We start from the raw sequence: 56,145 nt of genomic DNA, 5'->3' as shown, positions 1-56,145 counted from the left end.
AAGATCCCAATAGTGTGCATGCAACCTCCATCGCGGGTTTGTTCAGGTTCCAGTGCCACACAATCTACCTGAAGGCTTGGGTTAAGGGGCCGGATGGGCGATGATTTGCCTGCCCGCCCTGCTGGCAAGAGCCTATGTGGCTAGGTTGAACGCCTTGGTGAATCAATGGAGACTTGCGAAAACATGCTTGATAAACACCACTTTGCAGTTGCGCTGTTCACCAGCACCTTATGGATCTTTGGTGCCGCTGATTGCCTTGCCGCGAACACCTCTGAGAGCGCGTTGAAAGCCTCCGTGGATGCAGTCATTGAACCACTGATGCAAAACCAGGGCATTCCCGGAATGGCCGTGGCACTGCTGGTCGATGGCCAGGCGCATTACTTCAGCTACGGTATTGCATCCAAAGCTGATAAACAGCCGGTGACACCGAACACCCTCTTTGAAATCGGTTCGATCAGCAAGACCTTCACCGCCACACTCGCTGGCTACGCGGTCGCCAAAGGTCGATTGGCCCTGCCAGCCAACGCCAGTGATTACGTGCCACAATTACACGGCAGCGCCTTTGACCACATCAGCGTGCTTAACCTGGGGACCTATACCGCTGGCGGCTTGCCATTGCAGTTTCCAGCTAAAGCAGATGCCGCAGACAAGATGATGGGCTATTACCAACAGTGGCAACCCAGCTTCGCAGCCGCCGAGCAACGGCTGTATTCAAACCCAAGCCTGGGCCTGTTTGGCTACGCGGCAGCCGAGAGTCTCGGACAACCTTTTGACGACCTGATGGAAAAAACCCTGTTTCCCAAACTGGGCCTGAAGAGCAGCTACATCCAGGTTCCACAGGTGCAAATGAGCCACTACGCCCAAGGCTATACAAAGGATGACAGTCCAGCCAGAGTCGGCCCGGGGGCTATGGCATCGCAAGCCTATGGTGTGAAAACCACGGCAGAGGACATGCTGCATTTTGTCCGCATGAACCTGCAAGCCCAGGGACTTGAGCCTGCGCTGCAACATGCCATCAACCTAACCCAAACCGGCTACTACCAAGCTGGACCACTGACCCAAGGCCTGGGCTGGGAGCTTTACGCCTATCCAGTTACGCTGAAAACACTGCTGGAGGGGAACTCAACCCAGATGGCACTTGAGCCACATAAGGCCAATTGGTTTGAAACGCCGCAGCCACCACAACCCAGTAGCTGGATAAACAAAACCGGCTCGACCAAGGGCTTCGGTGCCTACGTTGCCTATATACCAGCCAAGCAAATCGGCATTGTTCTGCTGGCGAACAAGAACTATCCCATCCCAAGCCGGGTTAAAACGGCTTATAAGCTGCTCAGCATCGTGGGTGCAGGCAATTAGACGATCACATTGATTGCGCGGCACGGCCAGAAGCAGATACTGATTACCCAGCGACCAACCAAGAACTTACACATCAAGTAGAAAACCATGAATCGTCGGAAAAAAATCAAGCAGCTACTAGAAGCTCACGCCAAGAAGGCCAGCGCTAAAAAAGCACCACGAAAAAAGTCTACCTACGTCAGCAAAGCGGACCGACTCAAACTTGCAGCTGAAGCAACACAAGACTCAATCACCGCCCCGGAGAGCCGGACTGCCCCAACCAGTGAGCAGTGAAAACCACACTTGCTATACGACTGGCCGACTGCTCATGGCGACTACGACCTGCCCTGTCACGCTGCTTCAGCGTGACCCCAACGACGGATCTGATTAACGAAACTTAAGTACCTCGGAATTTCAGCTAGTTAGATACTGAATCTGTTTTGCTGCAGCAAAATTTAAGCAAGGGAAAACACATGCTTGTTCCACCATTTGCATCGACCTGACCAGTCATTTGCATCAGATTAGGCTTGCACAATCCATGGATATGATCGTTCGCAATCGGCCGATTCTGTTGAAAAAGTAGCTTCAGCGGCAGCCAGCCGATCAGGTGTGCCTGCTGCCAAAGTGGCTGCAAGCCACTTCAAGTTGCCTTTCGGCGTTTCACTGAGCGTCCTTGCTCAGGTTTGAGGGTTAATTTGAGGGTTTCTGCTCGCAGCAGGCGTACCTATCCCGTGAGCGGTGGCCCTTGAGGTAAAAGCTTGGCCATGCGTCGCAGGTTTTGCACTGCCGCGGCCAAGGTGAATTCGTCAGTTGCCCCCGTGAGGCCACGCAGTCGTAAACGGTCGAGTTTCATGATCCGTTTGAGGTGGGGGTAGTCCAATGCAGCCGTTTTGAAGTAAGCAAAAACTCAATCATCTCGCCGCAAATACCCTCAAACACTCCAATACCGTCAATCAGTCTGTTAAGGTCAAGTCTTCACAGTATTTTTGACAGGAGGTCATCATGGCGAAACCAGCCGCCCGACAAACCGACCCAACCAACTGCCCGATCCCAGGGCACGGTACCAACCCAATAGCTACGGGCTCCCCAAACGTCTTCTTCGATGGACTCCCAGTTGCACGCCAGGGCGATACTTGTACCTGTGGCAGTACCCTATCGACTGGTTTGGCCTCCACGGTATTCATCAACGGCAAGAATGCTGCAACTATCGATACCGGCGGTACTCATGGCAGTATCGTAATAGGTGGTTCGGGTACGATCATCATCGGTGACGCTCACACGCCAGCACCATTTATACCTCCAGAGCCTCTGAACATTATTCCTAACTGGATCGGTTTCGTTATTCCTGCATCTGAAAGCTATGCAGGAATTTTGTGCACCGCTCACTTCGACGACGGATCTGCAATGTCTGGAACTTTTGACTCGGCCAATACAGTCAAGTTTTCCAACCCTACCGGAAGGTTTTGTCATACATTGGAATTTGCTCAGCATGAAGATACCTGCACTACATCAAGCATAGACGGACTGTTGAAAGAAATATTGGAACAAGGTCCTTCTCATGACTGAACCTTACATAGTGACCGGTAGCTATATTGTAAAAAGCGAACACACACTGACGCAGTCACCTCTTGAAATGGCCATCGCTGGCATGGAGGGCGCCGCAACACGATTTTCTATAGATGCGATCAAAGACGAACGAGTCCGCGCGAGCTATCAACGCAATATTAAACGCATGTCTGAACAAGTTTTCGCCGACGTACGAGCGGGAAACATCAGCGTTGAAGAAGGTACAAAATTTAGTAATGAAATGCGCAACAAAATTATGTTTGAGCATCGCAAATTCACTTCCGCCCATGGCTTAGCCATCGTACAAAAAAAGAAAAAATCCGGCAAAACCTACACAGATATCCTCAACGAAAAGTCGAAAACTCAATTCGGCCAAAACTACGAGCAACTTTCAAAGACGCAGCAGAAAGAAATCCTGTACAAAGCATTAGAACGCTCGGGAAGCGCCAACGCTAAATTCACCTCTGGCACGAAGATCATGTCTGTCATGGGGAAGGTTGGCATCATCATGACCGCAGCGCTGGCCACTTACGAAATTCTTGAAGCAGACAACAAGGTCAAAGAGAGCGCCCGTCAAGCGACTATCTTAGGCGCTGGTGCCGCCGGAGGGTTTCTGGCCGGACTAGGCGTTTCTGTTATTTGTGGTCCCGCAGCCCCTGCATGCGCCATAGCCGTCATACTGATCGGAAGCGCTGCGGGAGGTGTAGCCGGCGGAGTGATCGCCGATACTTTCGATGATGAACTGGAGGAGCTTTCGCATTGGGATATATTCTGACTCCGCAAGAGAAAGCGAGTATCCAGATAGCACTGGCTGAAACTTTTGTAGATAGCGTCGTCGACTACGCTCATATCGCAGAACGCATTCGCGGCTATGACTTAAAAATTGTGGAAGAAATTCTGTATTCAGAAGTAGCTCCTGTATGCTTCAGCAACCTTGAAACACCAGTCCCTCCTATATGGGCTGGCTTCAAGGACGACTGGCTATTAAATGAAATAGAAAACGAACTCAAGGCCCGAGAATCTAGCTTGATACGCCGAGCGTTTGACAAGCTTAAAGTTGCATGGCTTCGCTATAGCTATAGCTATATATGGAAAGAAATCATGAACAATTATGACTCCAAAAAATAAAAATATACTTTTCAAGCAGGCACAAAAAAGCCCGGTGCCGCAGTCCCCCACAACACCGGGCCTCTTATACGATCAATGGCTTTACGTCTTAGCCAGCCAAACATCAGCAGCCTTCTCAAATCCCACCCACTTCCCCTCGGCACTCAGGCCCCGCTCCGCAGCAAGTTTGGCGGCGATGGCTTGGGTATCAACTTCGCCTTTTGCCATGGCAATCAGTAATTCAGTCGGCAGGATCTGCAAGTATTTGTTGAGGTTCCGACGTCTCCCCCGATTTGATTAGGCTGACACCAGTAACGCTCTGGCCCGAACACTTAGCAAGCGAATGTGATCACCAGTTCACCCTTGATTATCCCGGTCTGTACCCAATTGTTTCTCTTGCTGTTTATCTTCAGGGTTCTTTTGAGCTTGATCTGTTCGCCGGCTTGACCACCAAGATTTCCTGATAAACTAGCCGCCCACTCCGTTGCACGGATGCTGCACGGTGCAACCCGTTTCTCGGTTTTGCTTTAGCTGCGTAAACGCTTGGCTACCTGCCTGTTGGATTGTCTGGATCGCTACAGGTGGCTTTGCGCATATCGAAACAGCAGACCGGTATTGATAGAACACACGCCATGCCCATTGATTCAACTGTAAACCGCCCTGCCCTGTCCCGCCGCTTCAGCGTGGCACCGATGATGGACTGGACGGATCGTCATTGCCGGTTCTTCTTGCGCCAGCTGTCACGCAATGCATTGCTCTACACCGAGATGGTGACGACCGGAGCGTTGCTGCACGGTGATACACAGCGGTTTCTGCGTCATGACGTGGCTGAGTACCCGCTTGCCTTGCAGTTGGGCGGCAGCTCGCCAGCGGATCTTGCGGCGTGCGCCAAGCTGGCTGAGGCTGCCGGGTACAACGAGGTGAATCTCAACGTTGGCTGCCCGAGTGATCGCGTGCAGAACAATATGATTGGCGCATGTCTTATGGCTCATCCGCAATTGGTGGCCGATTGCGTCAAAGCCATGATCGATGCGGTTGATATCCCGGTCACGGTCAAGCATCGCATCGGCATTGATGGTCGCGATAGCTATGCAGAGCTATGCGACTTTGTTGGTACGGTTCGCGATGCTGGCTGCAAGAGTTTTACCGTGCACGCACGAATCGCAATTCTTTCCGGTCTGTCTCCGAAGGAGAACCGTGAAATACCGCCCTTGCGCTATGAGGTGGCGGCGCAGTTGAAGAAGGACTTCCCCGACCTTGAACTGATCCTCAATGGCGGTATCAAAACGCTGGAAGATTGCACTGCGCACCTCGAAACCTTTGATGGCGTGATGCTCGGCCGCGAGGCGTATCACAACCCCTACTTGCTAGCCCAGGTTGATCAGAGGCTGTTTGCCAGCGATGCACCTGTGATGAGCCGCTTTGAAGCCATGCTCAGCATGCGCGATTACATTGCCCGTCATCTGCAGGAAGAGCGCGCAGCCATGCACCACGTCACCCGCCATATGCTGGGCCTGGCCCAGGGTTTCAAGGGTGCCAGACGCTTCCGCCAGTTGCTCTCGGTGGATATTCACAAGGCCAATGACCCGCTGGAACTCTTCGACCAAGCCGCTCAATTGCTCGAAGGACATTGAGCCCCGATTCGCCCTCGGGTAATGTCAGGGGATCCGCAACGACAAGGTTTAGTCATGACTAACAAGCTGGATCAACTTAAACAGTTCACTACCGTTGTCGCTGATACTGGCGATTTAGATGCCATTGCTCGCCTAAAGCCGGTCGATGCCACCACCAACCCTTCGCTGCTGCTCAAGGCCGCCGCCATGCCGCGCTACGCTGAGCTGCTGAAAAGCTCGGTCGATGGCTGTAATGGCGACTTGAACCTTGCCTGCGACCGCTTCGGGGTTGCCGTTGGCCAGGAAATCCTGAAAATCATTCCCGGACGTATTTCGACCGAAGTCGATGCGCGCCTGTCCTTCGATACCAATGCAACATTGCGCCGCGCCGAGCGCCTGGTAGAGCTGTACGAGCAAGCAGGCGTTGGACGCGAGCGTATCCTGATCAAGATCGCATCCACCTGGGAAGGTATCCAGGCTGCCGAACAGCTCGAGAAAGCGGGCGTGCAAACCAACCTGACATTGCTTTTCTCCTTCGCCCAGGCTCAGGCTTGTGCCGATGCCGGTGTGTTTTTGATCTCGCCGTTCGTGGGCCGCATTTACGACTGGTACAAAAAAGCTGAAGGCTGCGATTTTGTCGGCATGGCTGACCCTGGCGTGCAATCGGTAACACGCATCTACAACTACTACAAAGCCAATGGCTATGACACCGTGGTCATGGGTGCCAGCTTCCGCAACCTGGGCCAGATCGAACAGCTGGCTGGCTGCGACCGCTTGACCATCAGTCCGGACTTGCTACAACAGCTTGCGGATGATCAAGGCAATCTCGAGCGCAAGCTCAATACCGGCGCGACTGGCGAGGCCAAGCAAACACTGACGCAAGCGCAGTTTCGCTGGGCAATGAACGAAGACCCAATGGCCACTGAAAAGCTCGCCGAAGGCATTCGCCAGTTTGCCAAAGACCAGCAAAAACTCGAGCAGTTGCTGAGCAGCTAGCCGAGGACCACTTCGTAGGGTGTGACAACGCGAAGCTTGTCCACCATGTATCCAGATGCGGCAGCCAATGGTGGAAGGATAAAGCGTCTTCCATCCTAGGCATCAGGCTCGTTGGGAGTGACAACGCGAAGCTTGTCCACCATGCATCCAGGTGCGGCAGCCAATGGTGGAAGGATAAAGCGTCTTCCACCCTACGCATCAGGCCCGTAGGGTGCGACAACGCGCAGCTTGTCCACCATGCATCCAGATGCGTCAGTCAGCGGTGGAAGGATAAAGCGTCTTCCATCCTAGGCATCAGGCTCGTTGGGAGTGACAACGCGAAGCTTGTCCACCATGCATCCAGGTGCGGCAGCCAATGGTGGAAGGATAAAGCGTCTTCCACCCTACGCATCAGGCCCGTAGGGTGCGACAACGCGCAGCTTGTCCACCATGCATCCAGATGCGTCAGTCAGCGGTGGAAGGATAAAGCGTTTTCCACCCTAGGCATCAGGCCCGTAGGGTGCGACAACGCACAGAAAAACGGGGCATTGATTAACTCAATGCCCCGTTTTCGTATGCGAGTTCGGCTAGCTGTGTTCCAGGGCGTTGACCAGGTCGTGGAAGGCTTCACGGTTGGAGTCATTCAGGCCCATGAGAATCCGGTGGGCCTCAAGCACCTTGGCCTTGACCACCTCTTCGGTCTGATCCTGGGAAGGCAGATCATCCAGGGCTTCAGGACAGGGAACCGGCCGGTCGACGATATTGAACACCTGATCAAAACCCATCGACTGCAAGAGTCGAGTGATATCAGCGTGGGTCGTAACAACCGTTGGTAGCAAACCGACTTTTTGCCGCGACAAAATAGACAACTTTGCCAGCAAGCCCAGCGTGGTGCTGTCGATGCTACGCGTTTCGGTAAGGTCGATAACGATCGCAGAGAAATTCAACGAGGTGAAGATTTTCTCGATCGTGTAGTCGAGTGCTGAACACAGGGTCAGGCGTACTTCACCTATGAACTTGAGGACAAATGTTCCGTCCTGCTCAGCAAATTGGATGCGGCCGGGGCCTATCCCAGGGTTCATGCAAGATTCCTGCTTAACACAAGCAATGCAATATCATCCGGCATCTCCGCCAAGTTGGCCAGTCCCAACACATCCCGCAGACCTTCAAGGGTACCGCCCGCCTTTGCAACAAGCTGCGGAAGCACCGTTTCTTTATCTTTGAGAGTGTCGCCTGGCAACAAGTCGAGAACACCATCGGACAACAACGTCAGACTGAAGCTTTTCGGCAGTTGCATAGTTTGATCACTGTACTCTGCCTCTTCAAACAAACCAACCGGCAGACCGCGACCTTCGATGTAATTGGCCTGACCTTCGCTAAAAATCACTGGCAGCGGCAAATGCCCGCCAATGCTGTAGATCAGGGTGTCCGTTTCTTCATCAATGACCCCGCCAAGCATGGTCACATGCTTGCCCAGCTTGCAGTTGATCAAGCCACGGTTGATATGCCCAAGCACCTCGGATGGCTTGAACTCAGGCAGGCGCCCGGCGCGCTTCGATTCATAGAGCAGGCGCGTAGTCATGAACTTGAGCAGCACTGTGACGAAAGCCGATGAAGCGCCATGCCCGGACACATCCGCCAGATAAAAGGCAATTCGCCGGTCATCCACGCGAAAGTAATCAACAAAGTCACCCGACAGGTACAAGGATGGGATTATCTGGTGCGCAAAGTGCACACCGTTACTTTCCCAGGGTGTTTCAGGCAGCATGTTCATCTGCACCTGACGCCCCGCATTCTGGTCTTCTTGCAACAGGTGCAAGCTGGCCTCGAGCTGTTCGGCGTAGTGCTTGTTTTCCAGGCGCAACCTGACACGGTCAAGGGCTCGATTGACCGAATGCTCAAGCACGGCAAGGTCTTCAAGGGGCTTGATCAGGTAGTCGGCAGCACCGAGACGCAGGGCCTCGACCACATCGGTCATCACGCCAGCGCCGGAGACGACGATGATTGGCGTCTCGGAGCCCAGGGCATTAATACGTCGAATGAGCTCCAGGCCATCAACCTGGGGCATGCGCAGATCACAAATCACCAAATCTGGATGTTTCTGCTCGAAGACTTCCAACCCCTGCAGTCCATTCGAGGCCTGCAAGACAATAAAGCCGCTGTCTTCAAGGTAAGCCGCAAGACTGGCGCGGACCACTTGGTCATCATCAATGATCAGCAGTGTAGAACTGGTTTTCTGCATGGGGTATCCAGGCAAACTGCGTCGCGGTGGCTTGACCTATACGTCAAAGCAAAACCGGTACGCGCGCACTCGGTTCGGATTAAGGCGCAGACGGTACTCCCATCCGTACCTTGATTCAAGCACCCCCGAGCGGCAACAAGTGACTTTACACCCTAAACACGCGGGGGCTATAAACCCTAGGTACAAGTCCCAATGACAAGAGAATAGCCCGTATGAGCCAAAGCAATCACGATTACAGTGAAAAACGCGAATACATTCGGATGCAGGTAGAAACCCCCGCCACGCTGCACCATGCTGGCCAGGCCATCCCGGCACTCTGTCGCGACCTCTCTGCCACGGGGATGCAGCTGGAAGCCGCTTGCAAGCTGCAGGTCGGCGACAAGGTCAAAATCAGTATCGAGTCCGACCATCCACAGCTAAAAGGCCTGACGGCTGAAGCCGAAGTGGTGCGCGTCAACAACCACGAAGACGGCAAGCAGATCATCGGCGTGAATGTATTGTCGATGCGCTGATCAGCACGCAAAATATTTTCAAAACGTAAAAAACGTAAAAAACGCAAAAGGCGCCTTAGAGGCGCCTTTTTATTGGGCTGCAGCCATGGCTCAGCCGTTTTTAAAAATCGTCTTCAACCACACCGTCGTTGATCTTGAACTCACGATTCTGCAAGTAGGCGTTGCGCACAAATGTATAGCGATCGCCAACAATCAGGCGCTCGGCCGGGAACAGGCTCGCACGGGTGTCGACCAGGTTCACGCCATAGACAACATTCCGCGTTGGCACGTGATCAATGAACAAACCGGTTGCCAGCAAACCATCCGGCACACGGGCGACGGCGTCACGTACGGTACTTGGGCCAAACAGCGGCAGCACCAGGTAAGGACCACTGCCAACACCCCAGACGGCCAGGGTCTGGCCGACGTCTTCATCGTTACGTTGCAGGCCCATGCGCGTAGCTACATCGACAAAGCCCAGCAAACCAAGGGTGGTGTTGAAAATAAAACGGCTGGTATCGACACCCGCATCATGAATCTTGCCTTGCAGCAGGTTGTTGGTCAGGTTGCCAACTTCACCGATGTTGTTAAAGAAGTTATGCACGCCATCTTCTAAAAACTGCGGGGTAACCGCCTGATAGCCTTTGGCCAATGGTTTCAAGGTGTAGGTATCAACGGTGTCATTGATGTTAAACATCACACGGTTATAACCAATCCAGGGGTCATCCTCTTCCGAGGCATGCGCTGCAACAGTGAACAGCGCCACGCTCGCGCAGGCAATCCACACACTCAACTGCTCCAACCAGCTCTTTGTGGTCTTTCGCATTAATCGTTCTCCTTGAAAATTAAGCGCCGGTGTCGGGCCTGCCTTATAAAGCCGCGCAGTATAATGCTTAACGTCTATTCGTTGCAGCATAGTGACCTTTGCAGATGACTGAAAACAAGCACCTACTTCACAAGGCATCAATCCCGGTTCGCTGGGGAGACATGGATAGCTACGGCCATGTCAACAACACCCTGTACTTGCAATACCTGGAAGAGGCCAGGGTCGCCTGGTTCGAATGCGCCGGTATCAGCCTCAACAGCGGCACCATCGCACCTGTGGTATTGCAAACACTGCACACCTACCTGAAACCGGTCACCCACCCTGCCACAGTCAAGATCGAGCTGTTTTTAGGCGCAATAGGCCGCAGCAGCCTGGTGCTGGAGCATCGCTTGACGACCCTTGAAGCCCCTGAGATCACATACGGCGAAGGCCACTGCAAGCTGGTCTGGGTCGACCATGGGCATAATACTTCCGTGCCCCTGCCCGAGCACTTGCGCAACCAACTCAGCGCGCTGAGCGCTGGCGCGGCGACTTAATACTGTCATATAGCGTTCATCCCCTCGTCACCTTGGCTGTTTAGACTCTGGACTAGACCATTTCAAGGACGACGGAATGAACGCGCCAGCGACTCCCCCTCAATTCACAGCGGTTTTATTCGGCCTGAGCGGTTGCCTGGTCGATTTTGGTGCCCGCGCACAATCAGCCAGCCTTGGCTCGGGCACGGACACCAGCACTGATTTAGCCAGCCATGCCGAACTGGCCCCTGGCGCCCATGAACTGCTCAATGACCTGCACCAGCACAAAGTGCCCTGCGCCTGGCTTGATGAATTGCCCGATCAGGCCTGCACCCAACTGAGCAGCCAACTGCCCCAGTGGATCAAGGCCGGTAACCGCCCTGCTCGCGCCTGGCCTGCACCCGATGCCTGCTGGCAAGCATTGATGGCCCTGAACGTCAATCGACTCGACGGCTGCGTGCTCATAAGTAGCGAGCCGCGTTTACTCCAGGCGGGCCTCAATGCAGGCCTGTGGACCATCGGCTTGGCGGCCTGCGGGCAACTCTGCGGCAAGGCCCTGGGCGACTGGCAGGCACTTGAAGCCACTGAACGCGAGCAACTGCGCGCCCAGGCGACCCTGGAGCTTTACCGACTTGGCGCCCATGCCGTGACTGATCAACTTACTGAGCTGGGCCCATGCTTGAATGATCTTAATCTTCGTAGGCTCAAGGGAGAACGGCCATGAGCCTGTGCCTGACACAATTTACCAAGCAAATCAGCACCTTGTTCGCCGACCGCGGCAACCTGCCCTATGGCGAAGAGATCAGCCAGACCCAACATGCGCTGCAGTGCGCAACCTTTGCCGAACGCTCAGGCTGTCGCAACAGCTTGATTGTCGCCGCACTGCTGCACGATATCGGTCACTTGCTCCATGACCCTGACAGTGGCCTGGACGAAGACATGCGCCATGAAGAGCGCGGCGCCGAGTTGTTGCGCGCACTATTTGCCGACTCGGTCTGGCAACCCATTCGCCTGCATGTCGCCGCCAAGCGCTATCTATGCGCAGTCGACCCGCAGTATCACGCAGCGTTGTCAGATGCGTCACGCCATAGCCTGCAACTCCAGGGCGGCCCCTTCAATGATCGCGAGATAGAGGCCTTCCTGCGAGCGCCTTATGCACAGGACGCACTGACCTTGCGACGCCTGGACGACATGGGCAAGGACCCGCAGATGAAGACCCCAGACCTCGAGTATTTCTATCCACGCATAGAACAGGCCCTGCTTGCCGCAAACTGAGCACAGGTCTCCAACACCCGTATAAATTGTGACAAAGCTTGATGCCGGACAAGCAAAGCAACGGCGGGTGGATTATGCTCAGGTTAAGGAATCCCTGAAAATACTGCGCCAGGCATGACTGGCGCAGCCCTTGCTGCGGCCCCCAAGGGGTGAACGTCGAGCGCGCCCCGATCGTTTTTCCGCACCTTTGGCAGGAGTTCCCCATTGCCATGGATTTTTCGCGACTGCCTAAGGTCTATTGCTTTAACTATTTGAAAAGGGAGCGTCATATGCCTGCTAGCCGTTTGCAGCAGCAACTCGATGAACTGCGTGCGCAGCTGTCTCAAGACTCGCCACTGAGCGAACAAGAGCGCGCGGAACTCTACGTTCTGTCTCAGGAGATCGAACTGCAACTGGCGCGCGAAGCCGCAGCTGCGCCTGATGCAACCCTTGTTGATGGCGTAAACCTCGCGGTTGAGCGCTTTGAAGTCAGCCACCCGACCCTGGCGGGCACCCTGCGCAATATTGTGCAGAGCCTGGCCAACATGGGCATCTGAACCGAGAAACGTCCAGGGTGCGACAACGCCAAGCCTGTCCACCAGAACCCGGTAAACCACCTGCATATTTACCGTGTTAAATATGCCTGATAAGACGGCGCCACTACCAAGGTCGCTCGCCAGCCCCAAAAAAGCCCAGCATTCGCTGGGCTTTTTGCTTACTGGCGAACCAGTCGGCGATTGTCAGGCTTGATCGGCCCGGTGCTGCGATATGGATTGATATCCAGGCCACCGCGACGCACATAACGCGCATATACAGTCAATGAATCCGGCTTGAGCAGACGCTGGATATCGAGAAAGATCCGCTCGACGCACTGCTCGTGGAAATCGGCATGCTGGCGGAAACTCACCAGGTAAGCCAATAGACTGCCTTGATCCAGGGCCGGGCCACGATACTCGATGACCACTGTGCCCCAGTCCGGCTGTCCGGTGACCGGGCAATTTGATTTGAGCAAATGGCTGTACAGGGTTTCGCTAACCACGCGTTGCGCATCACAACGCAGCAGCTCGGGCTGTGGCTGCTCGTAGTTGCTGATGCTGATGTCGGCATCGTCAATGCACAAGCCCGGCAGCGATGAGACGCCATCGGCGGCCACATCATCAAGGCTGCGCACCTTGACCAAAACCGGTTTGCCGGCAGCGGCGGACAAGTCCTTGCTGATTACCTCGACCAGCTCAGCCGTGCTTGCAAAAACGCTCTGGTTCAACGAGTTGAGGTACAGCTTGAATGACTTTGATTCGATGATGTTCGGGGAGTCAGCCGGGATTGCAAACTCACCAATGGCCACCACCGGCTTACCCGTTGGCAACAGCCAGGAGAGTTCGAAACAGTTCCAGAAATCCACACCTTGGTAAGGCAAGGTGTCGGCGCTCAGGCCCAGCTCGGCCCACTTGGGCGCGCGCGGGATTGGAAACAGCAACGACGGCGTGTAGGTTGCGATGTACTCGCTGGATTTACCCAGCGGCGAATCTTCAGCAGCAGGATGCATATTGATTACCCGTGGAACATGCAGCGGTTAAGACAGCTCGGCGACAACATCAATCAACGCTTGTGCGGGGTTGGCCGCCTGGCTGATTGGCCGGCCAATTACCAGATAGTCCGACCCCGCCGCCATGGCCTGGCTTGGCGTCAGGATACGGCGCTGGTCATCCTGGGCGCTGCCCGCTGGACGGATACCAGGCGTGACCAGTTGCAACTGGGCAAAACGCTGCTTGAGGATTTGCGCCTCCTGGGCCGAGCAGACCAAGCCATCCATGCCCGCCTGTTGTGCCAGACCGGCCAGGCGCAGCACCTGCTCCTGGGGCGTGACATCAAGGCCGATGCCAGCCAGGTCCTGCTGCTCCATGCTGGTCAGCACGGTCACACCAATCAGCAAGGGTTTGGCGCCGTTCAAGCTGTCGAGGGTTTCGCGGCAGGCACTCATCATGCGCAAGCCGCCAGAGCAATGAACGTTGACCATCCACACACCCATTTCAGCGGCGGCCTTGACGGCCATGGCTGTGGTGTTGGGAATATCGTGGAATTTGAGATCGAGGAATACTTCAAAACCTTTATTGCCCAGCGCCGAAACGATTTCTGGACCACAACGGGTGAACAGTTCCTTGCCGACCTTGACCCGGCATAGCTTAGGATCGAGCTGATCAGCCAAGGCTAAAGCGGCATCACGGGTCGGAAAATCCAAAGCAACAATGATTGGAGTCTGGCAGTCGGACATAGTCGGGCTCTCGTGGTCAATTTCGCCGCGCATTGTAGCCGAATTACCGCCTGATTAATCGAACGCCGACGGGCTACCCTGCAACCGGGCTCGCAAACGCACTGCCTCGGGTCGCCGACAATTGACCACCACATGCGACAAGCCCAGCCATGCCGCCATGTTCTGCAATTGCTCTGCCATGGCCACAATGGCGCCATCATCCAGCCCCCCGGCCTCGCTGTGCAGCGCGTGCAAGGCCAGGCAACCCTTGGCGCGCTCGGCACGCAGGTCCAGCCGTGCGCACAGTTGTTCGTTGTGTAGAAACGGCAGCACGTAATAGCCATAGACCCGTTTGTGCTGGGGCGTGTAGATTTCCAGGCGATAGCGAAAATCAAACAGGCGCTCAGTACGCTGGCGCTGCCAAACCAATGAGTCAAACGGCGACAGCAACGCACTTGCCACCACCCTGCGTGGAATTTTCAACTCAGTGCCCGGGTAATAGCCTGGCTTGCTCCAGCCTTGCACGGCGACCTCTGTCAACTGGCCAGACTCAAGCAATTCGCCGATACGTGCCTTGCTGTCACGCGGGTCCAGGCGAAAATAGTCGCGCAGGTCAATCTCGCTGGCAACGCCGAGGGCCTGCGCCGAATGCATCAATAATTGGCGCTGCGCAGTGGCTTCATCCACCTCTGCGTGATTAAGCACAGCAGCAGGCAAAACCCGCTCCGGCAAATCGTATAGACGCTCGAAACCATTGCGCCCGGCGACGGTGACATGCCCGGCAGCGAACAACCATTCCAGCGCATGTTTTTCATCGCTCCAGCCCCACCAGGGTCCTTTTGACTTGTCACCCGCAGCCAGGCTGCCAGCGCCCAACGCTCCGCGCTCCCTGACCGACTGCAAAACCGAATGGATCAAGGGCTGCTGTTCACGGCCAAAGCTGGCCAATTGCTTGTAGATGCCCTCACCCCGCTCCGCACGCTGCATTCGCCAGCGCATCAACGGATAGAACGACAGGGGCATCAAGGAAGCCTCGTGGCCCCAATACTCGAACAATTTACGCTGGCGTCCAGAACTCCAGGCCGCTTGTTCAAGCAGCGCCTGGGAATAATGACCAAGGCGTGAATACAACGGCAGGTAGTGCGAACGCACCAGCGCATTGACCGAATCAATTTGCACAAGGCCCAGGCGCTCGATTGTGGCATTGAGGTGAGCGGCTTTCACTGTTTTAGGTTGCCGTGCATTAAAACCTTGGGCGGCCAACACCAGTCGGCGTGCCTGCTTGAGTGATAGCGATTGGATTTCGGGCATGGGGCTCTCCACGGCTGAGCGCCTTACCCTAGCTGACCAGCGCCTGGCTGAACAGACGCAGCCGTTTTAGAAAGGTGCGCCTGTTCAGGCGGGTCAGTGTCCATCAAGAGCGGTGCTTGAACGGATCGTCCCAGAATGGGCGCTCGACTTCCTGCATGACATCGGCACGACTCAAACCAATGTCTTTAAGTGCCTCATCACCCAATGCCGCCAGTTGCTGACGCTCTTTTGCCAGTTGATTCCAGCGTTTGACCTGCGCCCAGGCGAACTGCGCATAAGCACGAACCGACAAACCTTTTACCGACCATACAGCTGCGATTGCATAACCTTTTTGAGCTTTCATTTTGTCGCCCTCCTTTGGGGATGGCGACAGTCTCCAACTTGCCCTATGATCAATCCAACGAATGTTTCTTATGCAATACATCTCCAGGATTGATCAATGGCCAACTACCCCAGCATCGACAGCGAATTGTTGCGTACCTTCGTCGCCATTGCCGATTACGGCGGTTTTACCCGGGCCGCCGAGGTGGTGAATCGCACCCAGTCGGCGGTGAGCATGCAAATGAAGCGCCTTGAGGATGATGTGATGCAGCGCCCGCTGTTCCAGCGCGATGGTCGTCAACTCAGCCTCACTGCCGAAGGCCATGTATTGCTGGGCTATGCGCGGCGGATTCTCAAACTGCATGGTGAGGTGATGACCACCTTGCGCGAGCCACATATGGTCGGTTCAGTGCGCATTGGCACGCCAGATGACTACGTGATGCGCTTTATGCCCGGGATTCTCTCGCGCTTTGCCCAGGCATACCCGCTGATCCAGGTCGAGCTGCACTGCGAGCCCTCATTCCAGTTGCTGCAACGCCAGGATCTGGACCTGACCATTGTCACCCGCGAGCCGGGCACCGAAATTGGCCAGCTATTGCGCCAGGAACGTATCGTCTGGGCCGAGGCGGAAGGGTTCAATCCCCATGAACAAACGCCGCTGCCCCTGGCAATGTTCAACTCCGAATGTTTTTGCCGCTCATGGGCCTGCAATGCCCTGGACTCGATTGAACGCGAGTACCGCATTGCCTACACCAGCCCAAGCCTGTCAGCCATCATGGCGGTGGTCAGTGCCGGACTCGCTATCACCGCGCAATTGCAGAGCCTGATCACGCCCAACATGCGCATTCTCGGCGAACATGAAGGCCTGCCCGCAATGCCCATGGCCAGTATCGTGTTATTGCGCAATAACAGCCATCACTCCCCAGTAACCGAAACACTGGCCGAGCACATCATCGAAGGCTTTAAACTTTAAACGCAAGTAGCACCGCACAGACCACCAGGAAGCCCGCGAACATGGCCCGCAACACCCGTTCCGGCAGGGCGTGGGCAAGTCTCACCCCCCAGCTGATGCTAAGCAAACCGCCAATGGCCAGCGGCAAGCCCATCATCCAGTCAACGTGCCCGTGCAAACCATAGGTTGCCAGGGTCACAGCGGTGCTGGGCGCAGCAAGCGCCAGCGACAACCCCTGGGCAACAACCTGCGTGGTGCCAAATACACTGGTCAATACCGGTGTGGCCACCACGGCCCCGCCGACACCAAGCAAACCGCCCAGTAAACCTGCTCCACCACCCAGCACGCCCAGCCACGGCCAGGGGTAACGCAATTGAGTACTGCCCGGCACCGGGCGGTAGAACAAGCGCGAAACGTTGTACGCCGCCAGGACCAACAAAAACACAATAAAGCCAACCCGCATGCGTTCTGCATCGATATTGACAGCCCACCCGGCACCGAGCAGCGCAAAACAAAAGCTGCTGACAGCCAGCATCAAGGCATGGCGAATATCGATACGGTTGCGTTGGTGGTAGCGCCAGAGTGCCAATAATACGTTTGGCACAACCATGACCAGGCCTGTGCCCTGGGCCAATTGCTGATCGAGACCGAACAGGATCCCCAGCGCCGGGATAGCGATCAACCCGCCGCCAATACCGAACAAGCCGCCAAGCGAGCCGAGCATGGCACCCAATACAACGTTTATCGCAAAATCAAACAGGCTCATAAATCTCTGCATTCTGGTGAAGATGCTGCGCATGCTATAGCCTTGGAACCACTCTGGAAACGCACAGCAGCGCACAATGGCTATGCATAATTCGCACAAGCGAGCTTGATATGAATCCCGACGCCCTCACCCATCAGCTGGTCATCTTTCTTGACGTGCTCGAAACCGGCAGCTTTTCGGCAGCCGCAAGACGTCACCCACTGACCCCCTCAGCTGTAGCCCGACGCATTGATGCGTTGGAACAGTCGTTGGGCAGTTGCCTGTTCAGCCGCACCACTCACGCAGTACGGGTAACCCCGGCCGGGACCGCCTTCGCCGAACGGGCAAAGCGCATCCTCAATGAACTGAACCTGGCCCGCGCCGAAGCGGTATCACTGAGCAGCGAGCCTGAAGGCCTGATTCGCATTGACGCGCCCTCGCCCTTTGGCCGCCGGCACCTGGCCCCGGCGATTGCCGACTTCCTGCTGGCCTACCCTGGGCTGGATGTGCAGTTGCGCCTGATCGACAGCTTTGTCGACCTCCACGGCGCGCATTTGGGAGAGGTGGATGTGGTATTGCGCATCGGTCCGTTGCAAGACACGCGCCTGGTCGCCACCGCACTGTCGCCCTTGGTGCGGATTGTCTGCGCCAGCCCCGACTACCTTGAGCAGCACGGCGTGCCACGCAAGCCCAGCGAGCTGATTGAACACGACGGCCTCGACTGGGACAGCCTGGCGCCGCCCTACGCCTGGCGCTTCGAACAAGATGGCAAACTTAATATATTCAAGCCCCAACGCATGCGCATGACCGCCAACAATGCTGAGACCTTACTCTTCAGCGCACTATCCGGCCTTGGTATCGCCCACTTGCCAACCTGGTTGATCAGCGAGCATTTGCTGCGTGGCGAACTGGTCCCGCTGTTCTGTGATGGAGGGCTTCCAGCGCCCGAGCCCAGCGGCATCTATGCCCTGCGCCTGGACCGCGAAACCGGCTCGCGAAGCAAGCTGCTGCTGGAGTTCCTGAAATCGCGCTTTGGCCCGGTTCCCCCGTGGGACATCGCCTTGCACAGCAGCTTGAACCACCACTAAGGCAGGTCGATGCCAACGCATCGACCTGCAATTCCGCTAAGCTGCAGCGCCAGCATCTGCCTGTAGACCCGCCGACTCGACAGCGCCAACCGCACATTGCTCGTCAATATCGGAGGTGTCGCCGGTAATTCCGATTGCCCCGAGAATCACACCGCCGCTGCTGCGAATCAGCACCCCACCCGGCGCAGGCACCAGGTTGCCATCCGCCAGATTATTGACCGAGCCGATAAATGCCGGGCGCTGTTGAGCGTCAAGCGCGATGGCTCGCGACCCCTTGCCCAACGCCAGTGCCCCCCAAGCCTTGCCGACTGCAATTTGCGGGCGCAGCAGGCTGGCGCCGTCTTCGCGCTGCAGGCTGATCAAGTGCCCGCCCGCATCCAGCACGGCAACCGTCAGCGGTGCGGTTTTGATTTCGCGGGCGATCGCGAGCGCCCGCTGGCTAATGGTTGAAGCAATGTCCAGGGTCAAGTTGTTCATGGCAAAGCCATCCTTATCAAGAACGAAATAGAAGAAACGCCCTACAAACCCACCAGATCGGTAAGACAATCGAAAATCGTTTTCACTATCGCACCAGATACAAAAAACTCAACACCTAAATACAATTTATTTTACGATTGTATACAACTTATAAGCTTGCTAACTAATCTTGCGAAATCCTGCTTTAAAACGTCCGTTTTAAAAGAGAATCCACTTAAAACCCCTATCTACTCAAAAATAGTTGACCACAAAGTCATGTCATGAATAGAATCAGGCCACAGCAACTTGTATACAATTTAACAATAAAAGAGGCACAAGAAATGGCCAGAATGAGAGCAATCGAGGCCGCCGTACTGGTGATGCGTCGCGAAGGTGTTGACACCGCGTTTGGCATCCCCGGCGCTGCAATCAACCCGCTGTACGCAGCACTGAACAAAGTTGGCGGTATCGACCACGTCCTGGCCCGTCACGTTGAAGGCGCTTCGCACATGGCCGAAGGCTATACCCGCACCAACGCTGGCAATATCGGCGTATGCATTGGTACTTCCGGCCCGGCAGGCACCGACATGGTGACTGGCTTGTACTCAGCCAGCGCTGATTCCATCCCGATCCTGTGCATCACCGGCCAAGCGCCGCGCGCACGTATGCACAAAGAAGATTTCCAAGCTGTTGATATCACCAGCATCGTCAAGCCAGTCACCAAGTGGGCAACCACGGTGATGGAACCTGGCCAGGTGCCGCGTGCTTTCCAGAAAGCTTTCTACGAAATGCGCTCGGGCCGTCCAGGGCCGGTGCTGATCGACCTGCCATTTGACGTGCAGATGGCCGAGATTGAATTTGATATCGACGCTTACGAACCCCTGCCACTGGCCAAGCCTGCCGCTACCCGCGTGCAAGCTGAAAAAGCCCTGGCCATGCTCAATGAGGCGGACCGCCCGCTACTGGTTGCCGGCGGCGGTATTTTCAATGCAGACGCCGCTGACAAACTGGTTGAGTTCGCCGAACTGACTGGCGTGCCTGTTATCCCGACATTGATGGGCTGGGGCTCTATTCCGGACGACCACAAGCTAATGGTTGGCATGGTCGGCCTGCAGACCTCGCACCGCTATGGCAACGCCACCTTGTTGGAGTCCGACCTGGTATTCGGTATCGGCAACCGCTGGGCTAACCGTCATACCGGCACAGTCGAGGTCTATACCGAAGGTCGCAAGTTCATCCACGTTGATATCGAGCCCACCCAAATCGGCCGTGTATTCAACCCGGACCTGGGCATTGTTTCAGATGCGGGCGCGGCACTGGACGCCTTCCTGGCGGTGGCTCGCGAGTGGAAAGCGGCAGGTAAGCTCAAGGATCGCAGCACATGGGTCGATGCCTGCCGTGAGCGCAAGCGCACCCTGCAGCGCAAGACTCACTTTGAAAACGTGCCGGTAAAACCGCAGCGCGTTTACGAGGAAATGAACGAGTTTTTCGGCAAGGACACCTGCTACGTCACCACCATTGGCCTGTCGCAGATTGCGGGCGCGCAGTTCCTGCACGTCTACAAGCCACGCCACTGGATCAACTGTGGCCAGGCCGGTCCGCTCGGCTGGACAGTGCCGGCGGCATTGGGCGTGGCCAAGGCGGACCCAAGCCGCAACATTGTCGCGCTGTCCGGTGACTATGACTTCCAGTTCATGATTGAAGAACTGGCTGTCGGTGCGCAATTCAACCTGCCGTACATCCACGTAGTAGTGAACAACTCCTACCTGGGCCTGATTCGCCAGGCGCAGCGCGGCTTCGAGATGGATTACTGCGTACAGCTGGCGTTCGAGAATATCAACGCCCCTGAACTCAATGGCTACGGCGTCGATCACGTTGCAGTGGTTGAAGGCCTGGGCTGCAAAGCCATTCGCGTATTCGAGCCTGACGACCTGCAAGCTGCATTCGCCAAGGCCAAGGCCCTGATGGAAGAGCACCGCGTGCCGGTTGTGGTTGAAGTGATTCTGGAGCGCGTAACCAATATTTCCATGGGTACCGAGATCAACTCGATCAATGAGTTTGAAGAGCTGGCGGCTCGCGGTGCGGACGCACCGACTGCCATCTCCATGCTCGACTAAAGAACCGCTAATTGCTGATAAAAACCTCCCTCTCCACCGAGAGGGAGCAAAACCAGAGGAGTCATTTATGCCTCGTTTCGCTGCCAACCTGAGCATGCTGTTCACTGAAGTGGATTTCATGGAGCGTTTCGCTGCCGCCGCCGATGCCGGTTTCAGCGGTGTTGAGTATCTGTTTCCGTACGACTTCGCCGCGGGCGACATCAAAGTCGAACTCGACAACAACAAGCTTGAACAAGTGCTGTTCAACCTGCCCGCCGGAGACTGGGCCAAGGGTGAGCGTGGCATCGCCTGCCACCCGGATCGGGTTGAGGAATTCCGCGCGGGTGTAGACACCGCAATTGCTTACGCAAAAGTACTGGGCAACAGCCAGATCAACTGCCTGGCCGGTATTCGTCCGCAAGGTTATGACTGCGCCACTGTCGAGCAGACCTTTGTCGACAACCTCAAGTTTGCCGCCCAAAAGCTGGCTGATGCCGGTATCAAGCTGGTCATGGAAATGATCAACACCCGTGACATCCCAGGCTTCTACCTCAACACCACGGCCCAAGCCCTGGCGATTCGCGACAAAGTCGGCAGCAGCAACCTGTACCTGCAATACGACATCTATCACATGCAGATCATGGAAGGCGATCTGGCCCGCACTGTGAGCGACAACCTTGCTGTGATCAATCACGTACAGCTGGCCGACAACCCGGGCCGCAACGAGCCGGGTACCGGCGAGATCAACTATCGCTTCATGTTCGAACACCTGGACCGCATTGGTTACCAGGGCTGGATTGGCTGTGAATACAAGCCAGCCACCACCACCGCTGCCGGCCTCGGCTGGATGAAGGCGCACAACGCAATCTAAGGAGCACTGTCATGGCTAAAATCGGATTTCTCGGTACTGGCATCATGGGCAAGCCCATGGCCGAAAACCTGCAAAAGGCAGGTCACCAACTGTTTCTTTCTACCCACCACGACGAAGCCCCCGCTGACCTGGTCGCCGCAGGCGCCATCGCCCTGGCCAATCCAAAGGAAGTGGCGCAGGAAGCTGAATTCATCATCGTCATGGTTCCGGATACCCCACATGTTGAAGACGTGCTGTTCCGCAAGGACGGCGTTGCCGATGGCGTAGGCCCGAACAAGGTTGTGATCGACATGAGCTCGATCTCGCCAAGCGCGACCAAGACCTTTGCTGAAAAGATCAAGGCAACCGGCGCCGCTTACCTGGACGCGCCAGTGTCCGGCGGTGAAGTGGGCGCCAAGGCAGCGACCTTGTCGATCATGGTCGGTGGCTGTGAAAAAGCCTTTGAGCGCGTCCTGCCGCTGTTCCAGTCCATGGGTAAGAACATCACCCGCGTTGGCGGTAATGGTGATGGCCAGACCGCTAAAGTCGCCAACCAGATCATCGTTGCGCTGAATATTCAGGCAGTTGGCGAAGCCTTGCTGTTTGCGGCCAAGAACGGCGCGGACCCAGCCAAGGTACGTGAAGCATTGATGGGTGGCTTTGCTGGCTCGAAGATCCTTGAAGTACATGGCGAACGCATGATCAAGGGCACCTTTGATCCGGGTTTCCGCATCAGCCTGCACCAAAAGGACCTCAACCTGGCACTGGCTGGCGCACGCGAACTGGGCCTCAACCTGCCAAACACCGCCAACGCCCAGCAAGTGTTCAGCACCTGCGCGGCAATCGGTGGCAGCAACTGGGACCACTCTGCGCTGATCAAGGGCCTGGAGCACATGGCCAACTTCTCGATCCGCGACAAGTAATGCCCCGCGAAGCTTGTCCGCAGCAATTTGTGGCAAGCCGTATGTTGCTTGGCACAAATGGTGGGTGAAAAAGCCTCACCCGCCTTACGAAAGCGACATCTGCAGCCCTGGATGGGACAAGGTAAAACTTGCCCGCTCAAGGGTGCAACAGAGCAACAAATCAGGCGGTGCGTCCAAGGTAGGTTGGACAAATCGCCTGACCCTTTCGACCTCCCCGGGGCGCGGTGTCACGGCCTGCAAACCGGGAGGGTCGATTCCAGTCCAGAGTCGTCTTGCGTGACGGCTGCGGACTGCAATCGACAAGCTGTACGCACCCCGATAACGACAACAAATCCGCCTCCCGGAGAGAGTCTGCCATGTCCATCGACCCGCAAAACCTGTTGCGTGACCTCTTTAACACCGCCATCGACGCGGCCCATCCTCGTCATGTGTTGGCCGACCATTTACCCGATGACCGCAGTGGCCGGGTCATTGTCATCGGCGCGGGCAAAGCGGCCGCAGCCATGGCCGAGGTGATCGAGCGTGAGTGGCAAGGCGAGGTTTCAGGGCTGGTTGTGACGCGCTACGAACACGGCGCCAACTGCCAGAAGATTGAAGTTGTCGAGGCTGCACACCCGGTTCCGGATGATGCTGGCGAACGTGTCGCCAAGCGCGTATTGGCGATGGTCAGCAACCTGACTGAAAGCGACCGGGTTATTTTCCTGCTCTCTGGCGGTGGCTCTTCCCTGCTCGCCCTACCCGCCGAAGGCATCAGCCTGCAAGATAAACAAGCGATCAACAAGGCCCTGCTCAAATCCGGCGCCACCATCGGTGAAATGAACTGTGTGCGCAAGCATCTCTCCGCCATAAAAGGCGGTCGCCTGGCCAAAGCCTGCTGGCCCGCCACGGTGAACACCTACGCGATCTCCGATGTGCCCGGTGATGAAGCCACTGTCATCGCCTCGGGCCCAACGGTTGCCGACCCCAGCACCAGCGCTGAGGCACTGGCGATCCTGGCTCGCTACAGCATTGAGATTCCCGCCAATGTCCGCCAATGGCTGCAAGACCCACGTTCGGAGACCGTCAAGCCCGGCGACCCTTGCCTTGCACGCAGCCACTTCCAGCTGATCGCCACGCCGCAACAGTCCCTCGATGCAGCAGCTGCCAAGGCCGAGGCCGCCGGTTTCCCGGTGTTGATCCTGGGGGATCTTGAGGGTGAATCGCGGGAAGTGGCCAAGGTCCATGCCGGTATCGCCAAGCAGATTCGCCTGCACGGCCAACCAATCAAAGCGCCATGCATCATCTTGTCCGGCGGGGAAACCACGGTCACTGTGCGCGGCAACGGCCGTGGCGGACGCAACGCCGAATTCCTGCTGAGCCTGACCGACAGCCTCAAAGGCATGCCGGGGGTCTATGCCATCGCGGGTGACACCGATGGCATCGACGGCTCCGAAGACAACGCCGGCGCCATCATGACGCCCTTCAGCTACGCCCGCGCCGGCTTGCAAAATCTCAGCGCCAGTGACGAGTTGGACAACAACAATGGCTACGGCTACTTCGCAGCACTCGATGAGCTGATCATGACCGGGCCGACCCGGACCAATGTGAACGACTTTCGCGCCATTTTGATTCTTGAGAGCAACGACTGATGACTGCTGACAAAAAAGTAAAAATCCTTGCCACACTGGGCCCTGCCATCAAAGGCATTGACGATATTCGTCAACTGGTCGAGTCAGGCGTCAACTTGTTCCGCCTCAACTTCAGCCATGGCGAGCATGCCGATCACGCCGAACGCTTCAACTGGGTTCGTGAAGTCGAAAGACAGCTGAATTACCCAATCGGTATTCTGATGGACCTGCAAGGCCCTAAACTGCGGGTCGGGCGCTTCGCCGACGGTAAGGTCATGCTGCAACGCGGCGACAGCCTGCGTCTTGACCTGGATAAAACACCGGGTACGGCCCAGCGTGTGAACCTGCCGCACCCGGAAATCATCGAAGCCCTGCAACCGGGCATGAGCCTGCTGCTCGACGATGGTCGCCTGCGCTTGCAGGTCACCGCCAAACACGCGGATGCAGTAGACACCCAGGTGATTGCCGGCGGCGAATTGAGCGACCGCAAGGGGGTCAACGTGCCCGAGGCGGTCTTGCAGTTGAGCCCGCTGACCGAGAAGGATCGTCGCGACCTGAGCTTCGGCCTTGAACTGGGCGTCGACTGGGTCGCCCTGTCTTTCGTGCAACGCCCGGAAGACATCATCGAGGCGCGCGAGCTGATTCAGGACAAAGCCTTCCTGATGGCTAAAATCGAAAAGCCATCGGCGGTCGAGCACCTTGAGGAAATCGCCAGGTTGTGCGATGCGATCATGGTCGCACGCGGTGATCTGGGGGTTGAAGTACCGGCTGAAAATGTACCGCGCATCCAGAAGGATATTATCCGCACCTGCCGCCAGCTGGGTCGCCCGGTCGTAGTCGCCACGCAGATGCTCGAGTCCATGCGTTTTTCCCCTGCACCCACGCGCGCCGAAGTCACTGACGTTGCCAACGCCGTCGCCGAAGGTGCAGATGCCGTCATGCTCTCTGCTGAAACCGCCTCGGGCGACTACCCGATGGAAGCGGTCAGCATGATGAGCAAGATCATCCGCCAGGTTGAAAACGGGCCTGACTTCCAAGCCCAGCTGGATGTCAGTCGCCCCAATGCAGAAGCCACGGCATCGGATGCAATCAGCTGTGCGATCCGGCGTATCAACGCCATCTTGCCGGTCGCCACTCTGGTCAACTATACCGAATCGGGTGCTTCAAGCCTGCGCGCCTCTCGCGAACGGCCAAAGTCACCGATCCTGAGCCTGACGCCAAATCTCAATACCGCGCGTCGCTTGACCCTTGCCTGGGGCATTTATTCAGTGGTCAACGAGCGCCTGCACAAGGTCGAGGAAATCACCAGTACCGCACTTGAAATCGCCCAGGCGCAAGGCATGGCCAAGCGTGGAGATACCGTGGTGATTACCGCTGGCGTACCGTTCGGCCAACCCGGCAGTACCAATAGTCTGCGCATCGAAACACTGCATTAACACCCCTGTTTGCTTCACGGCGCCTCAAGGGAAGGACATCTTAAGGCTCCACCGGACAGGGATGTTCACCTAAGGCTGACAAGCCGCACATACATGAACTCCTGACGCTCGCAGCTGCAACTGCGGGCGTTTTTTGATTTAACAGCACACTCCTCCGAGCGGTTTGACAGATGCCCACCCGGCCACTCCCCACGCCTGCATTGCGCGGTTTCAGAGCCTTACTAAGCGGTTTCAGCCAGATATTCCTGCAAGCCGATCCAGGCTGCGGCTTGCTCATTTTGCTCGGTATCGCAGTTGGCGCGCCAGAATTGCTCGGCGGGGCGTTGCTCGGCGGATTAAGCAGCATGCTCACCGCACAGCGCCGGGGCTATGCCAGCGCCGATATCGAACAAGGTCTTTATGGCTACAACGGTATCCTGCTGGGCATGCTCATCAGCATGCAATTTCAATGGTCGGCGAGCTTGCCGTTGCTGATCATGGCCAGCGCCGGCCTGTCGAGCCTGATGCTTGCACCTTGGATGGCGCGGATGCGTAATCGCCAATGGTTGCCGGCCTTCACATTTCCCTTTGTCCTGATCAGCTGGTTGTTACTCGAGCTGGCGACGCCCTTGCAATTGCAACTACGACCGGGCGCCATGGCCGAGTCGCAACCGCTGGACCTGATCAACAGCTTGGCGGCAATGGCCCGTGGGCTGGGGCAAGTGCTGTTTATCGAGCGACCGCTGTCCGGCCTGTGCCTGTTGCTTGGCCTGTTTGTCGCGGACAGTCGTGCCGCCGCCTGGGGATTAATCGGCTCAGCCTGCGGCCTGGGTTTTGCGCTTTACCAGGGCTGGGAACAGCACAGCGCCCTTGCTGGGCTGTATGGATACAATGCAGTTCTGGCGGCCATTGCCGTAAACCAGGTTAATCGCAACATGGCCTTACCAGTGCTGGCGATTTTCCTGGCCCTTGTATTGCAACCCGGCTTCGCCGCACTCGGACTCCCCGCCCTGACCATGCCCTTTATTCTCGCCTGCTGGCTAATCAGCGCCAGCCAGCGCCTGCTCAAACAAAGCGCAACGCAGATTGACCTGCGCAACACCAAGCCCTAGCAGAGTGCGCGCAATACTTGCATCAGGCAGGCTAAACTCCCTAGGCTGAAAAGCGCTTGTTACAACGCGACTTTCATCGCCAATCAAGGGAGCACGCCAGCAGCACATGGACAACACATTGAGTTTGCGCCGCCGGATCTACCGGATCATTTTCTTTACCGACACCCCGGCCGGCCAACGTTTCGACAACATTCTGCTGGTCACCATTGTCGCCAGCCTTATCGTGGTGATGCTCGACAGCATCCAGGCCATACACAGCCAGTACCGGGCCTGGATGTCTGGCCTGGAGTGGATGTTCACGGCGTTGTTTGCTGTGGAGTACCTGGTGCGGATCTACTGCTCGCCCAAACCCTTGCGCTATATCTTCAGCTTCTATGGCTTGATCGACCTGCTCGCTATCCTGCCCGGCTTGTTGACGCTGTTCTTCCCCAGCGCGCAGTACCTGCTTATCGTCCGTGTGATCCGCATGATGCGAGTCTTCAGGGTGCTCAAGCTCAGCCCCTACTTGCGTCAGGCCAACTTCCTGATGACAGCGCTGCGTGGCAGCAAGCAGAAGATCATCGTGTTTTTCTCCTGCATCGCCATACTCGTCACCGTATTCGGTACCCTGATGTATGTCATTGAAGGCCCGGAGCACGGTTTTACCAGCATCCCCAAAGGCATCTACTGGGCGGTGGTGACCCTTACCACCGTAGGCTTTGGTGATATAGTCCCACAGACAGTGCTGGGGCAGTTTCTTTCGACCCTGGTGATGATCACCGGTTATTCGATTATTGCCGTGCCTACCGGGATTTTCACTGCTGAATTGGCCACGGCCATGCATGGCGGCGAATTACTGGAGCGTGAATGCCCAAGCTGCAAGAAAGATGCGCACGACCCCCATGCGGCCTTCTGCAATCGTTGCGGCAACCCGCTGTTCCCGCGCGAGGCTGATAAAACAGAGTAAATGATCCGGCAACCCGGGAAGGATCAGAACCAGGCCAAGTGGTTTGACACCACGTTCAAGACAAGGCCCCGAGCTGCAGGTTTCAGTGGATGAAACCTGCAAACAATGGCTGAACTGTTGCAGTTCAACCGTGCCGTTTAGGCGATGCTGACGCCATGGGCTTCAGCCAATGGCTTCAATCCACCCGCAAAACCCTGGCCTATTGCCTTGAACTTGAAGTCGTCACCTGCACGATAGACTTCACCGAAAATCATCGCGGTTTCTGTCGATGCATCTTCACTCAGGTCGTAACGCGCCAACTCCTTGCCGTCCGCCTTGTTCACCACCCGAATGTAGGCGTTGGCAACCTGACCGAAGTTCTGCTTGCGCTGATCCGCTTCATGGATGGTCACCGAGAAAACCAGCTTCTTTACAGCAGCAGCCAGGCCGTTGAGCTTGACGGTGACTTGCTCATCATCACCCTCGCCTTCACCCGACTGGTTGTCGCCCATGTGCTCAACCGAGCCATCGGCGGATTTCTTGTTGTTGTAGAAGATGAAACCTGCGTCTTCGAGAACCTTGCCGTTCTCACCGACGATAAAAACCGAAGCATCAAGGTCGAATGGCGAGCCATCGGTAACGCGTGGGTCCCAGCCCAGGCCAACCACTACTTCGCTCAACCCTGGTGCTTCCTTGGACAGCGAGACGTTTCCGCCTTTGGACAGACTAATAGCCATTTGCAAAATCCTTGCGCAATAAATTCGAGCTTTTTTGAATGGTAAAACTCGCTGGCGCTATTAATGGCGCCAGCAAGTCATCGACTGTTTAGAAGTTCATGCCATAGGAGTTGGCCAATGCTTTCAGGCCACCCGCATAACCTTGGCCAACGGCGCGGAATTTCCATTCGCCGTTGTTGCGATACAGTTCTGCGAAAACCATTGCGGTTTCGGTCGATGCATCTTCAGCCAAGTCATAACGCACGACTTCAGCACTGGTTACTTCGTTGACGATGCGAATGAACGAACCGCCCACTTGGCCAAAGTTCTGCTTGCGCGAATCGGCATCGTGGATGGTCACGACGAAGGCAATTTTATCGACATCAGCCGCGACACGGCTCAGGTCGACCTTCAACACTTCGTCGTCGCCATCACCGGCACCTGTGCGGTTGTCACCGGTGTGCTCAACCGAGCCGTCTTGGCTCTTCAGCTGGTTGTAGAAAATGAAGTCGGCGTCGCCACGGACCTTGCCGTCAGCACCCAATAGGAAGGCGCTGGCATCCAGGTCGAAATCAGCGCCGTCGGTGGCGCGTGGGTCCCAACCCAGACCGATCAGCAGCTTGGTCAAGCTCGCATCGGTTTTGGTGAGTGACAGGTTACCGCCTTTTTGAAGAGTCAGTGCCATGGGTAAAGCTCCTTTCTGGATGGTTAATACTGTTGCTCAGTTGTTTTCGGGCTGTACATCTTCCTTACCGGGGAAGATCCAGCTCGCGACGACGCCTATGACCAAGACAATCATGACGATCATCAGACTGGTGTTGGCATCAATGGTGTAACCGTGATGGAACATATGGTCGGTTGCATTCAAGCCGAGCTTAACGGCGATGAAGAACAGCAGCACGATGACCGCCTTCTCCAGATGGACCAGGTAGCGTTTCAGGGCCTCCAGTACAAAGTACATGGTGCGCAAACCCAGGATCGCAAACAGCATCGCCGAATAGACGATCAGCGGCTCACGACTGACCGCGATAACCGCAGGCACAGAGTCGAATGCAAACAACACATCGGACACTTCCACGACTACCAGACACAGGAACAATGGCGTCGCGAAAATCGCGCCTTTAGCCGCTAGCGTCATGCCTGCGTTTTCAGGCTTCTGAATTTCTGTCTCGAGATGCTTGCGCGAGACGAAGAAGTTATGGCCATACAGCTTCGGCCATACCGGAAACAGCTTCTGGGCGAAGCGATAGGCAATGTGCTTGGAGTAATCCTCTTCTTCCTCGTCGTCACCACCGGCGCGCAGCATCATTACGGCGGTCCAGGCCACGATCACTGCAAATACAATCTCGACCCAAGGGCCAAATGCGAGCAGCCCGGTGCCGATTGCGACGAAGATCCCGCGGAACACGATGGCGCCGATAATGCCCCAGTAAAGTATCCGGTGGCGCAAGCCATCCGGCACTTTGAACCAGGCGAAGATCGCCATGAACACGAACAGGTTGTCCACGCTCAAGACTTTTTCAAGGGCATAACCGGTGACAAACAGGCTGGCAACTTCAGGGCCATGCTGGACATACAGGAAGCCGGCGAAAGCCAGGGAGATTGCAACCCAGAACACCGACCAGACGGATGCCTTGGTCAGTGAAATTGGCTTGTCGCCACGATGGGTAATCATGTCGAGGAGAAGCGCACCAACAGCGATCCCCACGAAAACCGCCATAGTCAGCGGTGGGAATCCAATTTGTGTTTCCACGTCTAGAGTTCCTTAAAGGTCAAAGTCAGCTGGATTGAGATCCAGCTCCAGGCAAATCAAGCGACATACCGCTTTCTCGTCGTCATCGAAGTTGCCATCCGATGCACCAACGGCAGAGACCACGCGGACCAGAAGGCGAGCAGCGCCATCATTACCTTTAAGCTTGCCAACGACCTTCAGCGCTTCAGCCCGGCCGATCTGTTGATCGAACTCGAACTTGGCACAGTGATCGTTGAAGGAGTTGATCACGTCCTTGAGGTCAAAGACTTTCAACTCGGGCGAGTTAGTAATAAAGCCGACCATCTTGGATTTTTCCGCCGAGGAAATATCACCATCGGCTGCCGCGACCAATGCACAACCTGCCGTGGTCGCATCCATGAATTTTTGATTACGAAACTTGCTGACCTCTGTAGTCAGCTTGTCACGTGCCGCTGTCGCATTTGTTTTTAGCCACTCAAGCATTTGAGTTCTCCTCGACAGGCGCAGCCAGATGACTGCGCCATGAATATTATTTTGAGCCTGCGGTCCAGCGCATGCCCCAGCCATAGGCCTTGTCCATCACCGCATGGCCGCGATGGAAATCAACCTGGCGGGTGACCTTTACTGCACCATTTACGTTTTCCAGCAAGGCAATGGCGCACACCCCTTCACGACCACCCTCCTCGTTGAGGCGTACCTCAATGTCGGGTTGGCCGGGAATGTAGATGGTCACCACGCCGTCTGTTTCCTTCCAGTTGGGAACACCTTCATAAATGAAGGCAAAGAACAGGATGCGCCGCACCTCGCTCCACTTAGCCCCATTGATGTGCAGCCACTCGCCACCGGCCACCGAGCCAGTCCGGTCGTCGCCCATCAGCTGTATATAAGGCTCGTGCGTCAGGCTTCCGAATGCCTTGCCGAGCGCTTGAACCACGCCCTTCTGGCCATTTTGCAGCTCATACAAGCAGCCGACATCGAGGTCGATGGACTTGCTGCGGGCAAAGAAACCACCGCTCTTGGCCGGCCGCTGATTCCAGTTCAGGTTGACCTTGATCTCACCAAAACCGGCAGCGGTTTTTTCCAGGCTGATAGTGGTGCGCGTCTTGTCGAGCGTGACCTTGCTCAGGCTGACCGATGACTTTGCAGCCGCAGGCGGCGTTGGAGGCACTGGAGCCGGGGGCGGCGTTGGGGTGGCCGCTGGCGCTGGCGCCGCAACTTCAACCCCAAAGTGCTTGGCCAATGGTTCAAGCCCGCCTGCAAAGCCCTGTGCCACGCAGCGGAACTTCCACTCGCCCTGGCGTCGGTAGAACTCCCCGAGGATGAGCGCAGTTTCCTGCATCCCCGCAGTAGCAAGCTGAGCTTCGATACCGCCCGTGATGTTCAGCGAAAGCTGGGAAACACGGTCAAAACTGGCTTTGTTCTCGTAGATAGTGGCGGTCAACGCCACTTTCTCAACCACAGGCTCGAGCTTGCTCAGGTCAACAGTGAACACGGCCCGACCGGCAGATGATTCGGTCATCTGCACGACACCGCCCAGCACACTGGTTTGGCCGTAGAAACACATATCGCTATCGCCACGGACTTTACCCGCAGCGTTCAAGATAAAAGCCGAGACATCAATGTCCGCCCCAGGAATCGGGGTGTAGTTGATATCCACACTGAGTTGACCGGTCGCAACTGGCGCATTACCCCCCGGTACGAGAGCAACCATTAACGCACCGCCTGCACAGCCAGGGAAACCAGGTCATCGACTGTGCGACCATTGGTGGTAACGCCGATTGCCTTGAATTCCCAACCCGAGCTTTCACGCGACAGGCTGGCCATTACGATGCCAGTGTGACCGCCACGCTCGGACAGGTTGTAGCGGGCCAGTTCGCTGTTGTTGCTGGCGTTGACGATACGGCAGTAGGCGTTTTCAACTTTCTCGAAAGTCTGGCCAGTGAAGCTGTTGACTGTGAACACCAGGTGCTTGACTGCTTCAGGCAGGCGCTGCAAATCGACCTTGATGGTTTCGTCATCACCGTCGCCTTCGCCGGTACGGTTATCACCGGAGTGCTGGATGGAGCCGTCATTGGACTTGAGTTGACGGAACCAGACCAGGTCGATGGCCTTCAGCTCGCTGTCGAGCAGGATGCAGGAAGCATCGAGGTCGATCTCGCCGCCGCTGCCCAGCAACTTGCCGAAGAACCCGCTTTTTGCCGCATCCCAACCAAGGCCCAGGCTGATTTTGCTCAGGCCAGTGCCAGCAGTTTTTTCCAGGGATATCGTTTGGTTTTTGCTCAGCGTGAGTGCCATGGTTACGCTCCTTGTTGATCGTCAGTATTTGCTTGGTTTTCGGACTTGAGCTGTACAACGCTCGCTTGTTCTTTACGCTTCTTGGCCCTGCGCTTGCGTCCACGACGCCAGGCGGAGTGAAAGTGCCGCCAGTGCGCGTCTTGCGCTGCGGCCAGCAGTTCCAGGTCACCACGGGTGTCACCCCAGGCCCTGAGCCGATACTCGCTGAGGAGCCCGTAGACCGCCTCAAGCCGGATCACCTTGTTTTCGCAGCGGCAGTTGTTGCCGCTGATACGGCCCGTCAAAACTCCGTCGACAACCTCAAGCTCGGTGGCGATCAACTTGATCCCAAGACGCTTGGCAAACGGGCCGAGGACCAAGGCTGGAGACGCCGAGCAAAGCGTAACCTCGGCACCTGACTCGACCTCGGCGGCGACCGACGACAAGCCCGATGGACGCATCAGCCGGGTCCAATAGCGGTCGCAAAATGCCACTGCCTTGTGTTCAACCCACTGCGCCTCGACACCGGTCAGAAACTTGGCGATCAAATGGGCCTTGAGTTCATCACGGTTCATATGCCTGAAAAGGAAACGCAAGCTAGGTATCGCCAGGGTAAAAATCCGGCGGATAAACTCAGTTCTACCGAAAGCAAACCTGAGAAAAGGGACAAAACTGTCACGCCGCGTCAGCGTGCCATCGAAGTCAAAGACCGACAGCACCCGCTCATCATCGGCATCAGCACCCAACATCTCGTGCATTATCGAGCCGCTCCAGCCAGAAGGACCGGCGCTTCAACGCTGCCGATCTCGGTTTGTTTAACGCCAAGCCAGCGCGCTCGCTCAAGAATCTTGACCGCCCACTTGTAGTGAGTCGCCGGCTCGCACATCACATCGTTGTGTTTGAACACCGCAGGGGCCAGGTCGCTGACGATCAGCTTTGCGCTGTTGAAATCTTCAAGGCTGACGCGCAACGAATCCTGGATGATGCTGATTTGGCTTGGATGAATCGCCGTCTTGCCGACCATGCCATGGGCGATATCAAGTTCGAGCTCCGCCTTGAGCAAATCAGGTTTGGCCAACTGCTCGAACACCGGCGCGGTCAAGGCAAAGCCCTGGGAACCCATGACGCCCGCCAGCATCGCAATCACATAGGACATCGGCGTGCTGTAGAGCGTTGTAGCCGGCATACGGCGCAGCCCCAGGCTGCCCATCAAATCATTGCCGCCAACCCGCAGGGCGATCACTCGCTGGTCGAGGCTGGCCTTGAGCGCCTGGCCTAACTCGACCATCGCATTCGGATTGAAAACCTCAGGTGTCTCCAGGGTCGGCATCAGGTACAGGTCCGTGTTGGTCACGGCCTGCTCCCATGCCCGCAGATTGCTCAACGTCAGCTTTGGTACGACGAAGCCATCGACATGGCGCATCAAAGGCCAGTCATTGAGCACTGCTGCCATTTCCGAATCGCGCGGGCGCACGAACATCAGCGGCGCACCGGCTGGGCGTCCGCCACGGGCAGCAATAGCCTCGAGCAGGACCTTGAGATTGTGCAGCGCCGTGGACACATCGACCTCGGCCACTGCATCTTCCAGGCACACGACAAGGGAGCGCAGTTCAGGCAGCTTTGAGCCAAACACCACATCCAGCAGGTCACTGCGCGTAGCTGGCATGTAAAGCGTGGCCCCGAGTGCGTATGGCGACAGCTTATCCATTAGCTAAGACTCCGAATGATGGTCACCGCCCTGTAGGGGCCCAGCGCGCTGCCGACTTCTTCCACCGTAACACCAACGGACGCGGTAAGGTGCATCAGCAACTGGACATCACTGTCATTGCGGTCACGCACCAACACATGGTCGGGTACCCGGCGCAGCACTGCGCGAGTCGCTTCGGCAATCCCTGGCTTGACCCGGTTCAGATTGCTGATGTCAAACCGTTCAGCCAGGGACTCGACGACGGACCGCGCTGCCGCCTGCAGCGCTGTTCGTTGATCCTCGCTCCAGGGTGATGCCGGGGCGACGGAAGCCAAAGCTCGGCGCTGGGCTTCGATGTGCTCGATGAACTCGCGTGTCACGTCATGCTCGGTCAAATGATCGTACACAACGCATCCATGCAGCCCGCCATTAGCGGGCCAGATGGAGCGCGACACCAAACCCGAAACGGTGGCGCCCAGGATCCCCGAGGGAATGATCCAGTCCTCTGCCGAAGCCGATAGCCAGGCACGGCCACAAGGGTCTGCAAGCACCACCAGGCGCGGCTCGGCCGCAAAACGCGGGTCGTCCTTGAGACTACGCCTAATTTCAGCCGATATAGCACCTTTACCTGTCCATCCATCGACAAACACGATGTTCTCGGCGCCATGGGCCTGAATAATGGCCTCAAGCGCTAGATTGTCTATGCCGCGGTCGCGAACAATACTGATTCCATAGTGATGGCAATCGCGGCCCAGTTCGATCAAGGCGCGACGCAACAACACCCCCAATGGCAGCCCCGCACGCACGAAGGACACCAATATTATCGACGGTCCAGTGCAGGCTTGGTTCAATGCAAGGGCCAGGGATTGCACATCCGCAGCCATGCGCTCGCCGCTCTGCTGCAGTGCCTGCTGGTACAACGCCTTGTGTACCGGTGTCGGCGCGTGCTCCTGGCTGATCATCTCGGAATAATGCTTTTGCCTGGTTTGGATCAGGCGCTCCTTTTCCTCGACATCGGTCACTTCGATCTGCACCGCTTGCAGTAAGAAGTGCACATCATCAGCTGCATAGCTACCGCTGCCGACGGTGTCCAGCCCAGCAAGAGACAGCGTCATAGGCAGCGCTCCACAAGCTTGGCGAGCTGGCTGCGAGCCGGGGTTGCCCACATATGGCAGGCGTCCATAAACCCGAGGTCGGTAATGCTGTCACCGAAGCCCAATACCGGCCGTTCACCATTGATTTGGCGGTCACGGCGCAACCATTCCTCGACGGCCAGACGCTTGGACAGGCCAACCGGCAAAAACGCCAGGTTATTGCTGTTGGCGTGGATATGCATGCCATCGAGCAAGCCGCGCGCCTGGACTTCAGCCAGGACCGTATTCAGCACTTCATCACTGGATTCATTGTGTTTGGTGACCACGTAATGCTGCAGGCCGTGCTCTGCAACCACCCAGCCACGTAAGGAAATGCCAAGCGCCTTGCCGATCTCAAGCGTCGCTTGGCTCAAGTTCGGCAGGCGCTCTTGGTAATCGGCCAGAACCTCGGTCATGTGCGCCTGCCAATCAAGGTCCAGGGACCTTGTGGCATCGAGCATGATGCCGCCATGGGCACAGATTGCGCCCTGGCTGAAAGGCAGTTGTACGCGGCTGTAGGCTTCAATACTGCGCGCAGTCACAGGCACCACATCGGCACTGGCGAGCAACCACTCGACAAACGACTTCTGCACGGGGCTCATGTAGCCATTTGGCTGGCCTTCGATATCGAGCGTTGCCGTATGCCTGGGCGTTCCTTCAGCCATCTTGCGCGCGGTTTGGAACAGGGTGTCATCAAGGTCGATCAAGACCAACGGACGATTACTGCTCATCGACAATCACCTCGGCGCCAAGGATTTCCAGCAGTTGTGCCGAGACGGCTTGCGCCGGTGTTTCCGAACAAATCAGCACGCGATCGAACTGGCCCGGACTGACGTTGTAGAGGAAGTTGGGAATCCCAAGGCCGTAGTTATCGGAAAATGACAGCGCATGGCCGATGGCATGGCCAAGGGCGATGGGCGAACGACTGGTCGAGCTGAAGTGAACATCGGCGCCCGCCCGCTCCAAGCGCTCGGCCAACAGGAATGGCCGCCAGACAAACTCACTGGTGCCAACCACCAGTACGCGATCACCAGGCTTGACCTGCAGGCCAGGCGCCAAGCTGTCGTGTACTTCACGCACTCCCAGGCGACCCCAATTGTTACGTGCGGACAGCGGCCAGTTGCCTGCTTCGACGGTTCCCACGGCAGGCATCTGCGGCAGTGGCGCCTCAAGATCTTCGTTGAACTGATAGCAACCCTGGAGCAAGGATACTTGCTGCGTAGAGGCTCCGATGCTGTTGCGAACGGCATTGCCCGACCAGTCGGTGAGTACGCATGTGACAACACGCTCAAGCTGGTTCATACCCGCATCGACCAGGGCGCGATGCAGGTTGATAAATGTCTTTCCAGTGGAGGCTTCGTCGTCGACAAGCACCAGCGAACGTGCGTTCAACAGCGCTTCAGGCTCAAGCGGCATGTGGATCAAGTGAGCACTGGCATGGCTGTGCTCTTCTTCGAACCGGGTGAAGAGCTCGGTGCCGGTCGGATGACGGGTACTGACCATGTAAAGCGTGTCCGGCCGGGTGCGGCTGTAGGCACGATGTACACCCGCGCCGAGACCGACAGCGGTCTCGGCCATGCCGATCACCACGACCGGACCGGGTAAGTCAGCCGGGATCTTGGCAGCCAAATGCTCAAAACTTGCATTCATCACCGAGGGGCGCACTGGAATATGGCGCCCTAATACCTTGGAGACGAACAAAAATGCACGCTTGGGATTGTGCCGCTCGGCAAAGCCGAACAATTCATCAGGCGCACCGACGCAACCCTCGACGTTGACTTCGAGCAGGCCGCGCATCAGTTGCGCACTAAGCATGTGTGTTGCGGTGTTACCAGCCATTGACAATGTTCCTAGATTGGCTTGGGGCAGATCACCCAACGCCGGTTCCATGGGCTTGATGCAACTACAGGTTTCGCGCCTCGATTCGCCATAAAGCAGGCTGGGCTTCACGCGCCAACTCAGCTGTATTCAGGGCTCTTGCGTTTGGCGTTTTGTCTGCATCGATACGACAAGCCTCAAGAAAAGAAAGTACCAAGGCGCCCTTGACCGCAAAGTTCATGTTTTGCGTGTCCGGGCAGGTTGAAGTCACCATAGCGACTACAGCGCCGCTGGAATCGAACAGCGGGCTACCACTCGAGCCCGGCTGGATGGGGGCAGTAAACTGCAGAAGGCTCGAGTCGTTGTGCAGCCCAAACAGGGCCGACACACCGCCCTGAGTGACATGCACGCCTCCACCGGCCAGGCCAGCGAGCGGGAATCCCAGGGCAACGACCGGGGCACCAAGGTCACAACCGGCCCCATCCTTGAATACGACCGGTTTCAGCCCCGGACATTCCAGGACCCTGAGCAGGGCGAAATCATTGTTGCGGTCGACCACCACGGGCTCGGCCCGATAACGCCCCTCGAAAGAGGCAATGTGGATTTCCTGCATCCCCTCGATAACGTGGGCGCAGGTCAATATATGGTTGGCTGAAACAGCAAAGCCGGTGCCCGTTGCACTGCCTGCGACTCGGCCAGAATCCGAGGGCATGGTGCGCCCTTTTGGATGGGCATCATCAACATCAAGTCCAAGCCTGCGCCCCATCGCCGCCAAACCGTAGGCCGAGCCTTCGGCCAGAGCGCGGAATTTCCAGTGCTCATTGCGAATGTAGTATTCGCCGATGATGATCGCAGACTCGCCGTTCTCGCCAAGATCAAGCCTGCACTCGATTTGCCCATCAATTTGCAGGTGCAGGGTTTTGAGCGTGCTGACCGGCCCGGCTGCAGCGTAGCTGTAGACGACCAGAAGCACCCGGTCAGCGCCAGCGGGCAGTGCCGCCAAATCGAGCGCACAACCGACCTTTTCCGGCCCGCCACTCCACTGCATCCATTCGCGCTCGGTCTGGAACAGTGCAGCCGGGCCTTTTGGCTGGCGTTTCTCGTCAAGCGGCAAAAGTGCAACAGCCGCATATTCGCCAAAAGCACCGGCATCGGCGCACTCCAGCGTCCACTCGCTGCGCTTAGCCGAAATCGGAGCATTCGCGCCAGGCGTCAGCAGCATCATTGTCCAGGCTCTCCCTGAGCACTCATGAACTTCGTCCGGTAATCACGCAGACAAGCGCAATCAAGACGCAGTATCCGATCATCATCCAAGATCAAGCCGCCACCGGAACAGCAATGGTAAGCGCCTTTACTCTGACATCCGCTCGCCAAGCCGTTTCTGGCTCCGCCAAGCCCAGACGGCGAGTAGCAAAGATTCCAGGCAAATTGACGCCAGTGGCCCGGGTATAGCCGATCCCACCGGAATAACGCGGATTGATTTCCAGCAAATGGGGCTTGTGGTTGGAGTCGTCCCGAGTCTGCACATTGACTATCCCGTCACAGGCAAAATGCTGCACAGCCTTTAACGCCAGTTCAACCGCAGCGCCTTCGCGCTCGAAGCTCTGGTACAGGCCAGACTTGCGCCGTCCGACAAAAGCAACAGCTTGCCCCGCCTCGCATACGATATCGACCGAGCACTCGCTCCCGGTCATATAAGGCATGACCAGCATTGGGGGGCGGTTTTCAGCGCCAGCGTATGCCTGCAGGTACATGTCGAAATTCACTTCGCGCATGCCCGTCTTGGCAAAGCAGCGAAATGGATCGGCATCTTGCTTGAAGCGCCAGAAGCCCTCGCCATAGATCCCGACAACCGGCTTGATGCAAACCTCGCCCTGCGCCGCAAGCCTTGCATAGGCATCGCTCATTTGGCGGGCATCCGTTACGGTAATGGCTGGTACACAATCCAAACCCGCACGTTCGGCTTGCGCCGTGAACAGGCTTTTGTCGTCGACCATGTTGAGTGCATCAATCGACAGCGCGCCGGTCACAAGCGTCAGGCCAGCGGCGTCAAAGCGCGCCCGGGCCGACTCAAGCAGATGACCTTCACGCCCAGCGACTATGACGCGCACAGCGTTCTCCCGGGCGGTATCAAGGATCCACTCGATACGTTCCTGGTTATCTGCAGGTTCTATCAGGGCGACATCAGCGAGCCCGGTAATTTCGGGACGTGACTGGCGATGAGAAGCAAAAATCTTCACACCTTCGGGCAATGCATCGCGTACACCTGCAATGATGTCACGCTGGCTGGACTGCCCTTCGAGTAACCAGATCATCTGGAGCTCCTATAAATGCGCACGTTCGCAGCAACTGGCCTGCCTGAGGCTGTAACTGCTGATCTCCATGGGGAACAAGGAATTGCCTGCATGACTAGCAGTTGAATTCGCTAGAAGAACCTTCGGCTCAGCGAAGTGTGCCTGGTGAGCCAGTGCTCGTGCATAGGTGTCCGTCTGGTTAGTGTGCGCACCCATAATATCAGCTTGCCTGTTGAGTAAAACGACTAGCAAAACCTTGTATCAATTGACTGTTACAGCGAGTCAATCGACCAATCCTGAGAGCATCAACAGCTTGCAACAGCTGCCTTGCAGCTGCCAATGAGTCGTATTGACGCGCAACCAAAGGCCATTCAAACACTGGCAGCGCAGTAAAGTTGTTTCATCCAATGTCTATAACCCTATATTGGGCTTATTCCCGACCGAACCTCTGACCTTGACCGGTAAAATCAGGCAATATTCGATTAATAACCAATGGAGTCTGCACATGAAGTGGTTGAAAGGACTGGCACTGGGCGCAGTTATCCTGGCGATTGCCGCCAGTGCGCTGGGTCTGTTTTACGTACTACCCCGGCACGAGGTCGTCCTAGTCACGGGTGTCGAAGTCAAACGCGTCGATCATGACGGGGTGATCAATGCCGAGAACCCGGCGGACGGCCCGACCCGCGATGTTTACTTTATCAACACCGAAGATCCGGACAGCAAGAAGGTCATGGTCTACCGCAATGAAGATACTGGCTGGAGCTTTCCCTGGTACTTCAAGTTCGACTCCGCGGACGAGCAGGCCAAGGCCCAGGGTTATTCTCGTGATGCCGAGCAACTGGCGCTTATCCGCTATTACGGCTGGCGGATACAGATACTCTCGATCTTTCCCAACATCACCCATATCGAAGCGACCAACAGCCGGGCGCAGCCCTTCCCTTGGTTCAACACCATTTTCTTCAGCCTGCTTGGCCTAGCGGTGCTGTATGTAGTCGTTAGCCTAAAGCGCCGCAAAAAACGCCGTAACCAAGTGGTTGCCAGTTAAGCGATACGAGTCGCTAACACCTCGGCAGGGCTCAACCCAAAAGGGTTGTTCCTGCCACCTCAGCCACGCTCGATCGGCGTCGAAGTCAGTTCGAAAGGACTGTTGCTACGCCGCTGGTTGCGGTCTTCACGCGGGGTGGCGCCAAAGAAATTGCGGTAGGCGCTGGAGAAATGCGGGCCGGACGAAAAGCCGCACGACAAGCCAATCTGGATAATCGACTTGCTGGTCTGCATCAGCAGTTGGCGCGCCTTGTTCAGGCGCAGCTCAAGATAATACTGACTCGGCACGCGATTGAGATATTGCTTGAAGATACGCTCCAACTGACGGCGCGACACGCAAACGTGCTGGGCGATTTCATCAGTTGTCAGCGGTTCCTCGATATTGGCCTCCATCAGCAACACCGCCTGCGTCAGCTTCGGATGACTCGAGCCCAGGCGATTTTGCAGCGGAATGCGCTGGCGCTCACCACCCTCGCGAATACGCTCGACCACCAACTCTTCACTTACCGCACCGGCAAGCTCAGCACCGTGATCGCGCGCCAACAGTGCCAACAGCAAGTCCATCACCGCCATGCCACCACAGGCAGTCAAGCGGTCGCGATCCCAATCAAACAAATGACTGGTGGCAATCACCTTGGGGAAGCGCTCGGCGAAATCATCCTGCCAGCGCCAATGCACCGAGGCGCGATAACCATCGAGCAACCCCATCTGCGCCAACGGATACACCCCGGCTGAAATGGCGCCTATCACGCATCCGCTGCGCACCAGTTGCTTGATCGCACTCGACAACCCCAGCGCAATGTTTGCGGGTGGCTCGTCAGCCAGCAGGAAAAGGCGTTGCAGCCCTTCAAGCTTGCCCGGCCAAGGCTCACTCGGCAACGTCCAGCCACCGGCTTCCGCCTGGGGTTCGGCTTGCAGGAAGGTAAGTTCGTAGACCACTTCCGGGTGGACACGCTGGGCAACGCGCAACGCTTCCTCAGCCATTGCCAGGGTTAACGGCTTGGTGGAGGGCCAGATCAGGAAGCCAATTCGGTGGGCATTCATTCGGGGCAGTTTAGCTCTGTTATGCGACCACTGAGCAAGACTCGCCAGTGACCCCACTCGATTAAGGTGCTTATTTTAGGCTACCGGAGAGAAACTGCTTGAGGCGATCGGACTGAGGATTCGCCAGCACTTCACGTGGACAACCACGCTCTTCGACAACACCTTTGTGCAAAAACACCAGTTGGTTCGACACTTCACGGGCAAAGCCCATTTCATGCGTGACAACCACCATGGTACGCCCCTCCTGGGCAAGGTCCTGCATCACCTTGAGCACTTCACCGACCAATTCCGGATCGAGCGCCGAGGTTGGCTCGTCAAACAGCATGACTTCAGGCTCCATCGCCAGCGCCCGGGCGATAGCCACGCGCTGCTGCTCACCGCCGGACATATGCGCGGGATACGCCTCTTTGCGATGGGCGACACCTACTTTGTTCAAGTAATACTCGGCCTTCTCAAGCGCCTCTTTCTTCGACACGCCCAGCACATGCACGGGAGCCTCGATCACATTCTCCAGGGCGCTCATGTGCGACCACAGGTTGAAGTGCTGAAACACCATGGCCAGGCGTGAACGCATGCGCTGCAATTGCTTGGGATCGGCTGCCTTGAGAGCGCCATCTTTGCCGGCGACCAGCTTGAGCTCTTCATTGTTGAGCAAAATCTTGCCGCCATGGGGCTGCTCAAGCATGTTGATGCAGCGCAGGAAGGTACTTTTACCGGAACCACTGGAGCCAATGATACTGATCACATCACCGGCCTTGGCTGCCAGTGAAACACCCTTCAGCACTTCGTGGCTGCCGTAGCGCTTGTGCAAGTCCTGGACTTCAAGTTTGTACATGGTGTCGACTCTCGAATGCAGTGGAATCAGTCGCTGAGTAAGCGGCCCTGACGTATGGATTGATGACCGGCCACCTTCGCCAGCCAGCGCCCTGGCTGGGCAAAACGCGTGCGTTCAATCGCAAAGATCACACCTGATGTACCCGCGCAAACCACGCTGTGCTGGTCGTCGAGCGGATCTATCACTTCAAATACGGGTGTCCCTGCCTCAACATAAACGCCAGCAGGCTGCAGGAAGCTCACCACGCCCGCATGCGGCGGATAAAGCATTTCCGTACCTGCAAAAGGCACCGCATCGCAGCAATCTTCTGGTGCTGCAGGCCAGCGGCCGCTGATCAAGCCTTGCTCGGCAAGAAAAGCCAGAATCGATTCCGCATCAGCATTGGCCTGCTCGCGCCCGGTGCGCTCCATGCCACCCAGTTCCACGGTCGAGGCCAGGCATGCGGGTTCAATTGCAGCCTGCGAAAAACGCTGGGCCAGGCGTAGCCATGGACCCGAACACGCCTCGTCAAAGGATGAGCCACCCGAATCTTCAGCCAGCAGTACGGTTCCCGCCTGCAGGCGAGCCGCCAGCGAGCGCAACTGGGGCCAGTGCTGGGGAATTGCATAAAGATGCACCGCAGCCTCAAAGTCACAATGCAGGTCGAGCACCACATCGGCATCACAGGCATGCTGCAACAGCAGGCGCTGCATGGCTTCGAGCTGCGACTGCGCTGGGGCCAAGGCCTTGAGCGCAGCCACCATGGCCACACGAATCACCTGTGTATTGGCCGCCACATCGGCGCCCAGCTTGCCTTCAAGTTGAGGGGCGATCGCATCTGCCAGATCGACAAAATCACGATTGAAGTTTTGCCCACTGCACAATTCATAGCGGCCCTGGTGCTGACCTTGCACCATCTGCCCAAGCCCAATGGGGTTGGCCACGGGCACCAATTCGATCACGGCATTGAGCTGGCCTTGCTGCTCAAGCTCAAGCAAGCGGCGCTTCAACTCTACCGCAACACGCATACCCGGCAGTTCATCAGCATGCAACGAAGCCTGGATATAAACCTTGCGTTCGCCACTGCCAAAGCGAAACACCGACAGTCGGCGTTCGGTGCCCGGTGTGCTCCAGGGCAATAGATGATCAATACGTTGCATCAACCTCTCCTCAGTGCTTGCGTGGCGCCAGATACGCCAACCAACGGCGCTCGGCAAGCTTGAACAGGCGCACCAGAATAAAAGTCAGGCACAGGTAGAAAGCGCCAGCGGTAATAAATGCTTCAAACGGCAAGTAATACTGGGAACTGACCGTGCGTGCGGCGCCGGTGATGTCGATCAGGGTCACGATCGAGGCCAGGCTCGTGGTGTGCAGCATCATGATCACTTCATTGCTGTATTGCGGCAGCGCCCGGCGAATAGCCGATGGCAGCAGAATCCGGCGATAGAGCTTGATCCGCGACATGCCCATGGCCTTGGCTGCCTCGATCTCGCCATGGGGCGTCGCCTTGAGGCTGCCGGCGAGGATTTCAGCGGTATAGGCGCTGGTATTGATCGCAAAGGCCATGCAGGCACAGAAGGATGCATTGGAGAAATACGGCCACAATGCGCTTTCACGCACCAGCTCGAACTGAGCCAGGCCGTAGTAGATCAAAAACAGCTGTACCAGCATCGGCGTGCCGCGGATCACGTAGGTGTAGAGCCACGCCGGGAAGTTGATGAATACCGACTTTGACACCCGCATCAAGGCCAGTGGAATGGCCAGCAGCAGGCCAATGAAGAGGGAGATCAGCAGTAGCTTTAGTGTCACCAACACGCCGCCGAAATACAGCGGCAGGCTGTCCCAGATAACGTTGTAGTCAAAAATCATGCGTGCGTTCCCCTACTCAGAGTTCAGCGGCTTTGGTGCCGACCGAGTAACGTTTTTCGAGATAACGCAGAGCCAGCAGCGAAACGCTGGTCAGCACCAGATAGAGCGCGGCAACGGCGAGATAAAAGGTAAAAGGCTCACGCGTGGCATCTGCCGCGCTCTTGGCCTTGAACATCATGTCCTGCAGGCCCACGACTGAAATCAGCGCCGTGGCCTTGGTCAGTACCAGCCAGTTGTTGGTAAAGCCTGGAATGGCAAAGCGGATCATCTGCGGCACAAGAATGCGGAAAAACACCTTGGTATTGCTCATGCCATAAGCCACGCCAGCTTCGGCCTGGCCTTTAGGGATCGCCATAAAAGCGCCACGAAAGGTTTCCGACAGGTAGGCGCCGAAGATAAAGCCCATGGTGAAGACACCCGCCACAAAGGGGTTGATGTCGATATAGTCGTCATAACCGAGCATCGGGGCGACACGATTGACCATGTCCTGGCCGCCATAAAAAATCAGCAGGATCAGTACCAAATCGGGAATACCGCGAACGACAGTGGCATAGGTTTCACCCAGAACTGCCAGCCACTTGATCGGCGACAGGCGAAAGGCCGCGCCCAACAAGCCAAGCACAGTCGCCACCGCCATTGAGGTCAGGGCCAGAATTACGGTTAGCCAGGCACCGTCAAGAATGGTCGAACCATAGCCATTCAGCATGCTCTAGTGTCCTCATGCAGGCACCGGATGGTGCCGAAGAGTGCATCGAAAAGTGGCGCATACCGTGCAAGCCAGGGTCCTGCACGGTGTACGTTCACCAACGGATTGAGATGTGCACGAGATCCGTGTGCGCCACTTTCAGTTGAGGCGATTAATCACCGTAGACGTTGAAGTCGAAGTACTTGTCCTGAACTTCCTTGTACTTGCCGTTGGCGCGAATATCCTGGATGGCGGCGCTGATCTTGTCAGCCAGCGCGGTGTCGCCCTTGCGCACGGCAATGCCTGCACCTTCGCCGAAGTACTTCTTCTCGTTAAAGTCTGGACCTACCAGCTCAAAGCCTTTACCGGCGTCGGTCTTGAGGAAGCCATCGTCAATGTTGACGGCATCGGCCAGGGTGGCATCGACACGACCTGCGGTCAGGTCAAGGAAGATCTCGTTCTGCGAGCTGTAGCGCACCACTTCAACACCGGCAGGCGCCAATACATCGGTTGCATAGCGGTCGTAGATGGAAGCGCGCTGCACACCCACTTTCTTGCCCTTGAGGTCAACCAGCGGATCCTTGATCACAGTACCGGCTTTCATGGCGAGCTTGGCTGGGGTGTGGTAGTACTTCTTGGAAAAGTCCACCGACTTCAAACGGTCTTCGGTGATGGTCATCGAAGACAGGACCGCGTCGAACTTGCGGACTTTCAGAGCCGGGATCAGACCGTCGAACTCCTGCTCGATCCAGGTGCACTTGACCTGCATCTGCTCGCACAAGGCGTTGCCGATGTCGTAGTCGAAGCCGGTGATATTGCCGTCCGGAGTCTTGAAGGCAAAGGGTGGGTAAGCAGCTTCAATGCCGATACGTAGCGGTTTTGCATCATCAGCCATGGCCAGCGGCGACAGAACGGATAGCGCCAGTGCGCCGAGAAGTGCAATCTTCTTCATCTTGTGACTCCTTCGAAAGGGAATGGCAACGGATGGCAGTGAGTAAATGCATTCAGCTATGCATGAATTATAGTTAACTCGCCATCAAGACTACGCAGAGCGCAGGCAATGTAAGGCTTCGGCTGAGTGAGCGGCATTCTAACGAGAGGCTGAAACTCTATATTTCTTCAATGCGACAAGTAATTACAAATGCACCTGAGGCACCTGGCCTGGCGATTGACATCCCACGCAAAAAGTGCATGGAAAGAATTGAAGTGTAACCAATTATCAAAGCAATATCGACGCCAAGTTTTCAAACCCCTTTATTCACGGGGCCAAGCCGTCAATTTTATTTCAAAAGCCAAGTATTTTCAGCCCTTTAAAAGCGCAAAGTGTTTCCCTGCGCCCCATTTAGGAGCGGCATTGTTACCCCAACCCTGGGGGATTCAAGGCGGGTCACAGGGCCGTCAGCCTCATCCGACAATCTGCGCGACCATACAAAAAAACGCCCGACTCCAAGGAGCCGGGCGTTTCGCTTACTGCAGGTGACGCGCTAGAGATACTTCAGGCGCAAGCGCTCTGCATGGCCTTGTGCGTATCAATAAGGTGCTGCACCACGCTTGGGTCAGCCAGGGTCGAGATATCACCCAGACCTTCGTACTCGGCGGTAGCGATTTTGCGCAGGATACGGCGCATGATCTTGCCCGAGCGTGTTTTCGGCAGGCCCGGTGCCCACTGGATGACGTCAGGAGAAGCGATTGGACCGATCTCCTTGCGCACCCAGTTTTTCAACTCCTGGCGCAACTGCTCAGAGCTCTCCACGCCGCCAGTCAGGGTGACATAGACATAGATCCCCTGCCCCTTGATGTCGTGCGGCACACCGACGACGGCCGCCTCGGCCACTTTCGGGTGGGCAACCATGGCGCTTTCGATCTCGGCGGTACCCATGCGGTGACCGGAGACGTTGAGTACATCATCGACACGCCCGGTAATCCAGAAGTAACCATCTTCGTCGCGGCGGGCACCGTCACCGGTGAAGTACATGCCACGGAAGGTCTTGAAGTAGGTATCGACAAAGCGGTCATGATCGCCATACAGCGTGCGCGCCTGGCCTGGCCATGAATCGATGATCACCAGGTTGCCTTCTACAGCGCCTTCAAGCAGGTTGCCCAGGTTATCAACCAGGGCTGGCTGGACGCCGAAGAACGGACGGGTCGCCGAGCCAGGCTTGAGTGCTGTCGCACCCGGTAACGGGCTGATCAGAATGCCGCCTGTCTCGGTTTGCCACCAGGTATCGACAATCGGGCATTTCTCTTTACCGATGGTCTTGTAGTACCAGTTCCAGGCTTCCGGGTTGATCGGCTCACCGACAGAGCCTAGCAAGCGCAGGCTGGAGCCATCGGCGTCCTTGATGGCAGCTTCGCCTTCAGCCATCATCGCGCGGATTGCGGTTGGCGCCGTGTACAGGATATTGACCTTGTGCTTGTCGATGATCTTCGACACCCGGGTGATATCCGGGTAATTAGGCACGCCTTCAAACAGCAAGGTAGTCGCACCATTGGCCAGGGGGCCGTAGACAATGTAGCTGTGTCCGGTCACCCAACCGACGTCGGCGGTACACCAATAGACATCGCCCGGCTTGTAGTCGAACACACGCTCATGGGTCAGCGCCGCGTAAAGCAGATATCCACCAGTGGTGTGCTGCACGCCTTTTGGCTTGCCCGTTGAGCCCGAGGTGTAGAGGATGAACAACGCTTCCTCGGCGCCCATCTCTTTCGGCGCGCAGTAACTACCCGCAACTTTCATCAGGTCTTCGTACCAGACGTCACGGTGCTGGTTCCACTTGATGTCGCCACCGGTGCGCTTGCAGACGATGATTTTCGTCACGCTGGAGGTTTCAGGGTTGGTCAAGGCGTCGTCGACGTTGGCCTTGAGGGCAATGCGCTTACCACCGCGCAGTCCTTCATCGGCAGTGATCACCACTTTCGAGTTGCAGTCGATAATCCGGCCCGCCAGCGCCTCGGGCGAGAAGCCACCGAACACTACCGAGTGGATTGCGCCGATGCGGGTACAGGCAAGCATGGCCACGACCGCCTCGGGGATCATTGGCATGTAGATAGTCACTACATCGCCGCGATGGATATCCTGGCCGCGCAATGCGTTGGCGAACTTGCAGACATCCTCATGCAGTTCGCGGTAGGTGATGTTGCGGTGCTCCGAAGGATCGTCCCCTTCCCAGATAATCGCCACCTGGTCGCCACGCTCTTCAAGGTGGCGATCAAGGCAGTTATGGGAAACATTGAGGGTGCCATCGGCAAACCACTTGATATCGACATGATGGTCGTCGAATGAGGTTTGCTTGACCTTGGTAAACGGCTTGATCCAGTCAAGACGTTGCGCTTGCTCACGCCAGAAACCATCCGGGTTCACCACGGACTGCTGGTACATGGCCTTGTAGGTTGCCTCGTCGGTCAGCGACTTGGCCGCCGCCTCTGGGCTAACGGGATACAGGTTCACAGCACTCATCAACAACTCCTGCGACACAATGGGTTGGTTATTCTTATGCCCCATTGTGTGATCATCAGACCCATTGCAGGCCATTCGACCATGGTATTAGCGCCAGTCAACCAGCCGGGCTGCGGGCTTGTGCGGGCCAAGCGGGTCGACTCACGCCGCTCAGCCCGTCAACCTCAGGTCTTTAGTTGGTTTGCAAACTGGCCAACCGCACTGACCACATGCTGTGCCCCATCCTGGATGTCGACAATCACCGCGCCCGCCTCATTGGCCAGGCCCAGCCCCTGCTCCGCCAGCTCACGACTGCTCGCCATGCTACCCACCGCGGTCTTGGCCAGGGTTTGGTTTTTCTGCACCACCTCGACAATTTCCTCGGCTGCCTGACTGGTTCGACCCGCCAGCTGGCGCACCTCATCGGCCACCACAGCAAAACCGCGTCCCTGCTCACCTGCCCTGGCTGCCTCGATGGCGGCGTTGAGTGCCAATAGATTGGTTTGATCGGCGATGCCGCTGATGGTCTTGATGATTGAGCTGATCAGTTGCGACTGCTTGTCCAGTGCTTCGATACCTTCGGCAGCTTCCTGCACTTGCTCGGCAATCCGGTGCATCACCGCCACGGTCTGGCTTACGACTGAAGCGCCCTTCTTCGCCGTGGTGTCGGTCTGCTGCGAGGTGCTGTAGGCGATATTTGCCGCCTGAGCGACTTCATCCTCGCGATTGACCTGATCGGTAATAACGGTTGCGAACTTGACCACTTTATAGAGTACGTCGTGGGCGTCATGCACCGGATTGTAGGAGGCCTCAAGCCACACCACGCGGCCATGGGCATCCACGCGTTTGAAGCGGTCGGCGATAAATTTCCCGCGATTGAGCTGCTCCCAGAATTCCTGGTATGCAGACGAGTTGTATTCCTCGGGTTCACAGAAAGTGCGGTGGTGCTTACCCTGGATCTGATCGAGACGATACCCCATGGCCCCGAGAAAGCGCTCGTTGGCCGTCAGCACTTCGCCCTTGAGGTTGAACTCAATAACCGCAGTTGAGCGCAACAGTGCATTGATCAGGCCTTCATGTTCCTTGGAGGTTTCTATGGTGCGGGTCAGGTTGTTGGCGCACATGGTAAAGCCTTCAACTATACCGCTACCATTGCGCAGTGGCTGCCAGATTGCGCGTAGCCAGGCATCGTCGCCGTTACCGCAAAGCAAGCGATAAGCACCACTGATGTGCTCACCCTGGGCCAGGGCCTTTTTCAATGATTTATAGTTGACATCACTGCGGAAAAAACCGGGGATCAACTCTTCAAGGTCATGCCCTATCAGGTCTTCGCGACGGTAGTTCATTTCCTCGAGAAACAGCTCATTGACGAACAGGATGCGGCATTGGGCATCGAGTTCGAGCACCAGCATCTCCTGGTAAATAGACTCTTTAATCTGCCGAGTCCGAGAGTAGGCCTCCCGCAACTCTGCCAATTCCTGCTTCATCTTGCGATTGAACATTGCGGCGCTACTCACTCAGATTGATGGGGCATGTCCAAATAATCGGCGCTATTCATTTTTTCTTAAGTGCAGGCGCATAAATATTCGCAAGAGGCAATTTGCATAGGCCTATACGCACCGACAGGCGCCTGAAGCCAGGCCTGATGATGCCTCTCAAAGAAAATGGCGAGCAACAGGAGTAACAGCCAAAGGCGCTCCAGTACGGGCTGCCCCAGCGCGGGCTGCCCCAGCAATATCAGGCGCAGAGGTTATTTAACGGCGTCCTTGCTGCCAGGCCGCAGCCAGACCGCTCAAGCAAATGACCACAATACCGACCAAGGTGCTCAGATCAGGTACGTGGGAAAAGACCAGGAACCCCAGCAACCCGGCAAAGACAATCTGGCAGTAGCCAAATGGTGCCAGCAATGCAGGTGGCGCACGGCGAAATGCCTGGGTCAGGAACAGGTGGGCAGACATGCCGCAGGTACCCAGCGCGAGCATCAGCAGGCCATGAGTCAAACTTGGGATTTCCCAGAAAAAAGGCACCAGCGCACTGACCAGCAAGGTATTGAACAATCCGGCGAAGAAATTACTGGTGGTCGGGGAATCAACCTCGCTAAGTTTGCGGGTAAGTATCTGGTAACAGCTAAAGCACATCGCTGAACAGAACGGCAATATGATAGCCGGGGTAAACATTTCACCGCCCGGATGCACTATCACCAGCACCCCGGCAAAGCCCACCAGCACAGCCGCCCACTGGCGCCGGGTTACCGACTCACCCAGCAAGGGCACGGACAAGGCCGTCACCAACAGCGGGGCCAGGAAGTTTACCGCCGTCGCTTCTGCCAAGGGGATGAACAGCAAGCTGCTGGTAAAGAACAGGCTGGTACCCAGCAGGCAACTGGCACGCAGGGCCTGAAGCCCCGGGCGCCTGGTGCGCAGTACACGTAACCCCGACTGCGGCAGGAAGATCGCGGCCATAAGCAGGGTATGCACCACATACCGGGCCCACACCACCATCACGATCGGATAGAAGCCCGACAAGTACTTGGACAGCGCATCATGGCTGGCGAACAAAAATGTCGCCAACAGGATAAGCAGGATCCCCTTGATTGGATGACTGGGGTTCGACAGCGTTGCGCTGCTGGCACTCATGCACGCCTCGTCAGTAAATGCAGGTCAAGGCCCACAAAGGATGAATAGGTTGCTAACTATAGTGCAGAGCAACCAACTGACCAAGCGTCGCCATGAATCTAATGGTTCTCGCTGCCCATGAATTCAACGATTTTTGAACGCAGCCAACGCTCTGCGCAGTCGTTGTCCTGGGCACTGCTCCAGACCATCGACAGCTTCGATTGCGAGATTGCAAAAGGCGCAGGTTCGGCACGCAAGCCACCACCGGACACCAGTTCCGCAGCCGCGTAGTCGGGCACGGTCGCCAGCAGCTCAGTGCCTGCCAGCAAGGAGCGCAAGCCATTAAACTGCGGCACGGCCAGGACCACATTGCGCGAGCGTCCAATACGCTCGAAATCGCGATCGATGTTGCCGTTGAGATCGCCAGAAAACGATACCAGCGCATGCGGGCGACAACAATATTCATCCAGGGTCAGAGCGCCAGGACGGTCATCCGCGCGCAGCACCTTGGTATCGATCAGCCGCAAGGTCCGGCACTTTGCATTGGCCGGTAAATCCATCACATAGCTGACACCCACCGATATCTCACCCGACTCAAGCTGGCTGGGCATTAACAGGAAATTGGTGCGTCGAATAACCAGCACTAGGTTGGGTGCCTGCTGGCGCAGATTGTTCAAAAGCGGCGGCAGCAGACCGCATTCGACATCATCGGAAAGGCCAATGCGCATCGTCAGCTTGCTGGTGGCGGGATCAAACTCCTGCGCGTAACTCAAGGCATTGGACATTGCATCCAGCGCCGGACGCAGTTGTTCGAATATTTCCAGTGCGCGCTTGGTTGGCTCCATGGTGCGACCGGTACGAATAAGCAGTTGGTCGTTGAAAAAATCCCGCAACCTGGACAGCGCATGGCTGATAGCAGGCTGGCCGAGAAACAGCTTCTCGGCGGCACGGGTCAAATTGCGTTCAAGCATCAATACTTCAAAAATAATCAGCAGATGCAGGTCAACCTTGCGCATGTCATTGCGATTCATCGCCTTGTCCCACACCCCGTCGGGTCTCTCAGGATAAATGGCGCCAGCCCGCAGGCTGGCGCCGGTGCCTTACTTGGTCAGCGCCGAGTAACTGTTCATCAGGTTACGGTAGTTCGGGATACGCTCGGAAAGCAAGTTGCCCAAGCCTTCAATGTCGTTGCGCCAGTCGCGATGCAGTTCACAGGCCACGGCGAACCAGTTCATCATCTGGGCGCCCGCTGCACTCATACGGTTCCAGGCGGCCTGCTGAACGGTTTCGTTGAAGGTGCCAGATGCATCGGTCACCACAAAGACTTCAAAACCCTCAGCCAATGCCGACAAGGTTGGGAACGCCACGCAGACATCGGTGACCACCCCAGCAATGATCAACTGCTTACGGCCAGTTGCCTTGATCGCCTTGACGAAATCCTCGTTGTCCCAGGCATTGATCTGTCCTGGGCGTGGAATGTAGGGCGCATCCGGGAACATGGCTTTCAGCTCGGGAACGATGGGACCGTTCGGGCCACTTTCGAAGCTGGTGGTCAGAATGGTTGGCAATTCAAAGAACTTGGCCAGATCAGCCAGGGCCAGTACGTTGTTCTTGAACTCATTGGGCGAGAAATCCTGTACCAGAGAAATCAAACCGGTTTGATGGTCGACCAACAGCACAACTGCGTCGTCTTTATTGAGGCGCGAATAGGGCATTACTGTACTCATGGGAGACTCTCCTTGGATTGCTGGTTGGGGGTATATCTATTGACGGGCGTTCCAGCACGCACCTGTGTCGCCAATAGCAGAAAAATCATGGCCGCTGGCCCTGCCCGGCAAGCAGATGGCGTATCTGCACCGGCACGCCGTCAACCTGGAGGCGCCGGGCCTTGGCTTCGATACGTTGCTCGGCACGGGTAACGCGATTGTGGTGACGCAAGTGTTCAAGCCAGGACTCATCAAAGAACACCTCAAGCCAACGCTGCTGATTTTCGGTGTCCTGGACCAATGTCCAGGAGAACGCACCATTGCGCCGACGCATGCGTCGCACATCATTCATCGCCTGTTGAAATGCCAACCAGTCCTGGGCAGCGACTTGATATTCCACGGTGATCATGACCGGACCCCGATCAGTGTCTTGCGGCTCCAGCAGCACCGGTACAGGCCAATGCAGTGAAGGCGCCAGGTCTTCGGCATCGGTCACTGGCAACCTGAAGTGGAAGGTCGCGCCAATCCCCAACAGCAAGGCGAGTGCTGCAAAACACAAGGCAGTGGTGATTGAACTGTGGCTGGCAACAAAACCCCATAGCAGGCCGCCGCTGGCCATGCTGCCGAAGAAAACCAGGATATAAACCGACAAGGCGCGCGCACGAACCCAGCTGGGAACCGCCGTCTGTGCCGCCACTTGCAAGGTTGAGAGCACCGCGATCCAGGCGGCACCACTGATAAACATCACTGCAATCAGCAGGGGGAGATCACGGATAAAGGCCAAGGCCAGAATAACAAGGGCATAGAGCACGCTGGCCCCGGCAACCAAGGCATCGGCCTGGACGCGCTCGCGCACCTTGGGCAACAAGGTTGCGCCGGTCACAGCGCCGACACCGACGCTGCCCAGCAGCAGGCCAAAGTCCGCAGCGCTACCCTGTAGTTCCTGGCGGACAATCAGTGGCAATAACGACATGGCACCGCTGGCCCCGAGGAAGAACGCCAAGGCCCTGAGCAACACCGCCTGCAGGGGCTTTGATGCCCGGCTGTAGCGCCAGCCTGCACGAATGGCGCCCCACAAACGCTCAGCCGGCAGTACCGCTGGAGCCACTTCGCGGCGCCAAAATAGCAACACCACTATAACGGCGAAGAACGACAGGGAATTAAGGGCAAATGTCGCCCAGGGTCCACTCAAACTGACCAAAACACCCGCAATGGCTGGACCAATCGCGCGCGCCACATTGACTCCGACACTGGACAGCGCAATTGCCGCTGGCAGGTCGGCCTTACCCACCAGCTCGGGGGTCAGGGCCGACCATGCCGGCATCATCAAGGCGGTGCCAATCCCCATGCTCAGGGTCAACAGTAACAACAGGGTCACAGTCATCTGGCCGCTCAGGGTCAGCAAGGCCAACGCCATTGCCACCGCCGCCATCCACAATTGCACACCAAGCAAATAGCGTCGCCGGTCAACAATGTCGGCCATCGCCCCTGCCGGCAGCGCCAGGAAGAACATCGGCGCCGAACCCGCAACCTGCACCAGCGCCACATTCATCGGGCTGGCGGACAGCGATGTCATCAACCAACCCGCTCCCACCTCATGCATCCAGGTGCCGATGTTCGAGGCAATACTGGCCAGCCACAGCCAACGGAAGGTCTTGTAACCCAAGGGGCTCCAGGCCGACGATTTCACAGCAGTATCAGAAGGCAAAACAGGAACACCCGAATGCGCCCCAGAACCCCTGGAAGTCGCTGACTGGAGCCGATGATAGTCGTGCTTTTTCATGGCTATGTGCATGCACCGCGCAGGCACCAACACATTGATGGACCTGTTGCGCCATGGGCGCATTCAGCCGCCAATGCCCTGGCACATTGATCACTGGCGACCAGTCCGGCATGACCGGTACCGAAGGCGGTGATAATTTGCTGAACTCTTCGCTGGCATACACCACTTCGCCACCGACGACCGTCAACACCGACTCAATCCATTTGACCGCCTCTTCATCGACCGAGAAGTAATCCGCCGACAAGGCAATCACGTCTGCCAGTTGCCCTACTTTGATCTGGCCTTTCTTGCCCTGCTCCGACGAAAACCAGGCACTGCCATGGGTAAACAGTTGCAAGGCCGTTGCCCGCGACAAACCTTCGGGGTACAGCGCCATGCCGCCAACCGTCTTACCGCTCACCAACCAATAAAGAGAAGTCCAGGGGTTGTAGCTGGAAACACGGGTTGCATCGGTGCCCGCACCCACGGGCACGCCCTCGGCGAGCATGCGCTGGATCGGCGGCGTCTGTTCTGCGGCCTGCTTGCCGTAGCGGTCGACAAAGTACTCGCCCTGGAATGCCATGCGGTCCTGAATGGCGATTCCCCCGCCCAGGGCTCGGACCCGCTCGATATTCCTTGGCGTGATGGTCTCGGCGTGATCAAAGAACCAGGGCAAGCCATCAAAGGGAATATCCTGGTTAACCTTCTCGAACACATCCAGCATGCGCGAGATGGATTCGTCATAGGTTGCATGCAAACGGAACGGCCAGCGCTGCTCGACCAGATGACGCACAACCGGCTCCAGTTCAGCCTCCATGTCGGGCGCCAGATCTGGACGCGGCTCGACGAAATCCTCGAAGTCAGCCGCGGAGAACACCAGCATCTCACCGGCACCGTTGTGCCGCAGAAAATCGTCACCCTGGTGCAGCTTCACCGAACCCGTCCAGTTCTTGAAATCCGTCAGTTCTTCCTTGGGCCGCTGGGTAAACAGGTTGTAGGCGATGCGTACGGTCAACTGCTTGGCCTTGGCCAGTTCCTCGATGACGGCATAATCGTCAGGGTAGTTCTGGAATCCGCCACCGGCGTCAATCGCGCTGGTGACGCCAAGACGATTGAGTTCACGCATGAATTGACGCGTCGAGTTGACCTGGTATTCCAGCGGCAACTTCGGCCCCTTGGCCAGCGTCGAGTAGAGAATCATGGCATTGGGCTTGGCCACCAGCATTCCGGTTGGATCGCCATTGGCATCACGCTGGATTTCCCCGCCCGGAGGGTTTGGCGTATTGCGGTCGTACCCCACCACTCGCAGCGCCGCACGATTAAGCAGCGCACGGTCGTACAGATGCAGAACAAATACAGGTGTGTCCGGCGCCGCCTGGTTGAGCTCATCAAGTGTTGGCATGCGCTTCTCGGCGAACTGGAATTCATTCCAGCCGCCAACCACTCGCACCCATTGTGGTGCGGGGGTAACCTCGGCTTGAGCCTTGAGCATGCGCAAGGCATCGGCCAGTGATGGCACGCCCTCCCAGCGCAGCTCCAG

57 protein-coding genes and 3 pseudogenes (1 of these 60 only partly in view) are annotated in these 56,145 nt (G+C 56.9%); 22 read left to right on the top strand and 38 right to left on the bottom strand.

Features of this window, described 5'->3' with window-relative positions; genetic code table 11:
- Positions 1-20: the beginning of an NAD(P)-binding domain-containing protein gene (locus CHB79_RS16090; protein WP_089360649.1), read on the bottom strand. The gene continues 778 nt to the left of window position 1, outside the view; 20 of the gene's 798 nt are visible here — the first part of the coding sequence; the start codon lies at positions 18-20; its stop codon lies off the left edge, out of view.
- A 163-nt stretch (positions 21-183) separates the two neighbouring features.
- On the opposite strand from CHB79_RS16090, the gene ampC reads away from it, so the two are divergent.
- Complete coding sequence (gene ampC, locus CHB79_RS16085; RefSeq protein WP_089360648.1) at positions 184-1,356, top strand: class C beta-lactamase; 1,173 nt, start codon at positions 184-186, stop codon at positions 1,354-1,356.
- A gap of 87 nt (positions 1,357-1,443) precedes the next feature.
- Positions 1,444-1,629 (top strand): DUF2986 domain-containing protein, encoded by a 186-nt coding sequence (locus tag CHB79_RS16080; protein ID WP_089360647.1) that lies wholly within the window; start codon positions 1,444-1,446, stop codon positions 1,627-1,629.
- A 430-nt stretch (positions 1,630-2,059) separates the two neighbouring features.
- Here the strand turns inward: CHB79_RS16080 and CHB79_RS21940 are convergent.
- Positions 2,060-2,206: pseudogene (locus tag CHB79_RS21940) on the bottom strand (IS5/IS1182 family transposase); the annotation flags it as partial.
- Between the two features lie 131 nt (positions 2,207-2,337).
- Between CHB79_RS21940 and CHB79_RS16075 the strand changes: the two are divergent.
- The 5 genes from CHB79_RS16075 to tal all read left to right on the top strand — a co-directional run bounded on the left by CHB79_RS16075 (position 2,338) and on the right by tal (position 6,617).
- On the top strand, positions 2,338-2,901 hold the full coding sequence (locus CHB79_RS16075; RefSeq protein ID WP_089360646.1) for a PAAR domain-containing protein: 564 nt from the start codon (positions 2,338-2,340) through the stop codon (positions 2,899-2,901).
- Positions 2,894-3,676, top strand: coding sequence for a hypothetical protein (locus tag CHB79_RS16070; protein ID WP_089360645.1), 783 nt, complete (start codon positions 2,894-2,896; stop codon positions 3,674-3,676). Before CHB79_RS16075 ends, CHB79_RS16070 begins: the two co-directional genes overlap by 8 nt.
- Positions 3,661-4,029 (top strand): DUF7079 family protein, encoded by a 369-nt coding sequence (locus tag CHB79_RS16065; protein WP_089360644.1) that lies wholly within the window; start codon positions 3,661-3,663, stop codon positions 4,027-4,029. Before CHB79_RS16070 ends, CHB79_RS16065 begins: the two co-directional genes overlap by 16 nt.
- Before the next feature lie 611 nt (positions 4,030-4,640).
- Positions 4,641-5,642 (top strand): tRNA dihydrouridine(20/20a) synthase DusA, encoded by a 1,002-nt coding sequence (dusA, locus tag CHB79_RS16060; protein WP_089360643.1) that lies wholly within the window; start codon positions 4,641-4,643, stop codon positions 5,640-5,642.
- A gap of 54 nt (positions 5,643-5,696) precedes the next feature.
- Positions 5,697-6,617: a transaldolase gene (tal, locus tag CHB79_RS16055; protein ID WP_089360642.1), complete on the top strand. Its 921-nt coding sequence runs from the start codon at positions 5,697-5,699 to the stop codon at positions 6,615-6,617.
- A 566-nt stretch (positions 6,618-7,183) separates the two neighbouring features.
- On the opposite strand, the gene rssC is transcribed toward tal, so the two are convergent.
- Positions 7,184-7,666 (bottom strand): anti-sigma factor antagonist RssC, encoded by a 483-nt coding sequence (gene rssC / locus CHB79_RS16050; RefSeq protein WP_085987581.1) that lies wholly within the window; start codon positions 7,664-7,666, stop codon positions 7,184-7,186.
- Between the two features lie 8 nt (positions 7,667-7,674).
- Complete coding sequence (gene rssB, locus CHB79_RS16045) at positions 7,675-8,838, bottom strand: two-component system response regulator RssB (RefSeq protein WP_089360641.1); 1,164 nt, start codon at positions 8,836-8,838, stop codon at positions 7,675-7,677.
- Between the two features lie 212 nt (positions 8,839-9,050).
- Here rssB and CHB79_RS16040 point away from each other — a divergent pair, with 212 nt between their 5' ends.
- Positions 9,051-9,350, top strand: a complete 300-nt coding sequence (locus CHB79_RS16040; protein WP_089360640.1) for a PilZ domain-containing protein — start codon at positions 9,051-9,053, stop codon at positions 9,348-9,350.
- Positions 9,351-9,450: 100 nt separating this feature from the next.
- On the opposite strand, the gene CHB79_RS16035 is transcribed toward CHB79_RS16040, so the two are convergent.
- Positions 9,451-10,155: an MlaA family lipoprotein gene (locus tag CHB79_RS16035; RefSeq protein ID WP_010485302.1), complete on the bottom strand. Its 705-nt coding sequence runs from the start codon at positions 10,153-10,155 to the stop codon at positions 9,451-9,453.
- A gap of 104 nt (positions 10,156-10,259) precedes the next feature.
- Here CHB79_RS16035 and CHB79_RS16030 point away from each other — a divergent pair, with 104 nt between their 5' ends.
- The 4 genes from CHB79_RS16030 to CHB79_RS16010 all read left to right on the top strand — a co-directional run bounded on the left by CHB79_RS16030 (position 10,260) and on the right by CHB79_RS16010 (position 12,481).
- Positions 10,260-10,691, top strand: a complete 432-nt coding sequence (locus CHB79_RS16030) for an acyl-CoA thioesterase (RefSeq protein WP_141133431.1) — start codon at positions 10,260-10,262, stop codon at positions 10,689-10,691.
- Positions 10,692-10,767: 76 nt separating this feature from the next.
- Entirely contained in the window at positions 10,768-11,394 is a 627-nt protein-coding gene (gene pcrP, locus CHB79_RS16025) for an HAD superfamily inactivated hydrolase PcrP (protein ID WP_010485283.1), read from the top strand.
- Positions 11,391-11,945, top strand: coding sequence for a phosphonate degradation HD-domain oxygenase (locus CHB79_RS16020; protein WP_010485281.1), 555 nt, complete (start codon positions 11,391-11,393; stop codon positions 11,943-11,945). The genes pcrP and CHB79_RS16020 overlap by 4 nt, the downstream gene beginning before the upstream one ends.
- 269 nt (positions 11,946-12,214) lie before the next feature.
- A complete protein-coding gene (locus CHB79_RS16010) occupies positions 12,215-12,481 on the top strand; it encodes a DUF4404 family protein (protein ID WP_010485278.1) in 267 nt (88 codons plus the stop codon).
- 158 nt (positions 12,482-12,639) lie between these two features.
- Here the strand turns inward: CHB79_RS16010 and queF are convergent, their stop codons facing one another.
- The 4 genes from queF to CHB79_RS15990 form a co-directional block, all read right to left on the bottom strand.
- The gene (gene queF / locus CHB79_RS16005) at positions 12,640-13,470 is read right to left on the bottom strand and encodes an NADPH-dependent 7-cyano-7-deazaguanine reductase QueF (protein WP_089360637.1); all 831 of its coding nucleotides are present in this window, start codon (positions 13,468-13,470) and stop codon (positions 12,640-12,642) included.
- Between the two features lie 27 nt (positions 13,471-13,497).
- Positions 13,498-14,196, bottom strand: a complete 699-nt coding sequence (pyrF, locus tag CHB79_RS16000) for an orotidine-5'-phosphate decarboxylase (protein ID WP_010485275.1) — start codon at positions 14,194-14,196, stop codon at positions 13,498-13,500.
- Positions 14,197-14,250: 54 nt separating this feature from the next.
- A complete protein-coding gene (locus tag CHB79_RS15995) occupies positions 14,251-15,486 on the bottom strand; it encodes a winged helix-turn-helix domain-containing protein (protein ID WP_089360636.1) in 1,236 nt (411 codons plus the stop codon).
- Between the two features lie 103 nt (positions 15,487-15,589).
- Positions 15,590-15,829, bottom strand: coding sequence for a DUF1127 domain-containing protein (locus CHB79_RS15990; RefSeq protein WP_089360635.1), 240 nt, complete (start codon positions 15,827-15,829; stop codon positions 15,590-15,592).
- A gap of 96 nt (positions 15,830-15,925) precedes the next feature.
- On the opposite strand from CHB79_RS15990, the gene CHB79_RS15985 reads away from it, so the two are divergent.
- Positions 15,926-16,780: a LysR substrate-binding domain-containing protein gene (locus CHB79_RS15985; RefSeq protein WP_089360634.1), complete on the top strand. Its 855-nt coding sequence runs from the start codon at positions 15,926-15,928 to the stop codon at positions 16,778-16,780.
- Here CHB79_RS15985 and CHB79_RS15980 read toward each other — a convergent pair.
- On the bottom strand, positions 16,770-17,525 hold the full coding sequence (locus CHB79_RS15980) for a sulfite exporter TauE/SafE family protein (protein WP_010485267.1): 756 nt from the start codon (positions 17,523-17,525) through the stop codon (positions 16,770-16,772). The genes CHB79_RS15985 and CHB79_RS15980 overlap by 11 nt on opposite strands.
- 110 nt (positions 17,526-17,635) lie before the next feature.
- Between CHB79_RS15980 and CHB79_RS15975 the strand changes: the two genes are divergently transcribed.
- Positions 17,636-18,592 carry a LysR family transcriptional regulator gene (locus CHB79_RS15975; protein ID WP_010485265.1) on the top strand — a complete coding sequence of 319 codons (957 nt, stop codon included), beginning with the start codon at positions 17,636-17,638 and terminating at the stop codon, positions 18,590-18,592.
- A gap of 36 nt (positions 18,593-18,628) precedes the next feature.
- On the opposite strand, the gene CHB79_RS15970 is transcribed toward CHB79_RS15975, so the two are convergent.
- Positions 18,629-19,069, bottom strand: a complete 441-nt coding sequence (locus CHB79_RS15970; protein ID WP_010485263.1) for a GlcG/HbpS family heme-binding protein — start codon at positions 19,067-19,069, stop codon at positions 18,629-18,631.
- A gap of 320 nt (positions 19,070-19,389) precedes the next feature.
- Here CHB79_RS15970 and gcl point away from each other — a divergent pair, with 320 nt between their 5' ends.
- The 7 genes from gcl (at position 19,390) to CHB79_RS15935 (ending at position 27,997) form a co-directional block, all read left to right on the top strand.
- Complete coding sequence (gene gcl, locus CHB79_RS15965; RefSeq protein ID WP_089360633.1) at positions 19,390-21,165, top strand: glyoxylate carboligase; 1,776 nt, start codon at positions 19,390-19,392, stop codon at positions 21,163-21,165.
- A 67-nt stretch (positions 21,166-21,232) separates the two neighbouring features.
- Positions 21,233-22,015 carry a hydroxypyruvate isomerase gene (hyi, locus tag CHB79_RS15960; protein ID WP_089360632.1) on the top strand — a complete coding sequence of 261 codons (783 nt, stop codon included), beginning with the start codon at positions 21,233-21,235 and terminating at the stop codon, positions 22,013-22,015.
- A gap of 11 nt (positions 22,016-22,026) precedes the next feature.
- Positions 22,027-22,917, top strand: coding sequence for a 2-hydroxy-3-oxopropionate reductase (locus CHB79_RS15955; protein ID WP_010485257.1), 891 nt, complete (start codon positions 22,027-22,029; stop codon positions 22,915-22,917).
- A 356-nt stretch (positions 22,918-23,273) separates the two neighbouring features.
- Positions 23,274-24,545, top strand: coding sequence for a glycerate kinase type-2 family protein (locus CHB79_RS15950; protein WP_010485255.1), 1,272 nt, complete (start codon positions 23,274-23,276; stop codon positions 24,543-24,545).
- Positions 24,545-25,960, top strand: a complete 1,416-nt coding sequence (pyk, locus tag CHB79_RS15945; RefSeq protein ID WP_089360631.1) for a pyruvate kinase — start codon at positions 24,545-24,547, stop codon at positions 25,958-25,960. The genes CHB79_RS15950 and pyk overlap by 1 nt, the downstream gene beginning before the upstream one ends.
- Before the next feature lie 170 nt (positions 25,961-26,130).
- Positions 26,131-27,051 (top strand): urea transporter, encoded by a 921-nt coding sequence (locus CHB79_RS15940; RefSeq protein WP_089360630.1) that lies wholly within the window; start codon positions 26,131-26,133, stop codon positions 27,049-27,051.
- 106 nt (positions 27,052-27,157) lie between these two features.
- Positions 27,158-27,997 (top strand): ion transporter, encoded by an 840-nt coding sequence (locus CHB79_RS15935; protein ID WP_089360629.1) that lies wholly within the window; start codon positions 27,158-27,160, stop codon positions 27,995-27,997.
- Positions 27,998-28,134: 137 nt separating this feature from the next.
- Here CHB79_RS15935 and CHB79_RS15930 read toward each other — a convergent pair whose 3' ends face one another.
- The 13 genes from CHB79_RS15930 to CHB79_RS15870 all read right to left on the bottom strand — a co-directional run bounded on the left by CHB79_RS15930 (position 28,135) and on the right by CHB79_RS15870 (position 39,651).
- On the bottom strand, positions 28,135-28,713 hold the full coding sequence (locus CHB79_RS15930) for a TerD family protein (RefSeq protein ID WP_010485247.1): 579 nt from the start codon (positions 28,711-28,713) through the stop codon (positions 28,135-28,137).
- 88 nt (positions 28,714-28,801) lie between these two features.
- Positions 28,802-29,377 carry a TerD family protein gene (locus tag CHB79_RS15925; protein ID WP_010485246.1) on the bottom strand — a complete coding sequence of 192 codons (576 nt, stop codon included), beginning with the start codon at positions 29,375-29,377 and terminating at the stop codon, positions 28,802-28,804.
- Positions 29,378-29,413: 36 nt separating this feature from the next.
- The gene (locus tag CHB79_RS15920; protein WP_089360809.1) at positions 29,414-30,412 is read right to left on the bottom strand and encodes a TerC/Alx family metal homeostasis membrane protein; all 999 of its coding nucleotides are present in this window, start codon (positions 30,410-30,412) and stop codon (positions 29,414-29,416) included.
- 45 nt (positions 30,413-30,457) lie between these two features.
- The gene (locus CHB79_RS15915; RefSeq protein ID WP_010485243.1) at positions 30,458-30,907 is read right to left on the bottom strand and encodes a tellurite resistance TerB family protein; all 450 of its coding nucleotides are present in this window, start codon (positions 30,905-30,907) and stop codon (positions 30,458-30,460) included.
- A gap of 46 nt (positions 30,908-30,953) precedes the next feature.
- On the bottom strand, positions 30,954-32,135 hold the full coding sequence (locus CHB79_RS15910; RefSeq protein WP_010485242.1) for a TerD family protein: 1,182 nt from the start codon (positions 32,133-32,135) through the stop codon (positions 30,954-30,956).
- Positions 32,135-32,719, bottom strand: a complete 585-nt coding sequence (locus CHB79_RS15905) for a TerD family protein (RefSeq protein WP_010485240.1) — start codon at positions 32,717-32,719, stop codon at positions 32,135-32,137. The genes CHB79_RS15910 and CHB79_RS15905 overlap by 1 nt, the downstream gene beginning before the upstream one ends.
- Positions 32,720-32,721: 2 nt before the next feature.
- Positions 32,722-33,456 carry an HAD family hydrolase gene (locus CHB79_RS15900; protein WP_010485238.1) on the bottom strand — a complete coding sequence of 245 codons (735 nt, stop codon included), beginning with the start codon at positions 33,454-33,456 and terminating at the stop codon, positions 32,722-32,724.
- Positions 33,456-34,406, bottom strand: a complete 951-nt coding sequence (locus CHB79_RS15895; RefSeq protein WP_010485236.1) for an HpcH/HpaI aldolase/citrate lyase family protein — start codon at positions 34,404-34,406, stop codon at positions 33,456-33,458. Before CHB79_RS15895 ends, CHB79_RS15900 begins: the two co-directional genes overlap by 1 nt.
- A complete protein-coding gene (locus CHB79_RS15890) occupies positions 34,406-35,500 on the bottom strand; it encodes a cysteine protease StiP family protein (RefSeq protein WP_089360628.1) in 1,095 nt (364 codons plus the stop codon). The genes CHB79_RS15895 and CHB79_RS15890 overlap by 1 nt, the downstream gene beginning before the upstream one ends.
- Positions 35,497-36,249 (bottom strand): HAD family hydrolase, encoded by a 753-nt coding sequence (locus tag CHB79_RS15885; protein WP_089360627.1) that lies wholly within the window; start codon positions 36,247-36,249, stop codon positions 35,497-35,499. The genes CHB79_RS15890 and CHB79_RS15885 overlap by 4 nt, the downstream gene beginning before the upstream one ends.
- Complete coding sequence (locus CHB79_RS15880; protein ID WP_089360626.1) at positions 36,239-37,357, bottom strand: phosphoribosyltransferase domain-containing protein; 1,119 nt, start codon at positions 37,355-37,357, stop codon at positions 36,239-36,241. The genes CHB79_RS15885 and CHB79_RS15880 overlap by 11 nt, the downstream gene beginning before the upstream one ends.
- Positions 37,358-37,421: 64 nt before the next feature.
- A complete protein-coding gene (locus CHB79_RS15875) occupies positions 37,422-38,561 on the bottom strand; it encodes a trypsin-like peptidase domain-containing protein (protein WP_089360625.1) in 1,140 nt (379 codons plus the stop codon).
- A gap of 91 nt (positions 38,562-38,652) precedes the next feature.
- Positions 38,653-39,651 (bottom strand): ATP-grasp domain-containing protein, encoded by a 999-nt coding sequence (locus tag CHB79_RS15870; RefSeq protein ID WP_089360624.1) that lies wholly within the window; start codon positions 39,649-39,651, stop codon positions 38,653-38,655.
- 484 nt (positions 39,652-40,135) lie between these two features.
- Between CHB79_RS15870 and CHB79_RS15865 the strand changes: the two genes are divergently transcribed.
- Positions 40,136-40,675, top strand: coding sequence for a DUF1523 family protein (locus CHB79_RS15865; protein ID WP_089360623.1), 540 nt, complete (start codon positions 40,136-40,138; stop codon positions 40,673-40,675).
- Positions 40,676-40,734: 59 nt separating this feature from the next.
- On the opposite strand, the gene argR is transcribed toward CHB79_RS15865, so the two are convergent.
- From argR to CHB79_RS15800, 14 genes and pseudogenes are all read right to left on the bottom strand, one after another.
- Positions 40,735-41,718 (bottom strand): transcriptional regulator ArgR, encoded by a 984-nt coding sequence (gene argR / locus CHB79_RS15860; protein WP_010485222.1) that lies wholly within the window; start codon positions 41,716-41,718, stop codon positions 40,735-40,737.
- A gap of 70 nt (positions 41,719-41,788) precedes the next feature.
- Positions 41,789-42,553: an ABC transporter ATP-binding protein gene (locus tag CHB79_RS15855; RefSeq protein ID WP_010485220.1), complete on the bottom strand. Its 765-nt coding sequence runs from the start codon at positions 42,551-42,553 to the stop codon at positions 41,789-41,791.
- Between the two features lie 26 nt (positions 42,554-42,579).
- On the bottom strand, positions 42,580-43,692 hold the full coding sequence (locus tag CHB79_RS15850) for a succinylglutamate desuccinylase/aspartoacylase family protein (RefSeq protein WP_089360622.1): 1,113 nt from the start codon (positions 43,690-43,692) through the stop codon (positions 42,580-42,582).
- Between the two features lie 10 nt (positions 43,693-43,702).
- Complete coding sequence (locus CHB79_RS15845; protein WP_089360621.1) at positions 43,703-44,401, bottom strand: ABC transporter permease; 699 nt, start codon at positions 44,399-44,401, stop codon at positions 43,703-43,705.
- Between the two features lie 16 nt (positions 44,402-44,417).
- Positions 44,418-45,107, bottom strand: coding sequence for an ABC transporter permease (locus CHB79_RS15840; protein ID WP_010485214.1), 690 nt, complete (start codon positions 45,105-45,107; stop codon positions 44,418-44,420).
- A 151-nt stretch (positions 45,108-45,258) separates the two neighbouring features.
- On the bottom strand, positions 45,259-46,038 hold the full coding sequence (locus CHB79_RS15835; RefSeq protein WP_010485211.1) for an ABC transporter substrate-binding protein: 780 nt from the start codon (positions 46,036-46,038) through the stop codon (positions 45,259-45,261).
- Positions 46,039-46,581: 543 nt separating this feature from the next.
- Positions 46,582-48,543, bottom strand: a complete 1,962-nt coding sequence (gene acs / locus CHB79_RS15830) for an acetate--CoA ligase (protein ID WP_010485210.1) — start codon at positions 48,541-48,543, stop codon at positions 46,582-46,584.
- A 164-nt stretch (positions 48,544-48,707) separates the two neighbouring features.
- Positions 48,708-49,145: pseudogene (locus CHB79_RS22435) on the bottom strand (methyl-accepting chemotaxis protein); the annotation flags it as partial.
- A gap of 105 nt (positions 49,146-49,250) precedes the next feature.
- Positions 49,251-49,934, bottom strand: a pseudogene (locus CHB79_RS22430) (PAS domain-containing protein); the annotation flags it as partial.
- Positions 49,935-50,276: 342 nt separating this feature from the next.
- The gene (locus CHB79_RS15820; protein WP_010485206.1) at positions 50,277-51,158 is read right to left on the bottom strand and encodes a DMT family transporter; all 882 of its coding nucleotides are present in this window, start codon (positions 51,156-51,158) and stop codon (positions 50,277-50,279) included.
- Between the two features lie 98 nt (positions 51,159-51,256).
- Positions 51,257-52,168 carry a LysR family transcriptional regulator gene (locus CHB79_RS15815; RefSeq protein ID WP_010485204.1) on the bottom strand — a complete coding sequence of 304 codons (912 nt, stop codon included), beginning with the start codon at positions 52,166-52,168 and terminating at the stop codon, positions 51,257-51,259.
- 69 nt (positions 52,169-52,237) lie between these two features.
- The gene (gene ycaC / locus CHB79_RS15810) at positions 52,238-52,864 is read right to left on the bottom strand and encodes an isochorismate family cysteine hydrolase YcaC (RefSeq protein WP_010485203.1); all 627 of its coding nucleotides are present in this window, start codon (positions 52,862-52,864) and stop codon (positions 52,238-52,240) included.
- 85 nt (positions 52,865-52,949) lie between these two features.
- Positions 52,950-54,533 carry an MFS transporter gene (locus CHB79_RS15805; RefSeq protein WP_089360619.1) on the bottom strand — a complete coding sequence of 528 codons (1,584 nt, stop codon included), beginning with the start codon at positions 54,531-54,533 and terminating at the stop codon, positions 52,950-52,952.
- A 7-nt stretch (positions 54,534-54,540) separates the two neighbouring features.
- A partial coding sequence (locus CHB79_RS15800) for an amidohydrolase (RefSeq protein ID WP_089360618.1) occupies positions 54,541-56,145 on the bottom strand: 1,605 nt, incomplete at its 5' end.

The sequence above is a fragment of the Pseudomonas segetis genome, from assembly GCF_900188155.1.
In the GTDB taxonomy this organism is placed as follows: domain Bacteria; phylum Pseudomonadota; class Gammaproteobacteria; order Pseudomonadales; family Pseudomonadaceae; genus Aquipseudomonas; species Aquipseudomonas segetis.
Note: the sequence above shows the minus strand (reverse complement) of the source record. Positions and strands in the feature narration are given on the sequence as shown.

What these genes read in the sequence shown, in the direction of transcription:
- CHB79_RS15905 (WP_010485240.1), bottom strand. Translation starts at nt 32,719, where the DNA reads ATGGCACTCACGCTGAGCAAAAACCAAACGATATCCCTGGAAAAAACT.
- CHB79_RS15955 (WP_010485257.1), top strand. Translation starts at nt 22,027, where the DNA reads ATGGCTAAAATCGGATTTCTCGGTACTGGCATCATGGGCAAGCCCATG.
- CHB79_RS15895 (WP_010485236.1), bottom strand. Translation starts at nt 34,406, where the DNA reads ATGGATAAGCTGTCGCCATACGCACTCGGGGCCACGCTTTACATGCCA.
- CHB79_RS15885 (WP_089360627.1), bottom strand. Translation starts at nt 36,249, where the DNA reads ATGAGCAGTAATCGTCCGTTGGTCTTGATCGACCTTGATGACACCCTG.
- CHB79_RS15865 (WP_089360623.1), top strand. Translation starts at nt 40,136, where the DNA reads ATGAAGTGGTTGAAAGGACTGGCACTGGGCGCAGTTATCCTGGCGATT.
- CHB79_RS15855 (WP_010485220.1), bottom strand. Translation starts at nt 42,553, where the DNA reads ATGTACAAACTTGAAGTCCAGGACTTGCACAAGCGCTACGGCAGCCAC.
- CHB79_RS15975 (WP_010485265.1), top strand. Translation starts at nt 17,636, where the DNA reads ATGAATCCCGACGCCCTCACCCATCAGCTGGTCATCTTTCTTGACGTG.
- ampC (WP_089360648.1), top strand. Translation starts at nt 184, where the DNA reads ATGCTTGATAAACACCACTTTGCAGTTGCGCTGTTCACCAGCACCTTA.
- CHB79_RS16035 (WP_010485302.1), bottom strand. Translation starts at nt 10,155, where the DNA reads ATGCGAAAGACCACAAAGAGCTGGTTGGAGCAGTTGAGTGTGTGGATT.
- CHB79_RS15840 (WP_010485214.1), bottom strand. Translation starts at nt 45,107, where the DNA reads ATGCTGAATGGCTATGGTTCGACCATTCTTGACGGTGCCTGGCTAACC.
- CHB79_RS15880 (WP_089360626.1), bottom strand. Translation starts at nt 37,357, where the DNA reads ATGGCTGGTAACACCGCAACACACATGCTTAGTGCGCAACTGATGCGC.
- CHB79_RS16070 (WP_089360645.1), top strand. Translation starts at nt 2,894, where the DNA reads ATGACTGAACCTTACATAGTGACCGGTAGCTATATTGTAAAAAGCGAA.
- CHB79_RS15940 (WP_089360630.1), top strand. Translation starts at nt 26,131, where the DNA reads ATGCCCACCCGGCCACTCCCCACGCCTGCATTGCGCGGTTTCAGAGCC.
- CHB79_RS15875 (WP_089360625.1), bottom strand. Translation starts at nt 38,561, where the DNA reads ATGATGCTGCTGACGCCTGGCGCGAATGCTCCGATTTCGGCTAAGCGC.
- CHB79_RS16080 (WP_089360647.1), top strand. Translation starts at nt 1,444, where the DNA reads ATGAATCGTCGGAAAAAAATCAAGCAGCTACTAGAAGCTCACGCCAAG.
- CHB79_RS15835 (WP_010485211.1), bottom strand. Translation starts at nt 46,038, where the DNA reads ATGAAGAAGATTGCACTTCTCGGCGCACTGGCGCTATCCGTTCTGTCG.
- pyk (WP_089360631.1), top strand. Translation starts at nt 24,545, where the DNA reads ATGACTGCTGACAAAAAAGTAAAAATCCTTGCCACACTGGGCCCTGCC.
- argR (WP_010485222.1), bottom strand. Translation starts at nt 41,718, where the DNA reads ATGAATGCCCACCGAATTGGCTTCCTGATCTGGCCCTCCACCAAGCCG.
- CHB79_RS15910 (WP_010485242.1), bottom strand. Translation starts at nt 32,135, where the DNA reads ATGGTTGCTCTCGTACCGGGGGGTAATGCGCCAGTTGCGACCGGTCAA.
- dusA (WP_089360643.1), top strand. Translation starts at nt 4,641, where the DNA reads ATGCCCATTGATTCAACTGTAAACCGCCCTGCCCTGTCCCGCCGCTTC.
- rssB (WP_089360641.1), bottom strand. Translation starts at nt 8,838, where the DNA reads ATGCAGAAAACCAGTTCTACACTGCTGATCATTGATGATGACCAAGTG.
- acs (WP_010485210.1), bottom strand. Translation starts at nt 48,543, where the DNA reads ATGAGTGCTGTGAACCTGTATCCCGTTAGCCCAGAGGCGGCGGCCAAG.
- CHB79_RS15870 (WP_089360624.1), bottom strand. Translation starts at nt 39,651, where the DNA reads ATGATCTGGTTACTCGAAGGGCAGTCCAGCCAGCGTGACATCATTGCA.
- gcl (WP_089360633.1), top strand. Translation starts at nt 19,390, where the DNA reads ATGGCCAGAATGAGAGCAATCGAGGCCGCCGTACTGGTGATGCGTCGC.
- tal (WP_089360642.1), top strand. Translation starts at nt 5,697, where the DNA reads ATGACTAACAAGCTGGATCAACTTAAACAGTTCACTACCGTTGTCGCT.
- CHB79_RS15820 (WP_010485206.1), bottom strand. Translation starts at nt 51,158, where the DNA reads ATGAGTGCCAGCAGCGCAACGCTGTCGAACCCCAGTCATCCAATCAAG.
- CHB79_RS15930 (WP_010485247.1), bottom strand. Translation starts at nt 28,713, where the DNA reads ATGGCTATTAGTCTGTCCAAAGGCGGAAACGTCTCGCTGTCCAAGGAA.
- CHB79_RS15900 (WP_010485238.1), bottom strand. Translation starts at nt 33,456, where the DNA reads ATGCACGAGATGTTGGGTGCTGATGCCGATGATGAGCGGGTGCTGTCG.
- CHB79_RS15935 (WP_089360629.1), top strand. Translation starts at nt 27,158, where the DNA reads ATGGACAACACATTGAGTTTGCGCCGCCGGATCTACCGGATCATTTTC.
- CHB79_RS16075 (WP_089360646.1), top strand. Translation starts at nt 2,338, where the DNA reads ATGGCGAAACCAGCCGCCCGACAAACCGACCCAACCAACTGCCCGATC.
- CHB79_RS16020 (WP_010485281.1), top strand. Translation starts at nt 11,391, where the DNA reads ATGAGCCTGTGCCTGACACAATTTACCAAGCAAATCAGCACCTTGTTC.
- hyi (WP_089360632.1), top strand. Translation starts at nt 21,233, where the DNA reads ATGCCTCGTTTCGCTGCCAACCTGAGCATGCTGTTCACTGAAGTGGAT.
- queF (WP_089360637.1), bottom strand. Translation starts at nt 13,470, where the DNA reads ATGCATCCTGCTGCTGAAGATTCGCCGCTGGGTAAATCCAGCGAGTAC.
- CHB79_RS15980 (WP_010485267.1), bottom strand. Translation starts at nt 17,525, where the DNA reads ATGAGCCTGTTTGATTTTGCGATAAACGTTGTATTGGGTGCCATGCTC.
- CHB79_RS15985 (WP_089360634.1), top strand. Translation starts at nt 15,926, where the DNA reads ATGGCCAACTACCCCAGCATCGACAGCGAATTGTTGCGTACCTTCGTC.
- ycaC (WP_010485203.1), bottom strand. Translation starts at nt 52,864, where the DNA reads ATGAGTACAGTAATGCCCTATTCGCGCCTCAATAAAGACGACGCAGTT.
- CHB79_RS15850 (WP_089360622.1), bottom strand. Translation starts at nt 43,692, where the DNA reads ATGCAACGTATTGATCATCTATTGCCCTGGAGCACACCGGGCACCGAA.
- CHB79_RS15925 (WP_010485246.1), bottom strand. Translation starts at nt 29,377, where the DNA reads ATGGCACTGACTCTTCAAAAAGGCGGTAACCTGTCACTCACCAAAACC.
- CHB79_RS16030 (WP_141133431.1), top strand. Translation starts at nt 10,260, where the DNA reads ATGACTGAAAACAAGCACCTACTTCACAAGGCATCAATCCCGGTTCGC.
- CHB79_RS15950 (WP_010485255.1), top strand. Translation starts at nt 23,274, where the DNA reads ATGTCCATCGACCCGCAAAACCTGTTGCGTGACCTCTTTAACACCGCC.
- CHB79_RS15995 (WP_089360636.1), bottom strand. Translation starts at nt 15,486, where the DNA reads ATGCCCGAAATCCAATCGCTATCACTCAAGCAGGCACGCCGACTGGTG.
- CHB79_RS15890 (WP_089360628.1), bottom strand. Translation starts at nt 35,500, where the DNA reads ATGACGCTGTCTCTTGCTGGGCTGGACACCGTCGGCAGCGGTAGCTAT.
- CHB79_RS15845 (WP_089360621.1), bottom strand. Translation starts at nt 44,401, where the DNA reads ATGATTTTTGACTACAACGTTATCTGGGACAGCCTGCCGCTGTATTTC.
- CHB79_RS15990 (WP_089360635.1), bottom strand. Translation starts at nt 15,829, where the DNA reads ATGAAAGCTCAAAAAGGTTATGCAATCGCAGCTGTATGGTCGGTAAAA.
- pcrP (WP_010485283.1), top strand. Translation starts at nt 10,768, where the DNA reads ATGAACGCGCCAGCGACTCCCCCTCAATTCACAGCGGTTTTATTCGGC.
- CHB79_RS15915 (WP_010485243.1), bottom strand. Translation starts at nt 30,907, where the DNA reads ATGCTTGAGTGGCTAAAAACAAATGCGACAGCGGCACGTGACAAGCTG.
- pyrF (WP_010485275.1), bottom strand. Translation starts at nt 14,196, where the DNA reads ATGTCCGACTGCCAGACTCCAATCATTGTTGCTTTGGATTTTCCGACC.
- CHB79_RS15920 (WP_089360809.1), bottom strand. Translation starts at nt 30,412, where the DNA reads ATGGCGGTTTTCGTGGGGATCGCTGTTGGTGCGCTTCTCCTCGACATG.
- CHB79_RS16010 (WP_010485278.1), top strand. Translation starts at nt 12,215, where the DNA reads ATGCCTGCTAGCCGTTTGCAGCAGCAACTCGATGAACTGCGTGCGCAG.
- CHB79_RS15815 (WP_010485204.1), bottom strand. Translation starts at nt 52,168, where the DNA reads ATGAATCGCAATGACATGCGCAAGGTTGACCTGCATCTGCTGATTATT.
- CHB79_RS16040 (WP_089360640.1), top strand. Translation starts at nt 9,051, where the DNA reads ATGAGCCAAAGCAATCACGATTACAGTGAAAAACGCGAATACATTCGG.
- CHB79_RS15970 (WP_010485263.1), bottom strand. Translation starts at nt 19,069, where the DNA reads ATGAACAACTTGACCCTGGACATTGCTTCAACCATTAGCCAGCGGGCG.